The organism is Klebsiella sp. PCX (assembly GCF_021869705.1).
In the GTDB taxonomy this organism is placed as follows: Bacteria; Pseudomonadota; Gammaproteobacteria; order Enterobacterales; family Enterobacteriaceae; genus Klebsiella; species Klebsiella quasipneumoniae.
The window spans coordinates 2,746,805-2,802,661 of sequence record NZ_CP091527.1 but is presented as its reverse complement, the minus strand read 5'-3'; the positions used below and the strand labels follow the sequence as shown (position 1 = coordinate 2,802,661).

At 59.3% G+C, this 55,857-nt stretch carries 53 protein-coding genes and 3 pseudogenes (2 of these 56 only partly in view); 33 read left to right on the top strand and 23 right to left on the bottom strand.

Annotated elements, in window-relative coordinates:
* A protein-coding gene (locus GQR96_RS13270) for an S-(hydroxymethyl)glutathione dehydrogenase/class III alcohol dehydrogenase (protein WP_004202819.1) crosses the window boundary here: on the top strand, positions 1–1,073 show its 3' portion. Its footprint begins 46 nt before the window's first position; 1,073 of the gene's 1,119 nt are visible here — the last part of the coding sequence; the start codon falls outside the window, past its left edge; it ends in the stop codon at positions 1,071–1,073.
* Between the two features lie 68 nt (positions 1,074–1,141).
* On the opposite strand, the gene GQR96_RS13265 is transcribed toward GQR96_RS13270, so the two are convergent.
* From GQR96_RS13265 to pcaH, 4 genes are all read right to left on the bottom strand, one after another.
* The gene (locus GQR96_RS13265) at positions 1,142–3,514 is read right to left on the bottom strand and encodes a glucose/quinate/shikimate family membrane-bound PQQ-dependent dehydrogenase (protein WP_032456161.1); all 2,373 of its coding nucleotides are present in this window, start codon (positions 3,512–3,514) and stop codon (positions 1,142–1,144) included.
* Between the two features lie 277 nt (positions 3,515–3,791).
* Positions 3,792–4,715, bottom strand: coding sequence for a LysR substrate-binding domain-containing protein (locus GQR96_RS13260; RefSeq protein WP_004143800.1), 924 nt, complete (start codon positions 4,713–4,715; stop codon positions 3,792–3,794).
* A gap of 177 nt (positions 4,716–4,892) precedes the next feature.
* Positions 4,893–5,513, bottom strand: coding sequence for a protocatechuate 3,4-dioxygenase subunit alpha (gene pcaG, locus GQR96_RS13255; protein WP_043519986.1), 621 nt, complete (start codon positions 5,511–5,513; stop codon positions 4,893–4,895).
* Positions 5,510–6,250: a protocatechuate 3,4-dioxygenase subunit beta gene (gene pcaH / locus GQR96_RS13250; protein WP_004202816.1), complete on the bottom strand. Its 741-nt coding sequence runs from the start codon at positions 6,248–6,250 to the stop codon at positions 5,510–5,512. Before pcaH ends, pcaG begins: the two co-directional genes overlap by 4 nt.
* 239 nt (positions 6,251–6,489) lie before the next feature.
* Between pcaH and GQR96_RS13245 the strand changes: the two genes are divergently transcribed.
* The 4 genes from GQR96_RS13245 (at position 6,490) to rimL (ending at position 11,982) form a co-directional block, all read left to right on the top strand.
* Positions 6,490–7,833, top strand: coding sequence for a 2-oxoadipate dioxygenase/decarboxylase HglS (locus GQR96_RS13245; protein WP_023318417.1), 1,344 nt, complete (start codon positions 6,490–6,492; stop codon positions 7,831–7,833).
* A gap of 41 nt (positions 7,834–7,874) precedes the next feature.
* A complete protein-coding gene (locus GQR96_RS13240) occupies positions 7,875–9,380 on the top strand; it encodes a carboxylesterase/lipase family protein (protein ID WP_023318416.1) in 1,506 nt (501 codons plus the stop codon).
* A 315-nt stretch (positions 9,381–9,695) separates the two neighbouring features.
* Entirely contained in the window at positions 9,696–11,351 is a 1,656-nt protein-coding gene (locus GQR96_RS13235; RefSeq protein WP_043519995.1) for a glucan biosynthesis protein D, read from the top strand.
* A gap of 52 nt (positions 11,352–11,403) precedes the next feature.
* Entirely contained in the window at positions 11,404–11,982 is a 579-nt protein-coding gene (rimL, locus tag GQR96_RS13230; protein ID WP_004202802.1) for a 50S ribosomal protein L7/L12-serine acetyltransferase, read from the top strand.
* Here the strand turns inward: rimL and ydcK are convergent.
* Entirely contained in the window at positions 11,968–12,948 is a 981-nt protein-coding gene (gene ydcK, locus GQR96_RS13225; RefSeq protein ID WP_004202800.1) for a YdcK family protein, read from the bottom strand. The genes rimL and ydcK overlap by 15 nt on opposite strands.
* Positions 12,949–13,059: 111 nt before the next feature.
* Here ydcK and tehA point away from each other — a divergent pair, with 111 nt between their 5' ends.
* The 3 genes from tehA (at position 13,060) to GQR96_RS13210 (ending at position 15,588) form a co-directional block, all read left to right on the top strand.
* Positions 13,060–14,064: a dicarboxylate transporter/tellurite-resistance protein TehA gene (gene tehA / locus GQR96_RS13220; protein WP_032456157.1), complete on the top strand. Its 1,005-nt coding sequence runs from the start codon at positions 13,060–13,062 to the stop codon at positions 14,062–14,064.
* A complete protein-coding gene (gene tehB / locus GQR96_RS13215; RefSeq protein ID WP_017900473.1) occupies positions 14,061–14,657 on the top strand; it encodes a tellurite resistance methyltransferase TehB in 597 nt (198 codons plus the stop codon). Before tehA ends, tehB begins: the two co-directional genes overlap by 4 nt.
* Before the next feature lie 262 nt (positions 14,658–14,919).
* On the top strand, positions 14,920–15,588 hold the full coding sequence (locus tag GQR96_RS13210) for a DUF3313 domain-containing protein (protein ID WP_004202796.1): 669 nt from the start codon (positions 14,920–14,922) through the stop codon (positions 15,586–15,588).
* Between the two features lie 47 nt (positions 15,589–15,635).
* On the opposite strand, the gene GQR96_RS13205 is transcribed toward GQR96_RS13210, so the two are convergent.
* On the bottom strand, positions 15,636–16,532 hold the full coding sequence (locus GQR96_RS13205; protein WP_065904371.1) for a DMT family transporter: 897 nt from the start codon (positions 16,530–16,532) through the stop codon (positions 15,636–15,638).
* Positions 16,533–16,717: 185 nt separating this feature from the next.
* Between GQR96_RS13205 and GQR96_RS13200 the strand changes: the two genes are divergently transcribed.
* A complete protein-coding gene (locus GQR96_RS13200; protein ID WP_004202793.1) occupies positions 16,718–17,587 on the top strand; it encodes an AraC family transcriptional regulator in 870 nt (289 codons plus the stop codon).
* On the opposite strand, the gene GQR96_RS13195 is transcribed toward GQR96_RS13200, so the two are convergent.
* On the bottom strand, positions 17,564–18,730 hold the full coding sequence (locus tag GQR96_RS13195; RefSeq protein ID WP_236948511.1) for a benzoate/H(+) symporter BenE family transporter: 1,167 nt from the start codon (positions 18,728–18,730) through the stop codon (positions 17,564–17,566). The genes GQR96_RS13200 and GQR96_RS13195 overlap by 24 nt on opposite strands.
* A gap of 184 nt (positions 18,731–18,914) precedes the next feature.
* Between GQR96_RS13195 and GQR96_RS13190 the strand changes: the two genes are divergently transcribed.
* On the top strand, positions 18,915–19,484 hold the full coding sequence (locus GQR96_RS13190; protein WP_004202791.1) for a helix-turn-helix domain-containing protein: 570 nt from the start codon (positions 18,915–18,917) through the stop codon (positions 19,482–19,484).
* 10 nt (positions 19,485–19,494) lie between these two features.
* Here the strand turns inward: GQR96_RS13190 and GQR96_RS13185 are convergent, their stop codons facing one another.
* Complete coding sequence (locus GQR96_RS13185; protein ID WP_032425876.1) at positions 19,495–19,662, bottom strand: hypothetical protein; 168 nt, start codon at positions 19,660–19,662, stop codon at positions 19,495–19,497.
* 33 nt (positions 19,663–19,695) lie between these two features.
* Between GQR96_RS13185 and GQR96_RS13180 the strand changes: the two genes are divergently transcribed.
* On the top strand, positions 19,696–21,657 hold the full coding sequence (locus tag GQR96_RS13180; RefSeq protein ID WP_004202789.1) for a peptidase U32 family protein: 1,962 nt from the start codon (positions 19,696–19,698) through the stop codon (positions 21,655–21,657).
* A 12-nt stretch (positions 21,658–21,669) separates the two neighbouring features.
* Here the strand turns inward: GQR96_RS13180 and GQR96_RS13175 are convergent, their stop codons facing one another.
* From GQR96_RS13175 to GQR96_RS13155, 5 genes are all read right to left on the bottom strand, one after another.
* Positions 21,670–21,903: a DUF2554 family protein gene (locus GQR96_RS13175; RefSeq protein WP_017900476.1), complete on the bottom strand. Its 234-nt coding sequence runs from the start codon at positions 21,901–21,903 to the stop codon at positions 21,670–21,672.
* A 149-nt stretch (positions 21,904–22,052) separates the two neighbouring features.
* The gene (locus GQR96_RS13170; protein WP_069734148.1) at positions 22,053–22,334 is read right to left on the bottom strand and encodes a hypothetical protein; all 282 of its coding nucleotides are present in this window, start codon (positions 22,332–22,334) and stop codon (positions 22,053–22,055) included.
* A gap of 96 nt (positions 22,335–22,430) precedes the next feature.
* Positions 22,431–22,556 (bottom strand): DUF2474 domain-containing protein, encoded by a 126-nt coding sequence (locus GQR96_RS13165; protein ID WP_004202785.1) that lies wholly within the window; start codon positions 22,554–22,556, stop codon positions 22,431–22,433.
* Positions 22,556–23,566, bottom strand: coding sequence for a cytochrome d ubiquinol oxidase subunit II (gene cydB / locus GQR96_RS13160; protein ID WP_065904367.1), 1,011 nt, complete (start codon positions 23,564–23,566; stop codon positions 22,556–22,558). The genes GQR96_RS13165 and cydB overlap by 1 nt, the downstream gene beginning before the upstream one ends.
* Entirely contained in the window at positions 23,566–24,963 is a 1,398-nt protein-coding gene (locus tag GQR96_RS13155; protein WP_065904365.1) for a cytochrome ubiquinol oxidase subunit I, read from the bottom strand. Before GQR96_RS13155 ends, cydB begins: the two co-directional genes overlap by 1 nt.
* 721 nt (positions 24,964–25,684) lie before the next feature.
* Between GQR96_RS13155 and GQR96_RS13150 the strand changes: the two genes are divergently transcribed.
* From GQR96_RS13150 to patD, 6 genes are all read left to right on the top strand, one after another.
* Positions 25,685–27,097, top strand: coding sequence for an aminotransferase-like domain-containing protein (locus tag GQR96_RS13150; protein ID WP_004202781.1), 1,413 nt, complete (start codon positions 25,685–25,687; stop codon positions 27,095–27,097).
* A 305-nt stretch (positions 27,098–27,402) separates the two neighbouring features.
* Entirely contained in the window at positions 27,403–28,548 is a 1,146-nt protein-coding gene (gene ydcS / locus GQR96_RS13145) for a putative ABC transporter substrate-binding protein YdcS (RefSeq protein WP_017900481.1), read from the top strand.
* 16 nt (positions 28,549–28,564) lie between these two features.
* Positions 28,565–29,578, top strand: a complete 1,014-nt coding sequence (locus GQR96_RS13140) for an ABC transporter ATP-binding protein (RefSeq protein WP_048294949.1) — start codon at positions 28,565–28,567, stop codon at positions 29,576–29,578.
* A 1-nt stretch (position 29,579) separates the two neighbouring features.
* The gene (locus GQR96_RS13135; protein WP_004202776.1) at positions 29,580–30,509 is read left to right on the top strand and encodes an ABC transporter permease; all 930 of its coding nucleotides are present in this window, start codon (positions 29,580–29,582) and stop codon (positions 30,507–30,509) included.
* Positions 30,499–31,305: an ABC transporter permease gene (locus GQR96_RS13130; protein ID WP_017900483.1), complete on the top strand. Its 807-nt coding sequence runs from the start codon at positions 30,499–30,501 to the stop codon at positions 31,303–31,305. Before GQR96_RS13135 ends, GQR96_RS13130 begins: the two co-directional genes overlap by 11 nt.
* Before the next feature lie 22 nt (positions 31,306–31,327).
* Positions 31,328–32,755, top strand: a complete 1,428-nt coding sequence (patD, locus tag GQR96_RS13125) for an aminobutyraldehyde dehydrogenase (protein WP_043520012.1) — start codon at positions 31,328–31,330, stop codon at positions 32,753–32,755.
* A gap of 340 nt (positions 32,756–33,095) precedes the next feature.
* Here patD and GQR96_RS13120 read toward each other — a convergent pair whose 3' ends face one another.
* A complete protein-coding gene (locus tag GQR96_RS13120; protein WP_004175940.1) occupies positions 33,096–33,218 on the bottom strand; it encodes a small membrane protein in 123 nt (40 codons plus the stop codon).
* 487 nt (positions 33,219–33,705) lie between these two features.
* Here GQR96_RS13120 and GQR96_RS13115 point away from each other — a divergent pair, with 487 nt between their 5' ends.
* A complete protein-coding gene (locus tag GQR96_RS13115; RefSeq protein WP_032456152.1) occupies positions 33,706–33,957 on the top strand; it encodes a hypothetical protein in 252 nt (83 codons plus the stop codon).
* A 51-nt stretch (positions 33,958–34,008) separates the two neighbouring features.
* On the opposite strand, the gene yncL is transcribed toward GQR96_RS13115, so the two are convergent.
* The gene (yncL, locus tag GQR96_RS13110) at positions 34,009–34,101 is read right to left on the bottom strand and encodes a stress response membrane protein YncL (RefSeq protein WP_002906891.1); all 93 of its coding nucleotides are present in this window, start codon (positions 34,099–34,101) and stop codon (positions 34,009–34,011) included.
* A 195-nt stretch (positions 34,102–34,296) separates the two neighbouring features.
* Between yncL and GQR96_RS13105 the strand changes: the two genes are divergently transcribed.
* Together GQR96_RS13105 and GQR96_RS13100 are read left to right on the top strand one after the other, a co-directional pair.
* Positions 34,297–34,470, top strand: a complete 174-nt coding sequence (locus tag GQR96_RS13105; RefSeq protein ID WP_004202771.1) for a GhoT/OrtT family toxin — start codon at positions 34,297–34,299, stop codon at positions 34,468–34,470.
* 88 nt (positions 34,471–34,558) lie between these two features.
* Positions 34,559–35,308, top strand: coding sequence for an alpha/beta fold hydrolase (locus GQR96_RS13100; protein ID WP_004202769.1), 750 nt, complete (start codon positions 34,559–34,561; stop codon positions 35,306–35,308).
* A gap of 12 nt (positions 35,309–35,320) precedes the next feature.
* Here GQR96_RS13100 and GQR96_RS13095 read toward each other — a convergent pair whose 3' ends face one another.
* Complete coding sequence (locus GQR96_RS13095) at positions 35,321–36,754, bottom strand: aldehyde dehydrogenase (protein WP_236948510.1); 1,434 nt, start codon at positions 36,752–36,754, stop codon at positions 35,321–35,323.
* 269 nt (positions 36,755–37,023) lie between these two features.
* On the opposite strand from GQR96_RS13095, the gene GQR96_RS13085 reads away from it, so the two are divergent.
* Positions 37,024–38,622 (top strand): ABC transporter substrate-binding protein, encoded by a 1,599-nt coding sequence (locus tag GQR96_RS13085; RefSeq protein ID WP_065904361.1) that lies wholly within the window; start codon positions 37,024–37,026, stop codon positions 38,620–38,622.
* 16 nt (positions 38,623–38,638) lie between these two features.
* Positions 38,639–38,872, top strand: coding sequence for a YdcY family protein (locus GQR96_RS13080; RefSeq protein WP_049116186.1), 234 nt, complete (start codon positions 38,639–38,641; stop codon positions 38,870–38,872).
* Positions 38,873–38,880: 8 nt separating this feature from the next.
* Here the strand turns inward: GQR96_RS13080 and GQR96_RS13075 are convergent, their stop codons facing one another.
* On the bottom strand, positions 38,881–39,330 hold the full coding sequence (locus GQR96_RS13075; RefSeq protein WP_023318399.1) for a DMT family transporter: 450 nt from the start codon (positions 39,328–39,330) through the stop codon (positions 38,881–38,883).
* Positions 39,327–39,845, bottom strand: a complete 519-nt coding sequence (locus GQR96_RS13070) for a GNAT family N-acetyltransferase (RefSeq protein ID WP_004202758.1) — start codon at positions 39,843–39,845, stop codon at positions 39,327–39,329. Before GQR96_RS13070 ends, GQR96_RS13075 begins: the two co-directional genes overlap by 4 nt.
* Positions 39,846–40,005: 160 nt before the next feature.
* On the opposite strand from GQR96_RS13070, the gene GQR96_RS13065 reads away from it, so the two are divergent.
* Positions 40,006–40,587 (top strand): helix-turn-helix domain-containing protein, encoded by a 582-nt coding sequence (locus tag GQR96_RS13065; RefSeq protein ID WP_004202756.1) that lies wholly within the window; start codon positions 40,006–40,008, stop codon positions 40,585–40,587.
* 65 nt (positions 40,588–40,652) lie between these two features.
* Positions 40,653–41,690: an NADP-dependent oxidoreductase gene (locus GQR96_RS13060; protein WP_065904359.1), complete on the top strand. Its 1,038-nt coding sequence runs from the start codon at positions 40,653–40,655 to the stop codon at positions 41,688–41,690.
* A 62-nt stretch (positions 41,691–41,752) separates the two neighbouring features.
* On the opposite strand, the gene rihA is transcribed toward GQR96_RS13060, so the two are convergent.
* Complete coding sequence (gene rihA, locus GQR96_RS13055) at positions 41,753–42,688, bottom strand: pyrimidine-specific ribonucleoside hydrolase RihA (RefSeq protein WP_065904358.1); 936 nt, start codon at positions 42,686–42,688, stop codon at positions 41,753–41,755.
* A gap of 277 nt (positions 42,689–42,965) precedes the next feature.
* Here rihA and GQR96_RS13050 point away from each other — a divergent pair, with 277 nt between their 5' ends.
* The gene (locus GQR96_RS13050) at positions 42,966–43,265 is read left to right on the top strand and encodes a DUF406 domain-containing protein (protein ID WP_020481014.1); all 300 of its coding nucleotides are present in this window, start codon (positions 42,966–42,968) and stop codon (positions 43,263–43,265) included.
* Between the two features lie 68 nt (positions 43,266–43,333).
* On the opposite strand, the gene pqqU is transcribed toward GQR96_RS13050, so the two are convergent.
* Positions 43,334–45,439, bottom strand: coding sequence for a TonB-dependent receptor PqqU (gene pqqU / locus GQR96_RS13045; RefSeq protein ID WP_065904353.1), 2,106 nt, complete (start codon positions 45,437–45,439; stop codon positions 43,334–43,336).
* 257 nt (positions 45,440–45,696) lie between these two features.
* On the opposite strand from pqqU, the gene GQR96_RS13040 reads away from it, so the two are divergent.
* Together GQR96_RS13040 and GQR96_RS13035 are read left to right on the top strand one after the other, a co-directional pair.
* Positions 45,697–46,758, top strand: a complete 1,062-nt coding sequence (locus tag GQR96_RS13040; RefSeq protein ID WP_048294943.1) for a 7-bladed beta-propeller protein YncE — start codon at positions 45,697–45,699, stop codon at positions 46,756–46,758.
* A 148-nt stretch (positions 46,759–46,906) separates the two neighbouring features.
* Positions 46,907–47,128 carry a YgdI/YgdR family lipoprotein gene (locus GQR96_RS13035; RefSeq protein WP_002906779.1) on the top strand — a complete coding sequence of 74 codons (222 nt, stop codon included), beginning with the start codon at positions 46,907–46,909 and terminating at the stop codon, positions 47,126–47,128.
* 50 nt (positions 47,129–47,178) lie between these two features.
* Here GQR96_RS13035 and ansP read toward each other — a convergent pair whose 3' ends face one another.
* Both ansP and GQR96_RS13025 read right to left on the bottom strand, forming a co-directional pair.
* Complete coding sequence (ansP, locus tag GQR96_RS13030; protein ID WP_032456141.1) at positions 47,179–48,633, bottom strand: L-asparagine permease; 1,455 nt, start codon at positions 48,631–48,633, stop codon at positions 47,179–47,181.
* A gap of 189 nt (positions 48,634–48,822) precedes the next feature.
* Positions 48,823–49,074, bottom strand: a pseudogene (locus GQR96_RS13025) (hypothetical protein); the annotation flags it as partial.
* Positions 49,075–49,234: 160 nt separating this feature from the next.
* Between GQR96_RS13025 and dapF the strand changes: the two are divergent.
* Positions 49,235–50,101, top strand: coding sequence for a diaminopimelate epimerase (gene dapF, locus GQR96_RS13020; protein WP_065904351.1), 867 nt, complete (start codon positions 49,235–49,237; stop codon positions 50,099–50,101).
* 23 nt (positions 50,102–50,124) lie between these two features.
* Here dapF and GQR96_RS13015 read toward each other — a convergent pair.
* A pseudogene (locus tag GQR96_RS13015) lies at positions 50,125–50,406 on the bottom strand (class I SAM-dependent methyltransferase); the annotation flags it as partial.
* A 92-nt stretch (positions 50,407–50,498) separates the two neighbouring features.
* Here GQR96_RS13015 and GQR96_RS13010 point away from each other — a divergent pair.
* From GQR96_RS13010 to GQR96_RS12990, 5 genes and pseudogenes are all read left to right on the top strand, one after another.
* Complete coding sequence (locus GQR96_RS13010; protein ID WP_004202738.1) at positions 50,499–50,891, top strand: cell envelope integrity TolA family protein; 393 nt, start codon at positions 50,499–50,501, stop codon at positions 50,889–50,891.
* Positions 50,892–51,084: 193 nt separating this feature from the next.
* On the top strand, positions 51,085–51,636 hold the full coding sequence (locus GQR96_RS13005; RefSeq protein ID WP_065904348.1) for a P-loop NTPase family protein: 552 nt from the start codon (positions 51,085–51,087) through the stop codon (positions 51,634–51,636).
* Positions 51,637–51,727: 91 nt separating this feature from the next.
* On the top strand, positions 51,728–52,735 hold the full coding sequence (locus tag GQR96_RS13000; RefSeq protein ID WP_012541571.1) for an MsnO8 family LLM class oxidoreductase: 1,008 nt from the start codon (positions 51,728–51,730) through the stop codon (positions 52,733–52,735).
* Complete coding sequence (locus tag GQR96_RS12995; protein WP_043519653.1) at positions 52,725–53,846, top strand: M20 peptidase aminoacylase family protein; 1,122 nt, start codon at positions 52,725–52,727, stop codon at positions 53,844–53,846. Before GQR96_RS13000 ends, GQR96_RS12995 begins: the two co-directional genes overlap by 11 nt.
* A 24-nt stretch (positions 53,847–53,870) precedes the next feature.
* Positions 53,871–55,857: pseudogene (locus tag GQR96_RS12990) on the top strand (NtaA/DmoA family FMN-dependent monooxygenase) (it continues 277 nt past the right edge of the window).

Below are 55,857 nucleotides of genomic sequence, written 5' to 3'. Positions count from 1 at the left end.
AAATCGTAGAGATTGACGTCGCGCCGCCGAAAAAAGGCGAAGTTCTGGTGAAAATCACCCATACCGGCGTGTGCCATACCGATGCTTTCACCCTTTCCGGCGACGATCCGGAAGGGGTCTTCCCGGCGGTGCTGGGCCATGAAGGCGGCGGCGTGGTCGTGGAAGTGGGCGAGGGCGTCACCAGCCTTAAGCCGGGCGATCATGTCATCCCCCTGTATACCGCCGAATGCGGCGAGTGCAAATTCTGTAAGTCGGGTAAAACCAATCTCTGTCAGGCGGTACGCGCTACCCAGGGCAAAGGGCTGATGCCGGACGGCACCACCCGTTTCTCGTATAACGGCGAACCGATTTATCACTACATGGGCACCAGCACCTTCAGCGAATACACGGTCTGCGCTGAGATCTCGCTGGCGAAAGTCAATCCGCAGGCGCCGCTGGATAAAGTGTGTCTGCTGGGCTGCGGCGTGACCACCGGTATCGGCGCGGTGCACAACACGGCGAAGGTTAAGGCCGGGGATACCGTCGCGGTCTTTGGTCTGGGCGGCATCGGCCTGGCGGTGATCCAGGGCGCTGTGCAGGCGCAAGCCGGGCGCATTCTGGCAGTCGATACCAACCCGGATAAGTTCACTCTCGCTAAAGAGATGGGGGCTACCGACTTTATCAACCCCAACGACTACGATAAGCCGATTCAGGATGTGATCGTTGAGCTGACCGACGGCGGGGTGGATTTCAGCTTCGAGTGCATCGGTAATGTCAATGTGATGCGCGCGGCGCTGGAGTGCTGCCATAAGGGTTGGGGCGAGAGCGTCATTATCGGCGTGGCCGGCGCCGGGCAGGAGATCAAAACCCGTCCGTTCCAGCTGGTGACAGGCCGCGTGTGGCGCGGCTCCGCCTTTGGCGGCGTGAAAGGCCGTAGCCAGCTGCCGGGAATGGTGGAAGACGCGATGGCGGGTAAAATTCGCCTCGACCCGTTTATTACTCATCGCCTGCCGCTGGAGCAGATTAACGAGGCCTTTGACCTGATGCATGAAGGCAAATCGATTCGCACCGTGATCCACTTTGGCGACCAGTAATCGCTAACGCGCAAGGCGTTTCGGCAACAGCAAAAAAGGGCCCGGATGGGCCCTTTTGCTTAAGTCAATCAGTGATGGTCAGGGAGCGCGTAGGCGATAATGTAATCGCCGCGATCCGGAGACTGACGGGCGCCGCCCGCATTGATAATGATGTACTGCTTACCGGTTTTCGGCGACACGTAGGTCATCGGGCCTGACTGGCTGCCAACCGGCAGACGGGATTTCCAGATCTCCTTGCCGTTAGCGGTATCAAAGGCGCGCAGGTAGAAATCCTGAGTGCCGGCGAAGAACAGCAGCCCGGACTGCGTCGCCAGCGACGCGCCAAGGGTCGGCATACCGATCGGAATCGGCATGTGCATGCGGATCCCCAGCGGCCCGGTATCCTCTACGGTACCTACCGGCACCTGCCACACCAGTTTCCCGGTTTTCAGATCCACCGCGGACATGGTGCCGAACGGCGGCTTCTGGCACGGAATGCCCAGCGGCGACAGGAAACGTTCGCGCATGGCGCCAAACGGCGTGCCTTCCATCGGCACGATGCCCATCTCGATGCCGCTGGCGTCTTTCGCCACCTTCTCGCGCGGCACCATATAGTTGGCGAGACCCAGACGCATATCGTTAACGAACATCAGGCTGTTGTTGGGATCCACCGAGACGCTGCCCCAGTTCATGCCGCCAAGCGAGCCCGGGAACTGCAGGGAGCGGTCTTCTCCCGGCGGGGTAAAGACGCCCTGATGGCGCATCTCTTTGAACTGGATACGGCACAGCAGCAGGTCGATCGGCGTCGCTCCCCACATATCGGACTCGGTCAGCGTCTGGTTACCGATCATCGGCATTCCCACCGAGTAAGGCTGCGTCGGCGAGTAGCGCTCGCCTTTGACATTGCCCACCGGCACCGGCCGCTCTTCCACTTTCGCCACCGGCTCGCCGGTTTCGCGGTTGAGCATAAAGATCATGCCCTGCTTGCTGGTCTGCACCAGCACCGGGGTGGTGCCGCCCTTGCCGTCAGGCAGATCGTACAGCAGCGGCTGAGACGGCAGGTCAAAGTCCCACAGGTCGTGGTGGGTGGTCTGGAAGTGCCAGCGTACCTGGCCGGTAGCGGCATCCACGGCGACGATGGAGGAGCTGTATTTATCGTCCAGCGCGGTTCGTTCGCCGCCAAAGAAGTCAGGCGTAGCGTTACCGGTCGGCAGATAGATCAGGTTCAGCTTCGCGTCGTAAGACATCGCCGACCAGACGTTCGGCGTGCCGCGCGTATAGGTCTGGCCCTCCGGCGGTACGCCGGTCAGCGCCGGATTACCCGGATCCCACGCCCAGGCCAGTTTACCGGTGTGGACGTCAAACGCACGGACCACCCCCGGCGGTTCCCCGGTAGAGTAGTTATCCGCGACGCGGCCGCCGACCACCACCACATTACCCGCGACCAGCGGGGTGGAGGTCTGCTGATAGTAACCTGCTTTGACTTCGCCCATCCCGACGCTAAGGTCGACAATACCGCGATCGCCGAAGCTCTCGCACAGTTTGCCGGTGTCGGCATCAATGGCGATCAGGCGGGCATCGATCGTTGGCAGGAACAGACGACGGGAGCAAGCGGCAGGCTGAGCGCCTGACGCTGGCGTCGTCTGCGCCTGGCTATCTTCGTAATAGCCTAAGCCGCGGCAGCGCTGCCAGTTAGGCGAAGAGGATTTGGAGTCATAGCGCCATTTCTCTTTGCCGCTGTCGACATCCAGCGCCAGCACTTTGCTGTAAGGGGTACAGACGTAGAGGGTATCGCCAATCTGCAGCGGGGTATTCTGATCTTCCGCGCCGGAGCCATTGCTCTGTGGGATATCGCCAGTATGCGCCACCCAGGCTACCTGCAGCTGGTTGACGTTTTGCTTGTTGATTTGATCCAGGGCGGCGAAGCGGTCTCCGTGGGTGGTGTTGCCCCAGTGCGCCCAGTTTTTCTGCTCTTCGCCCGGCGCGACGGGTTTCACCGGCACCGCTTCCGTGGCGCTGACCAGCGGTTCGGATTTAAACATCCAGCCAAAGCTTCCCGCCAGCGCCACGGCGAGCACGGCGGCGATGGCAAAAGCCGGGCCTTTTTTCGCCGGCGAGCTGGCAAGGAAAGGCCAGACCAGGGCGGCGAGGAAGGCCAGCACGCCAAGGGCGAACAGACGCGAGAAGAGCGGCCAGAAGTTCCAGCCAGCGTCGCCGATCGCCCAGATCACCGAAGCGATAAACGCCACGGCGTACAGCAGAATACCCCCGCGGCGGCGACGGAAAATCAGCACCGCCGCGATAACCATCACCACGCCCATCAGCGCGAAGTACAGCGTGCCGCCGACGAGAGCCAGTTTTACCCCCAGAATACCGATAGCCAGACCGATGATGAGCATCAGTCCGGCGAGAAGCCACTGCAGGATCCGGGGGAATCCGCGCGGCGCGTTGCCAGTTGTCATGAAATCTCCTTAACCACACCAGCCACCTCAGTGCGAACCAAATGAAACAAAGTTATTTTGTTTTATTTTTGAATGAAGTGGTTTGTATCTTCATAAAGCCAAATTTATTGCCTGTTTTGATTTCGTATGAACCATTTGGTGAAATCGCGATATGATAGATCTGTTAAAGAAATTTGCGCAAATGTTAATAAATAATTTCGCACTAAATGATTATTTTGCTGAATGTGACGCAGTCAGCGTTGGCTCCCCGGCCGCTACGGGCCGGGGGATCAGCGGATCAGGCAGGCATTGATTTACGAATAGCGCTGAGCAGGGTTTGTGTACCGGGGGTCAGCGTCGCATCGACGCGGGTTAGAATGCCGATGGGCTCCCCGGCGCCCTGGGTGGCAATCGGCAGGGCGGTCAGTACGCCACGGCGAAGATCGTCTTTCACCGCCCCGGAAGGGACGAACCAGACATAGTCAAAATCGACCGTCAGCTGGCGCGACAGTGAAGCAGAGAGGGTCTCGATGCAGCCGGCGGGCATTTTACAGCCCTGGCTCTGGAGCAGCGCTTCGGCGTTTTGCCGCGGCACGGTGCCCTTTGGCGAGACCACCACCGGCCACTCCATCACCCGACTGAGGGTCACGGTCTCCTGCAGCAGAGGATGTCCCGGGCGTACCACCAGCTTAAGGGATTCCAGGAACAGCAGTTCGTAATGCAGCCCGCTCATCAGCTCCGGATCGGACATCCGTCCGATGCCGATGTCGATCTCCCCGGATTTTAACCCGGCGAGCAGCATGGTGTTGTTCATGGTGGCGACCTGCAGCGTGATATCTTTTTGCTGCTTATGGAACTGGCCGATCACCGTCGGCAGGATCCCCAGCGCGGCGGTAGGCAGCGCGCCGATGCGCACGATATCGTTATTCAGGCCCTCTTTACGGTTCAGCGCCTGGCCCGCCGAGTTAAGGGCATCAAGCACTTTCACGGCATGAGTCAGAAACTGTTCCCCGACCAGGGTCAATTGCGCCCCCAGACGTCCCCGCTCAAACAGACGGGTACCGGTCAGCTGTTCAAGCTCGTTAAGCGTTTTTGAAAGTGCTGGCTGGCTCAGATTTAAAGTTTCAGCCGCGCGCCCCAGCGTTCCCTGTTGAGCGACGGCCACGAAGGTGTGTAGATGGCGCAAGCGAATGCGCTGACTGAAGAGACCATTTTTTTCCATAGTAAGATGATGTTAAAAACACAGCGGTGAAAGAGACAAGCGGCCTTGTTTAAATTTGATAACCAGATAGCAAAATATTATTAACATTTGAGCTGATTACATTACAAGATCTTTCCCTATGGTTTAACACGCCGTCGCCCCGGCTGTGCGGGGCGACGGCGGTGGTCAGCATGGCCGCTAGATATCGAAAAAGACGGTTTCGTTCTCGCCCTGCAGATAAATGTCGAAACGATAGACCACTTCCGCACCGCGAACCTCGCGCTCGGCGATTAAGGTTTTGCGTCTCACCTCCCATTCGATGAGATTCAGCACCGGGTCGCTGGCATTGGCCTCGTGCTCATCGGCGAAATACATCCGCGTATTCAGGCCAATGTTGATCCCCCGCGCCACCACCCACAGATTGACGTGCGGCGCCATCAGACGGCCGTCGCGGCCAACCACCGCGCCGGGCTTGATGGTTTCAAAGCGCCAGACGCCGGAGGTGAAGTCAGAGCAGGTGCGCCCCCAGCCGCGAAAGCCTGGGTCGACCGCTTTCTGCTGCTGACGGTCCTCAGGATGGTTATAGCGTCCCGCGGCGTTAGCCTGCCAGATCTCCAGCAGCACGTCGCGGACCGGGGTCCCCGAGCCGTCGATAACCCGGCCTTCAATGGTGATCCGGTCCCCGACCGTATCGGCGGTGGTGAGAACCGAACCAAAATTTTTTTCAAAAATATGAAAACCCGCCGCGTCCGGTGCCAGACCGATATGAACATAGGGTCCCGCAGTCTGCGAGGCGGTTTCAGGCAGATACTCTTTCATCGGGCGGCCCCCTGAGTGCGATTTTCAAACAGCGTGGCGCGATGGCCGCGCAGAACAAGGTCGAAGCGGTAGGCCAGACAATCCAGCGGCACGGCGGCGTGCATGTCCAGCTCGGCGATCAGGGTGCGCACGGCGTCGTCATTATTAATGGTCCTGACGATCGGACACTGCTTGATCAACGGGTCGCCTTCGAAATACATCTGGGTGATCAGGCGCTGGGCCCAGGCGTCGCCTGAAAGCGAGAAATGAATATGCGCCGGACGCCAGTCGCTGGCCTGGTTGCGCCAGGGGTAGGGGCCGGGCTTGATGGTGCGAAAACAGTAATAACCGTTCTCGTCGGTCAGCACCCGACCGCAGCCGCCGAAGTTCGGGTCAATCGGCGCCAGATACTGATCTTTTTTATGTCGATAGCGGCCGCCGGCATTGGCCTGCCACACTTCCACCAGGGTGTTTTTCATTGGTCGGCCGAAACCATCCCGCACATAGCCGTGCACAATGATCCGCTCGCCAATCGGCAGGCCTTCTTTGGCATAGTTAAGGATAAGGTCATTATCCAGCGGGCCCAGGTCGTCGCGGCTAAACACCGGGCCGGTGATCTCTGACAGCGAGTTCTGCAGGGAGATTAGGGCGTTTTTCGGGGAGCGCAGGACGCTGGTTTTATAGCCCGGGGCGTAAGCGGGCGGGTGACTACTGTAATCGCGATGGATAACCTCGCGCGGGGACCATTTATCGTTCATCGGGTACTCCGTATAGAGGGTAGAGAGGCATGTTGTTGTAATGTCGCCAGAAACAGTGTGTGTAAATATATTGTTAATTTAAAGTGAAATTACCGGGTGTTTTTCATAACCGTCGGTTATGCCCTGCGCTATGCCCGTGACCGGAAGCAGGTTATCGCCATCACAGTTTGTAAATTCTTCCCCCCGCCGGGAGGCAGCTTTCCTACACTCCAGGAAGTATTCACTGGAGGTAACACATCATGGCGAACACCATCACGGCTGATGAGATTCGGGAGCAGTTTTCGCAGGCCATGTCGGCCATGTACCAGCAGGAAGTTCCGCAGTACGGGACGCTGCTGGAGCTGGTGGCTGACGTCAACCTGGCGGTACTGGAAAATAATCCGAAGCTGCATGAACAACTGGCCAACGCCGACGAGCTGGCTCGCCTGAACGTTGAGCGCCACGGGGCGATCCGCGTGGGCACAGCGGAGGAACTGGCGACGCTACGTCGCATGTTTGCCATCATGGGGATGTATCCCGTCAGCTATTATGATCTTTCACAGGCCGGCGTGCCGGTTCATTCCACGGCGTTTCGTCCTGTCGACGATGCCGCGCTGGCGCGCAATCCGTTTCGGGTTTTTACCTCGCTGCTGCGTCTGGAGCTGATCGAAAACCGCGCTCTGCGTGAGCGAGCCGAGGCGATCCTCGCCCGGCGCAACATATTCACTCCCCGCTGTCTGGCGCTGATCGCCCGGCATGAGGCCGAAGGGGCGTTCACCCCTGCGGAAGCCCGCGAGTTCGTGCAGGAGGCGCTGGAGACCTTCCGCTGGCACCGGCATGCCACCGTCGATGAGGAGACCTACCACGCGCTGCATCGCGAGCATCGCTTGATAGCCGATGTGGTCTGCTTCCCGGGATGCCATATCAACCACCTCACGCCGCGAACGTTGGATATTGACCGCGCGCAGGCCCTGATGCCGGAGTGCGGCATTGAGCCAAAGGCCCTGATCGAAGGTCCGCCGCGCCGGGAGGTACCGATCCTCCTGCGACAGACCAGCTTCAAGGCGCTTGAGGAACCAGTAATGTTCGCCGGCGAACACCGCGGCACTCACAGCGCCCGCTTCGGCGAAATTGAGCAGCGCGGCGTGGCGCTGACGCCAAAAGGACGCGCGCTATACGACCGATTGCTGCAGGCAGCAGGGACCGGCAAAGACAATCTCAGCCACCAGCTGCATCTGCAGGAGGTATTCCGCGAATTTCCCGACAGCGAATTTCTGCTGCGTCAGCAGGGGCTGGCCTGGTTTCGCTACCGCCTGACGCCGGCTGGCGAGGCACATCGCCACGCGTTTCGCCCGGGCGACGATCCCCAGCCGCTGATCGAGCGCGGGTGGATAGTGGCCCAGCCTATCGTCTATGAGGATTTTTTACCGGTCAGCGCGGCGGGCATTTTTCAGTCCAATCTGGGTAACGAAACCCAGGCCCGCAGCCACGGGAATGCCAGCCGCGAAGCCTTTGAAGCGGCGCTGGGCTGTCCGGTGCAGGATGAATTTGAACTGTACCAGCAGGCGGAGGAGCGCAGCAAACGACGTTGCGGTCTGCTGTAAAATCAGTAACCTGCTGGCATCAGCCTTACAGGGAGCAGGTTATGCAACATCCGTCGAAACCGTTGGCGAAAACCCGGCAGGGCACGCTGGCCGGCAGCGCAGAGCAGGGGATCCATATCTGGCGCGGCATTCCGTACGCCGCGCCGCCCGTGGGGCCGCTGCGCTGGCGCGCGCCGCAGCCTCCCGCCCGCTGGCCGGGCGTGCGTCAGGCCGACGCCTTTTCCGCCGCCAGCTGGCAGGACATTGACTACTGCCGCGAACTTGGCGGCGGGGATCCCGGTCGCTTCAGCGAAGACTGTCTCTATCTCAACGTCTGGGCCCCCGCCAGCGCAGCGCAGCCGCTGCCGGTGATGGTCTGGCTGCACGGTGGCGGGTTTACCATCGGCGCCGGTAGCCTGCCGCCTTACGATGGCCTGGCGCTGGCCAGCCGCGACGTGGTGGTGGTGACGGTCAACTACCGTCTGGGCCACCTCGGCTTTTTCGCCCACCCGGCGCTGGAAGAAGAGGCGGGCGAGCGGCTGTATAACTTCGCGCTGCTCGACCAGATCGCCGCCCTGCAGTGGGTCCAGGAAAACATTCACGCCTTCGGCGGCGACGCCGCCAACGTCACGCTGTTTGGCGAATCCGCCGGGGCGCGCAGCGTGCTGTCGCTGATGGCCTCGCCGAAAGCGAAAGGGTTGTTCCATAAAGCGATTATTCAGAGCGGGTATACCTTACCCGATCTGCCGCGGGAAAAGGCGCTGGAGAAAGGCCGTCTGCTGGCGGAGCATTTCGCCTTACCACAGGCCAGCGCTGAGCAACTGCGGGCAATCCCGGCGGAGGCCTTCTGGTCGCTTTCCGCCCCGCTGAATATCGGGCCAGCGCCCATTGCAGGCGATATCGTGCTCCCGCAGCCGATGCTGGAGACCTTTTTTGCCGGGCGCCAGCATCCGATGCCGGTGATCATCGGCTCCAACAGCGATGAAGCCAGCGTGATGGCGGTGTTTGGCGTCGACATCGCCGGGCAGATCCAGAAACTGCGCCGTGAGCGCCGTCTGGGTCTGGGACTGATCAAACTCCTCTATCCCGGCGTAAAAGGCGATGAAGCGCTGGGGCGGGAAGTCTGTCGGGATATGGCGTTTACCACCCTCGGCTATGTGGTGATGCAGGCCCAGCAGCGCGTGGGCCAGCCATGCTGGCGGTACTGGTTCGATTATGTCGCGGAAGCGGAACATGACGCCTATCCGCACGGCGCCTGGCACGGCAACGAGGTGCCCTACGTGTTTGATAACCTGCGGCTCACCGACCCGGTGCGGCAGTATGCCAGTGAAGCGGATCTGGCCTTCGCCGCTCAGGTCGCTGACTACTGGGTCCAGTTTGCCCGCGTCGCCAGCGGCGAGCAGGTGCTTGCCGGCGCGGTGCGCTGGCCGGCGTGCCTGCGCGGACGGGATCGTTTGCTGCGCATTGGCCTGCATAAGCGTGCCGGGTTTAAAGTGGAGAATCGCTTTATGCGCGCCCGGCTGGCACTGTTTCGCCGGGTGATGAAGCACCACGTGACCCTCGAATAAAGGGGATGGGGGCGGCTCAGCGGGGCACGCCCCTGCTGCAGGCCGCGGGTGGCTAAGAAACGGCCCGGCGATGAGACAGGGCGCCGGGAGAGTGCTGTCCGCTTTGTTTAAGGCGGGTTTGCGTTAGATATTGCGCTCTCCCTCCGCCGGCGATGAAAAAACAGCCTGTTCTGGTAGACAGGGCTTTTTTACCGTTTTTCTGCTGGCAACAATTGGATTATTAATCGTTTTTGTCTAGAGTGGGCGGAAATTATCACGCAGCGTGATGACGCGTTGCGAATCATTTCACCCGTGCAGAAGGACGCTTTCTCAGGCATGAACCGCAGACGTTTTCTTAAATCTTCCATGGCTGTTGCCGCCGTATGCGGAACGTCAGGAGTCGCTTCCTTATTCAGTCAGGCCGCGTTTGCTGAAGACGCGGGCATTGCCGACGGGCAGACGCGTCGGTTCGATTATGCCGTGCTGCAGGCGATGGCCCACGATCTGGCGCGCCAGCCGTGGGGCGGGGCACCGCGCGATCTGCCGCCGACGCTGGCCAATCTCACCCCGCAGGCTTATAACAGCATTCAGTATGACGCTAACCACTCGCTATGGAACAATATTGAAGAACGCAAACTGGATATCCAGTTTTTCCACGTCGGGATGGGGTTCCGTCGCCGCGTGCGCATGTTCTCTTTAGACGCCGCCACCCAGCAGGCGCGCGAGATCCACTTCCGTCCGGAGCTGTTCAAGTACAATGACGCCGGGGTAGATACCCGGCAGCTGGAAGGGCAGTCCGACCTCGGCTTCGCCGGGTTCCGGGTATTTAAAGCACCTGAGCTGGCGCGCCGGGATATCGTGGCGTTTCTCGGCGCCAGCTATTTTCGCGCGGTAGACAGCACCTACCAGTATGGCCTGTCGGCCCGTGGGCTGGCGGTGGATACCTTTACCGATACCCCGGAAGAGTTCCCCGATTTCACCTCTTTCTGGTTCGAAACGGTCAAAGGGGACGCCACGGTCTTTACCGTTTACGCCCTGCTCGACAGCCCAAGCATCACTGGCGCCTACAAGTTCACCATCCACTGCCAGGATACCCAGGTCATTATGGACGTGGAGAACCATCTCTACGCCCGCAAGGATATCAAACAGCTGGGGATCGCGCCGATGACCAGCATGTTCAGCTGCGGCAACAACGAGCGTCGGATGTGCGATACCATCCACCCGCAGATCCACGACTCCGATCGGCTGTCGATGTGGCTGGGCAACGGCGAATGGGTCTGCCGGCCGCTGAACAACCCGCAGAAGCTGCAGTTCAACGCCTTCCAGGACAAGAACCCGCGCGGCTTTGGTCTGCTGCAGCTGGACCGTGATTTTTCCCACTACCAGGACGTGATGGGCTGGTATAACAAGCGTCCCAGCCTGTGGGTTGAGCCGCGTAACCAGTGGGGCAAAGGGGCGGTCAGCCTGATGGAGATCCCGACCACCGGTGAAACGCTGGATAATATCGTCTGCTTCTGGCAGCCGGAAAAGGCAGTGAAGGCGGGCGACGAACTCGACTTCAGCTACCGTCTCTACTGGAGCGCACAGCCGCCGGTCAGCACACCGCTGGCGCGTGTGCTCGCCACCCGCACCGGGATGGGGGGCTTCCCAGAGGGATGGGCGCCGGGCGAACACTACCCGGACAAGTGGGCGCGTCGTTTTGCCATCGACTTTGTTGGCGGCGATCTGAAAGCGGCCGCGCCGCGCGGTATTGAACCGGTGATCACCCTCTCCAGCGGCGAAGCGAAGCAGATTGAAATCCTCTACGTCGAGCCGTTCGATGGCTACCGGATCCTCTTCGACTGGTATCCGACTTCCAACTCGACCGACCCGGTGGAGATGCGTCTGTTCCTGCGCTGTCAGGGAGAAGCCATCAGCGAAACCTGGCTCTATCAGTACTTCCCGCCGGCGCCGGATAAACGTAACTACATTGACGACCGGATCATGAAATAACCCCGTGACAGCCGTGGCCCCAGGCACCCCCTGCGGGCCCGTAGAGAGCCCCATGACCACAGACATTCCAGCAGTACCGGAGTCGATCCCGGTGACCGAGGCGCTGACGCTTATCGCCATTGATGAACGCTATGTCAGCGACCTGCACCAGCTGGTGGTGAAAAACCAGCGCTGGCTACAGCAGTCGCTCAGCTGGGCCGGCGAGGTGCGCAGCGAAGAGGAGACCCGCCGCCATGTGCAGGGTAACGTGATGCTGCATCAGCGGGATTACGCCAAAATGTTTTTGCTGTTTCTCGAAAAGCGGCCGATTGGCGTTCTGTCGTTTAACCAGATCGAGCCGCAGAATAAGACGGCCTATATTGGCTACTGGATCGATGAGGATCACCAGGGGCAGGGGTATCTGTCCCGTTCCCTGCAGGCCTTTATCCACCACTATGCCCGCAGCGGGCTGGTGCGCCGGTTTGTGATCAAATGTCGGGTGGCGAATACCCGCAGCAACCAGGTGGCGTTGCGTAACGGGTTTGTTCTGGAAGGCTGTCTCCGACAGGCCGAGTATCTGAACGGCAGCTATGACGATCAGAATATCTACGCCCGTATTATTGACCGCGACGAGGCGCTACAGGGCGCCTAACAGCGGCGTTCGGGTGATCTGCTGTTGGCCGCCGAGGGTCTTCGGGCCGCGCAGGTGAATGGCTTCTCCTTCCCGTGCGGCGATTTGCACCTCGTCCCCAAGAGTGACCTGGTGCTCAACGATCACATCGCCGACGATGACAGCCCGCCCCTGGATCAGCACGTCATCATCAAGCAGAATCGGTCCACCGCGCAGCTGCGCCTCGCCGCCCACCATCGCCCGATGCTTTAGCAGACAGTTGCCTTCAATCACCGCATTCTCCGCGACCTGCGAGCTGTAGCGCACGGTGGGAATGGCGTCCTCACCGCGTCCCGCGATCAGACGGGCATGTCCGTAAATCCGCGCGTTATCGCACACCCAGACGTCGTTCTCCTCGTTTCCCTCGAGCCTGGCATGGTCAAAGACTTCCGCCCGATGTTCGACAAAAGCGTGTTCGACGAAGGCCTCGCCATAGATCTGCGCCTGGTGGAGAATGCGCGACGCGCTGACGGTGGCTCGCTGATAAATCTGCAGCACTTTGTCGCGATCGGCGGTCAGCCCACGGGCGGCAATGACTTGACAGTGGGGCAGAAGACGAGCCTCATCGGCGAGGCGACAGTAGCCGCGCACCAAACTCTGGCTAATCGTGACGTTGTCACCAATCTGCGCGTGATGGCTGACCTGCGAGGCGTGAATGGATGCCCGTCCGCTGATGATAGCCCCATGGCTGACCACGCAGGGGCCATTGAGTCGGGCATCGTCGAGGATGCGCGCCCCGGCGAAGACCACGCTATTGGCATCGTAGATCCAGCATTCTCCCTGCTGGCTGAGGGCGCTTTCTTCATCCACCCAGCCGCCTTCGCTGCCCGCTTTGACGTCAGCGAAATCGATAAGCGCCACGATCTGGCGCAGGGTGACGCACTGTTTGCCATCCTCTTCCTGGTAACAATACTGCCGGGTCTGTTCGCTGAGACGGTATTTACGCATTCCCGATCCTCATTACTTATGGTTAACATAAACATAGCAAAGATCGCCGTAGCGCGTGGTATAAGGTTCCTTTAGAATGCAACTTCAAATTTAATTGATAACATCAATAAAATGAACAAAACGTATAGGTCGCAGCAGGTGCTTAACCTGCCGGCGGGATATTTTGGCATGGTGCTTGGCACCATCGGGATGGGCTTTGCCTGGCGTTACGCCAGCACCCTCTGGCCGGTCAGCCGCAGTATTGGTGATGGGCTGGTGACGCTGGCGATAGCGATATGGGTCTTGCTCAGTATGGCGTTTATCAGCCGGGCGATCCGCTTTCCGGCGAGTGTGCTGCAGGAGATGCGACATCCGGTCAGCAGCAGCTTCGTCAGCCTGTTTCCCGCCACCACGTTGCTGGTATCGATTGGTCTGGCGCCCTGGTGCCGACCGCTGGCCATCGGGCTGTTTGTGCCGGGCGTGGCGCTGCAGCTGGCCTATGCCGCCTGGCAAAGCGGCGGCCTGTGGCGGGGAAACCATCCTCGCGAGGCCACTACGCCGGGGCTGTATCTGCCCACGGTGGCGAATAATTTTATCAGCGCGATGGCCTGCGGCGCGCTGGGGTTTACCGACGCCGGACTGGTGTTCCTTGGCGCCGGGGTCTTCTCCTGGCTGAGCCTCGAGCCGGCTATCCTCCATCGTCTGCGCAGCGCAGGCGAACTGCCGACCGCGCTGCGCACGTCGCTGGGGATCCAGCTGGCGCCTGCGCTGGTGGCCTGCAGCGCCTGGCTCAGCGTTAACGGCGGTGAGGCCGATACCTTCGCTAAGCTGCTGTTCGGCTACGGTCTGTTGCAGCTGCTGTTTATGCTGCGTCTGATGCCCTGGTATCTTCGCCAGCCGTTCAATGCTTCTTTCTGGAGCTTCTCGTTCGGTATCTCCGCCCTGGCCACCACCGGCCTGCATCTGGGCCAGGCGAAGGCGGACGGCTTTTTTCATCATCTGGCGCTGCCGCTCTTTATTTTTAGCAATCTGGTCATCGGCCTGCTGCTGCTGCGCACAGGGCTGCTGTTGGTCAGCGGGAAACTGTTGCTACAGGTCGACCGGGAAACACTCCTGAATAAGAAGGAAGGATCATGACAACGCGAGACGCGGATTATTTTAGTGAAAAATATGGCCTGACCCGCACCCACTCTGAGGTGCTGCATGCCGCGACGATTGTGCCGCCGGGAAGGGCGCTGGATCTGGGCTGCGGCAACGGACGTAACAGTCTTTATCTGGCGGCGAATGGCTTCACGGTGACGGCGTGGGATAAAAATGCGATGAGCATCAACAATCTGGAGACTATTCGCGCCGCCGAAGGGCTGGATAATCTGCAGACCGCGGTGAAAGACCTCAACAGCCTGGCCTTTGACGGCGAGTATGATCTGATCCTCTCCACCGTAGTGATGATGTTCCTCGAGCCTGACACCATCCCTGGACTCATCGGCAATATGCAGCGCTGCACCGCCGCCGGGGGCTATAACCTGATTGTCGCGGCGATGGACACCGAGGACTATCCCTGCACCGTCGGCTTCCCGTTTGCTTTTAAACCCGATGAACTTCGGGAGTACTACCGGGACTGGGAATTACTGAAATATAATGAGGACGTCGGTGAGCTGCATCGGACCGACGCCAGCGGCAACCGGATCAAATTGCGCTTCGCCACGCTGCTGGCGCGCAAGCCCGCATAATCCTCAGCGGCGCGTGTAATTACTGAGATTGACCGCGCCGCCTCTCAGGAATACACCTCGGATCAAGAAGCGCGAAAATCCTCGCTGAAAAGAAAGGTTAAAGCCGACCTGTTAACGTTTTAAGTAATTATTTAATAACGTAATGTTGATCCCATCAATATTTGTATATCTTCCTTGACGAAGCCCTCATTTTGTCACAAAACTAGTGGGTCTTATCTGCTATAACGTCTGCCGAAAAAACTGCATTTACAGGGATCTCTTTATGCGTACTCGCGTGTTATTTAAAGTCGCCGCTCTGGCGGGGATGTTAGCGTTGACGGGCTGTGCGTCCAAACTGGCGCAACCGAATCAGTATTCGGGCTTTTTAAAAGACTATTCCAACCTGAAAGAAGCCACCACTGCCTCCGGTAAGTCGGAGCTGCGTTGGATCGATCCAAACTACAATCCGGCCAACTACGATAATGTCGTCTACCATCCGGTAACGTACTATCCGGTACCGAAGCCGACGACCCAGGTGGGTGAAAAGGCGCTGCAGGATATTTTGAATTACACCAACAAGCAGCTCAAACAGGCCATTTCCGAGCGTAAACCGCTGGCAACCACTGCCGGCAAGCGTAGCCTTATTTTCCGCGGGGCGATCACCGGAGTGGACTCCAGCAAAGAAGGGCTGCAGTTCTATGAAGTGGTTCCGGTAGCGATGATTGTTGCCGGTACTCAAGCCGCCACCGGCCATCGTACGATGGACACCGACCTCTATTTTGAAGCCGAACTGATTGACGCCAGCACCAACAAGCCAGTGATCAAAGTGGTTCGTAAAGGTGAGGGCAAAACCCTGGCCAATGAAAACACGCCGCTGACTATCGAAACCATGAAGCAGGTGATCGATGATATGGCGGTAGACGCCGTCAAATTCGACCCTTCCCAGCGGTAATCTCGTCAGCGCCGTCTGCCGACGGCGCTGATTTATCTTCCGCCGTTTCAGGCCAGTTTTCGGCGCAGCAGCAGCTGTTCCGGTTTGGCAAACATCACCAGATTACCCAACAGGATCAGCGCCAGTCCGATAACGGCGTTGCTGTGCCATACATACCCTTCATAGACGGTGGAGATGGACAGGGCGACCAGCGGAAACAGCAGCGTACTGTAGGCGGCTTTGCTGGCGCCGATGCGCCCTACAAGGGTGAAATAGGCGCCGAAGGCGACAACTGAGCCGAACAGCGCCAGGTAAAGCAGGGCGCCAAGATAGCTGACGGTCCACTCCGGCATGAAATTATCCCCGCGGAGCAGAGCGATAGCCCCCATCACCAGCGTGCCGTACAGCATCGCCCAGCTGTTGGTGGTCAGCGTCTCCAGCCCCCGCCGCTGGTGACGAATACTGAACATATTGCCCAGCGAAAAGCCATAGGTGCCCAGCGCGCTCAGACCGATCCCCCACAGTAGCGTTGCGTTTAGCCCGTTGGCCAGCAGGTCATCCCAGAACAGGGTGACGATACCGGCCAGACCGAGCGCGGCGGCAGCCCAGAAGCGTCCCGGCGGCTGCTGGCGGAAGAAAAGAAAGCTGTTGATGGCGTTAAACAGTACCGCCATGGAAAAGATCACCGATTCCAGACCGGTGTTGATCCAGGCGGCGGCGGTATAAAAGCACCAGAAATTGAAGCAGAAGACGCAGCAGCCCTGCAGCAGGCAGCAGAGATGGTCCTTCGCGCCCAGCGGCCGCAGACGTCGTGTGACGAGCAGAATCGCCAGCATTGTGACGCTGGCCACGGCGAAACGCCAGAATATCGATACCGGCGCCGCCACCGGCCCCTGCTGTAAAAAAATAGCAATCCACGTCGTCCCCCAGATAACGACAACGAGTGCATAAAGTAATGCGTTCACCCTGGTTCTCCTCTGCTTGTTGAACGGAGGAGTATGCCGCCTGCCGCAACCTGCGGCTTTCATCCGCTTGTTGTCGGCTTGCAAATTCTTGCGCTTATTTGTCTTTTGCCGGCGGTGAGGACTGGAAACCGCATCGCAGTCTCCCTAGACTAGAGTTTTCTTGACAGAACAGATGTGTGAAGGCGATGGGTTACGGGACGTTTGAAACATTACGGCGACAGAATGCGGTGCTGAAGGGCACCGTGGAGCTGAATTCCGGTATTCAACTGGCCGCGTGGTATAACAACTGCGATACCGTGACGGTGCGCAGCGATCATCATACCTTAAGCCTGTACATCGCCGATGGTTATGAAAGCTATCAAAAGACGCCGCACGGCTGGAAGAATGGCGGCGGCCCGGATCGCTTTTGCCTGATGCCGAAAGGCGATGAAAGCGTCTGGGATATCCGCGGCGATCTGTCGTTTGTCCATCTCTATTGTACCGATGCGCATCTGCGCCGCGTTGGGGAGGAAGTGTGGGATCGCAGCCCGGCAAACTTCACTTTGCAGGAAAAAACCTTCGCCAGCGATGACAAAATCACCAGCGTGTATCGTCAGTTTTTGCTGGCTAATGACTGGCGACAGCCGGCGAACCAGCTGACCCTTAGCGCCGCCAGCAGTTTGTTGCTCACCCATCTGATCCAGCACTATTCCACAGTGCAGTGGCGCTTGCCCTCGGTCACCGGAGGACTGGCGCCAGGGGTGAAGCGTCACGTGCTGGCCTGGATCGACGCTCATCTCGATCAGCCGTTGACCCTGGCCGATCTGGCGCAGCAGGCGGGACTGAGTGAATTTCATTTTGCCCGTATGTTCCGCCAGTCGCTGAATATGGCTCCGCATCAATATGTGATGCAGCAGCGAATGGCGAAGGCGCAAAACCTGATCTGCCACAGCGCGCTGCCGCTCACCGAGATCGCTCTGGCCTGCGGTTTCAGCTCCGCCAGCCATTTCAGCCATCGGGTCAAAGCCGCCACCGGCCTGACGCCCTCCCAGCTACGAGCGGCGCAGCGCGGATAACACGCCGTAGCTCACTCCGCCGAGCACCACGCCCCAGAACGCCGAACCAATTCCCGCCAGCGTCACCCCGCTGGCGGTGATCAGAAAGATCAGCACCGCCGCATCGCGCTCACTGGCCTGGTGTACCGCCTGAAACAGGCTACCGCCGATGGTGCCGAGCAGCGCCAGGCCGGCCAGCATCTGGATCCATGCTGTCGGCAGGGCCGACATCAGCGCAGTGATCGATCCCCCGAACAGACCGGCCAGAAGATAAAAACCGCCGGCGGCCATGGCCGCCAGCCAGCGCTGCTGGGGATCCGGGTGCGCTTCCGGGCTCTGGCAGATGGCGGCAGTGATCGCCGCAATACAGATGGAGTAGACCCCAAACGGCGCCAGCAGCAGCGCCAGCCCCCCGCAGACAACGATCAGCGCGGAGACCGGTACGACATAGCCTGCTGCCTGCAGGGTAGCGAACCCGGGCGCGTTCTGTGAAGCCATGGTGACGAGGAAGAACGGCAGGCCGACGCTGAGAAGCAGCGCCGGGGTAAACTGCGGGGCGATCCATTCCGGTGCGACAAACGCCAGCGGCACAGCGGCGCTGGCCACTTCCCCGGAGACCGCGGCTATCAGCGCCCCCGCAGCCAGCGCGGCCACCACGGCGAAGCGGGGCCACAGCGCCTTACACAGAAGCCAGGCGGCGAGCATGCCGCCGCACAGCAGCAGATGATCCTGTAAGCCGGCGAAGGCTTGCAAACCGAAACGCAGCAGAATGCCGGCCAGCATTGCGGCGGCCAGCGAATGGGGAATGATTTTCATCAGCCAGGCAAACAGGCCTGTGACGCCGCAGAGGACGATCAGCGCATTGGCGAAGATAAATACCCCCACCGCCTCGGGTAGGGTCACCCCCTGCAGGCCGCTGACCAGCAGGGCGGCGCCCGGCGTTGACCAGGCGGTGAGCACCGGCACTTTTCGCCAGCCGCTCAACGCGAGGGTGCTGACGCCCATGGCGAGGCCCAGGGCCGTCATCCAGCCGGCGATCTGCCCGGGCGTGGCGCCGGCGGCCGCGGCGGCCTGCCAGATGATGGCGGCAGAACTGGCGTAGCCCACCAGCACGGCGACGAAGCCGGCGAACAGGGTGGGAAGCGGAACGGTAAACGAGCGCATAGTTTTCTCTTGTGCGTTATAACGTCCGTTTACTCTATCATTGTACGTTATAGCGCACAAGCTATCCGCGGCGTGAGGGTAGCGCCACCGAGGCGCTCGTCGCAAACGGCCCGCGATGCCGCTAATCGCCCTGTAGAATGAGGCAAATGGGGGTATACTCTGGGCTGAAAAATCAGGAGGTAGGATGAATATTGCGCAACATCTGGCGGCCACCCTCAAACATCTGCGTCAGCAGCGCGGCTGGAGCCTGTCGCGTCTGGCGGAAGAGACCGGGGTGTCGAAAGCCATGCTCGGGCAGATAGAGCGGAATGAATCGAGTCCGACGGTAGCGACGCTGTGGAAGATTGCCACCGGGCTGAACGTGCCGTTTTCGGCATTTATCGTTCCGGATGACAGCGTGGCGCCCTCCGCGTTTGACCCGCAGCAGCAGGCGATGGTGGTAACCCCGGTCTTTCCGTGGGACCCGGAGCTGCGCTTTGATCATTTCTCGATAACCCTCGCTCCCGGGGCGCTGAGTGAATCGACGCCGCATGAACAAGGGGTGATTGAGCATGTGGTGGTGATTAGCGGTACTCTGGAGCTCTGCTTACAGGGGGAATGGCACTCGCTGCAGGCGGGTGAGGGTCGGCGCTTTGCCGGCGATGCGGCGCATGCCTATCGGAACAGCGGCGTCCTGGCGGCTCATTTCCATTCGCTTATCCATTATCCAAAAGAAAAAACCGCGGGCGAACCCGCGGCCAGACAAGATGACTGATGATAACCACTCACAACGTGACGAGGAAAATCCGGAATACGTAATGACAGTACTCTGTACGGTGATTTGAAGGAAATATCTTTTCCTTCAATACTTTGCTGAAAACTGAAAATTCGTCGTCCCATGACGGCGGAAAAGGTTTTCGTCTGCGCCCGGTTCTGACTACAATAGCCGCCATTTCGACCCCCTTATACTGGATAACAACACGCGTATGCGCCTGCACAATCATCGTCTTGAACTTCTTAGTCCTGCCCGCGACGCCGGTATCGCTCGCGAAGCGATCCTTCACGGCGCTGACGCCGTTTATATCGGTGGACCTGGCTTTGGCGCCCGCCACAACGCCAGCAACAGCCTGAGTGACATCGCCGGGCTGGTGCCTTTCGCCCATCGCTTTGGCGCCAAGGTCTTTGTGACGCTGAACACCATTCTGCATGACGATGAGCTGGAGCCGGCGCAGCGGCTGATCACGGATCTCTATGACGCGGGCGTCGATGCGCTGATTGTTCAGGATATGGGGATCATGGAGCTGGATCTGCCGCCAATCGAGCTGCACGCCAGCACCCAGTGCGATATCCGTAGCGTGGAGAAAGCAAAGTTTCTCTCAGACGCCGGCTTCAGCCAGATCGTGCTGGCGCGCGAGCTGAACCTCAGTCAAATCAAAGCCATCTACGATAATACTGACGCCACCATTGAATTCTTTATCCATGGCGCACTGTGCGTGGCCTATTCCGGCCAGTGCTACATTTCCCACGCCCAGACCGGACGCAGCGCCAACCGCGGCGACTGCTCGCAGGCCTGTCGCCTGCCGTATACCCTGAAGGACGATCAGGGGCGCGTGGTGGCCTATGAAAAGCATCTCCTGTCGATGAAAGACAACGACCAGACCGCCAACCTGGCGGCGCTGATCGACGCCGGGGTACGCTCCTTCAAAATTGAAGGCCGTTACAAAGACATGAGCTACGTGAAAAACATCACCGCTCACTACCGCCAGATGCTGGACGCCATAATCGAAGACCGCGGCGACCTCGCGCGCGCTTCAGCCGGCCGCACTGAGCATTTCTTTATCCCGTCCACCGATAAAACCTTCCACCGCGGCAGCACCGACTACTTCGTTAATGCCCGTAAAGGCGATATCGGCGCCTTTGATTCGCCAAAATTTATCGGACTGCCGGTGGGCGAAGTGCTGAAGGTGGGTAAAGACCATCTCGACGTCGAGGTTAGCGAACCGTTAACCAACGGCGACGGCCTTAACGTGATGATTAAGCGCGAAGTGGTGGGTTTCCGCGCCAATACCGTGGAAAAAACTGGCGAAAATCGCTATCGAGTGTGGCCGAACGAGATGCCTGCGGATCTGCATAAAGTGCGTCCGCATCAGGCGCTTAACCGCAACCTCGACCACAACTGGCAGCAGGCGCTGCTGAAGACCTCCAGCGAACGCCGCATCGCCGTAGACGTCACCCTAAGCGGCTGGCAGGAGCAGCTGGTTCTCACCATGACCTGTGAAGATGGCGTCAGCGTGACCCATACCCTTGACGGGGTGTTTGCCGAAGCTAACCAGGCAGAGAAAGCGCTAACCAACCTGCGTGACGGTGTCACAAAACTGGGGCAAACCATTTATTATGCGCGCGATGTGCAGGTCAACCTGCCGCCGCTGTTTGTTCCCAACAGCCTGCTCAACCAGCTGCGTCGTGAAACCGCCGAAATGCTGGATGACGCGCGTCTCAACGCCTGGCAGCGCGGTACCCGCAAGCCGGTCTCCGTGCCGCCCCCGGTTTACCCGGAGACCCATCTCTCCTTCCTCGCCAACGTCTATAACCATAAGGCGCGGGCGTTCTACCAGCGCTATGGCGTGCAGCTGATTGATGCCGCCTATGAAGCGCACGAAGAGAAGGGCGATGTGCCGGTGATGATCACCAAACACTGCCTGCGCTTTGCCTTCAATCTCTGTCCGAAACAGGCGAAAGGCTCCATCAAGAGCTGGAAAGCCACGCCGATGCAGCTGATCCATGGCGATGAAGTGTTGACCCTGAAGTTTGACTGCCGTCCGTGCGAAATGCACGTGGTCGGCAAGATCAAAAACCATATCCTCAAAATGCCGCATCCGGGGAGCATCGTGGCCTCCGTTAGCCCTGACGAGCTGATGAAGACCCTGCCGAAGCGCAAAGGGGCCTGATCTGCGGCGACGCTACTGGCTGTGTGATGCCCGCGGTTTGCGGGCGTCCTGCCAGCGGTGATGCTCGCGCAGGTCGGCGGCGTTCTCTTCGCACCGGCTGCGAAGCTCATCGCTATCCGCCTCATGCAGCAGCTGCTGTTCGAGACCCTGTACCGGAAAGTAATCGTGCCCCTGACGGTGGGCCAGCAGATGCCCGGAAAATAGCGCGCACAACAACAGCAGGGCACTCGTGCTTCTTCTCAACATACCTTTTCTCTGCGAATCAATGGCGTGGGCTTACTATGCCAGGGGCTGTGCAGGTTTTTTTCCCGGTTTATCAAAGAAGGGCAAGGGTTTGTCAATGTCTGCTGAAAGAGGGTGAAAAAAGCCTGGCGTAGAAGGCCAGGCCTGAGGGATTACGCTTTTGGCGGCAGTGGTTTCCCGCTGTGCTCGCCGCCTTTTGGCGGCTGCTTACCACCATGCTGCGGTTGTTTGCCGTCTCGTTGCGGCTGCTTGCCATCATGCTGCGGCTGCTTGCCGTTGTGTTGCACTTGCTTACCGTCGTGTTGGCCCTTTTTCGCCGGCAATTTACCCTGATGGTGCGCGCCTTTTTCTGGCGGCGGCGGGTTGTCGGCAGCGAAAGCCCATGACGATATTCCCAGCGTCAACGCGGCGGAGAGTAAAGCTAACTTCTTCATAGCAATATCCTTTATTCTGATGTGTCCGCGTATTTCAGCAGGTAAAAGTGAAGACAAGATGGAGAAGTCCAGATCCGGAATACTCTGCATCCCGGTTCAAACTTTAAGACCTGCGGCGGTCATCAGCAGGCGAAATAGCAGGCTGATGGCGGCCAGCGTCAGCACGCTGCCTCCCCACAGCGCGATCAGCCACAGCAGACGTTTGGACCAGACGGTTTTCATCAATGATAACCCTCCCCTGGCTGGACTTTGCCGCGGAACACGTAATAGCTCCAGCAGGTATAGCCAAGAATAACCGGAATAATCAGCAGCGCGCCCACCAGCATAAAGCCCTGGCTTTGCGGCGGGGCGGCGGCCTGCCACAGGGTGATCGATGGCGGAATAATATGCGGCCAGATGCTGATCCCCAGGCCGCTAAAGCCGAGAAACACCAGGCCCAGCGTTAGGGTGAAAGGCGAGACATGGCGGTCGTGCAGAGGCAGTGTGCGCCACAGCCAGGCGCTAATCAGGAGCACCAGCAGCGGCACCGGCAGCAGGAAATAGAGATTCGGCAGGCTGAACCAGCGGGCGGCGATCGCCGGGTGCGCCAGCGGCGTCCACAGGCTGATGACGGCAAACACCGCCAGCAGGGCAACCAGCAACTGTCGCGACGTGCTGCGCATCCGCTGCTGCAGCGCGCCTTCGCTCTTCATCACCAGCCAGGTGGCGCCGAGCAGCGCATAGGCCACGCACAGCCCGAGTCCGCAAAACAGGCTGAACGGGGTCAGCCAGTCAAACATGCCGCCGCTGAAGGCGCGACCGCTGACGGTAAAACCATTAATCACCGCTCCGACCACCACGCCCTGGCTGAAGGTCGCCAGCAGGGAACCGCCAAAGAAGGCGCGGTCCCAGAATGGCCGGTGCGACGGCGTGGCCTGGAAACGAAATTCAAAGGCCACGCCGCGAAAGATCAGGCCGATCAGCATCAGGGTCAGGGGGATCGACAGGGCGTCGATAATCACCGCGTAGGCGAGGGGAAAGGCGCCAAACAGACCGGCGCCGCCCAGCACCAGCCAGGTCTCATTGCCATCCCATACCGGGGCGACGCTGTTCACCATCACGTCGCGCTCTGTGCTGCCCCGGACCGTGCCGAACAGCATGCCAATGCCCAGATCAAAGCCGTCCATGACGATGTACATCAGCGTGGCAAAGACGATAATCACGAACCAGATCACCGATAATTCGATACCCATTAGCGAGACTCCTTCTGCAGATAACCTTCAGTAGCGGCGGACAGCGGGCGGGCTGGCGTACCGGTTGTCGCGGGTTGCACCTCCTGCGGCCCCTTGCGGATCAGGCGCAGCATGTAGCTGTAGCCGACCCCGAAGACGGCGCTGTAAACCACAATAAAGGTCAACAAACTGACCGACATATGCAGATCGCCGTGGGCGGAAACAGCCTCGGCGGTGCGCTGAACGCCATACACTACCCATGGCTGGCGGCCCACTTCGGTGGTCACCCAGCCGGCGAGAATGGCAATCAGTCCTGAGGGGCCCATCCACAGGGCGAAGCGCAGAAACGGCCGCGAGTGGTACAGCCGGTCGCCACGGCGCAGCCACAGGGCCAGCACCCCGAGCAGCAGCATCAGCATACCCAGACCGGCCATCAGGCGAAATGACCAGAACACCACGGTGGAGTTTGGGCGATCCTCAGGGGTGAACTCCTTCAGCGCCGGCACCTGTTTATCCAGGCTATGGGTGAGGATCAGGCTGCCCAGCGCCGGGATCTCAAGCCCGTAGCGGGTGCGCTCCTGCTCCATATCTGGCCAGCCAAACAGCAATAATGGCGTCGGCTCGCCTGGCGGGTTTTCCCAGTGTCCCTCAATGGCGGCGATTTTTGCCGGCTGGTGTTTCAGGGTGTTCAGGCCATGCATATCGCCGATCAGCGCCTGGACCGGCGCGACCAGCAGCGTCATCCATAGCGCCATGGAGAACATCTTGCGGATCGCTGGCGACTGATTGCCGCGCAGCAGATGCCAGGCCGCCGAGGCGCCGACGAACAGCGCGCTGCTGAGAAATGCCGCCACCGTCATGTGCAGTAAGCGGTAGGGGAACGACGGGTTAAATATCACCGCCAGCCAGTCGACGGGCACCACCTGGCCATCGACGATTTCAAATCCCTGGGGAGTCTGCATCCAGCTGTTGGAGGCGAGGATCCAGAAGGTTGAGATGATGGTCCCCAGGGCTACCATGCAGGTGGCGAAAAAGTGCAGCCCCGGCCCCACGCGGTTCCAGCCGAAGAGCATGACCCCGAGAAAACCGGCTTCGAGAAAGAACGCCGTCAGGACTTCATAGGTCAGCAGGGGGCCGGTGATGCTGCCCGCGAACTGCGAGAAACCGCTCCAGTTAGTGCCGAACTGATAGGCCATCACCAGCCCGGATACCACTCCCATACCGAAGTTGACGGCGAAGATCTTCGACCAGAAATGGTACAGCGAGCGCCAGGTGGGATTTTTGCTTTTCAGCCACAGGCCTTCGAGAACCGCCAGGTAGCTCGCCAGGCCAATGGTGATGGCGGGAAAGATAATATGAAACGAGACCGTAAAGGCGAATTGAATTCGCGCCAGATGGAATGCATCAAGACCGAACATGCAGGACTCCACAACAAAATTGATTCAGCGCAATTTTAGGCAGGGCGGTGGCAAGGGGGCAGAGGCAGTCGGGCCATTTTTTAGCATAACAGTTAGCGGCTGTTATGATCTTTTTGCCTGTCTCCGGGACATTCAGCGCAGTACTGCCCCTCGGGGGAGTCGCGCCGTTTTTTCAACCCTAAAAGCACAACCAAATTATTGGCCATGGGGAAATATGGATTATATATATCCTTTAATTATCGCAGGCTTACGAATTGGCTTAGACCTGAACTGAGGCGGGTATGGCCATTCAGGTTTTTTGGGCAATATCCTCAGAGCACGACAGTCAAAGCATTTCTTGTCGGTACTTTATTCATAAAAGTTTATGCCTCAACTCATTTATTAGTATTAGGAACAGTAAAAAAGATGAGGCAGTTAATTGTGAATTAAATAATTTTAAATTGTCGTCTTTTACCGCGCTTTGTATTTTATTCTCAGGATATCAATACAAAGGAATGTACATGTCAGAAAAAGGATTACATAGTTTATGTATTACGCTCGGTATCATGCTCATTTTTTGGTTGGGCATAATTACGTTGTTTTGGGCAATTTTCGCGTAACTCCGGCCTGGGGGCTTTCTGAGCGATAGGGTTGCGCTGTTTTACATAACAGTTTCTTAAAACTGTTAATTTATAACAACTGATATATGATAAAAGGAGTTTGCAGCAAGGAAAGGGTAACAATGAAAAAGTATCAACAGCTGGCGCAGCAGTTGACCGACCAGATCGCGCTGGGCGTCTGGTTACCGGGCGATCGGCTCCCCTCGCTGCGCGAGCAGGTGATCAGCAGCGGCATGAGCTTTATGACCGTCAGCCATGCCTATCAGCTACTGGAAAGCCAGGGGCGCATCGTCGCCCGACCACAGTCAGGGTATTACGTTGCCCCCCAGCCGGTGAAGCTTCGTCAGCCGGCGCCGCCTGCCCAGGTGACCCGCGATGAAGCGGTTGATATCAATACCTACATCTTTGAGGTGCTTCAGGCCAGCCGCCAGGCGTCAATGCTGCCCTTTGCCTCGGCCTTCCCGGATCCGCGCCTCTTTCCGCTCCAGCAGCTTAACCGTTCGCTGGCGCAGGTGAGTAAAACTGCCACCGCCATGAGCGTGATTGAGAACCTGCCGCCGGGCAACGCGGAGCTACGGCACGCCATTGCCCGGCGCTATGCTCTGCAGGGGATGAACGTCTCGCCCGACGAGATCGTCATTACCGCCGGAGCGCTGGAGGCGTTAAACCTTAGCCTGCAGGCGGTGACCGAGCCGGGGGACTGGGTGGTGGTGGAAAATCCCTGTTTTTACGGGGCCCTGCAGGCGCTGGAGCGGCTGCGCCTGAAGGCGCTGTCGGTGGCCACCGACGTCAAGGAGGGCATTGACCTGACGGCGCTGGAGGCGGCCCTGCAAAACTATCCGGTCAAGGCCTGCTGGCTGATGACCAACGGTCAGAACCCGCTCGGCTTCACCCTCCGCGCCGAAAAAAAAGCGGCGCTGGTGGCATTGTTGGCGCGCTATAACGTGATGCTGATTGAAGATGATGTTTACAGTGAGCTCTATTTTGGCCGCGAGAAGCCGTTGCCGGCGAAGTTCTGGGATCAACAGGATATGACGCTGCACTGCAGTTCTTTTTCAAAATGTCTGGTGCCCGGCTTTCGTATCGGCTGGGTGGCGGCAGGGAAACAGGCGCGGCGGATCCAGCAGCTGCAGCTGATGAGTACGCTCTCCACCAGCTCGCCGATGCAATTAGCCCTGGTGGATTACCTGTCGACCAAACGCTACGACGCCCATCTGCGCCGTCTCCGTCGCCAGCTGGCGGAACGTAAACAGCAGGCCTGGCAGGCGCTGCTGCGCCATCTGCCGCCGGAGGTCATTATTCATCACAGCGACAGCGGCTATTTTCTGTGGATCGAACTACCGGAAGGGGCGGATGCCAGCGTGCTGAGCGCCCGGGCGCTGGCGTCGCACATCAGCATCGCTCCGGGAAAAATGTTTTCCACCTCTGCCAGCTGGACCTCGTTTTTTCGTTTCAATACCGCCTGGGGCTGGGGAGAACGCGAAGAGCAAGGGGTGAAGCGGCTGGGTGAACTAATTCGTGAGCAGCTTTCCTGATCGCTTTGGCTATTTTTCGCCGCGATAACCAATCGCTATAAATAAACGAAGAGTTTTTTTTATCGAGGCCGGTCATTATTTTACCGGCGCTCACCATAGGAAATATGCATACCCCTCCTTTTTCTCTAACTCGTTGTCTATAATCCATAAAGTCATTCTTGTGTTGGCGATTTTTGCGTAATGCGTCCCGGGTCACAACCTGAATAAATTCCCTCGAGGGCGTTAATCCGCTGACTACCCTTATTTCAGGAGATATTTTTACGGCACGGCTGCCGCTAATTCCCTTGTGACAGGAGTAACACCTGATGAGCAAAAAATTGGCCCGTTGCAGCCTTTATGTGCTGGGGATGGCCTGCCTGACCGTACAGGCGGCTGAGCCACTCACCTCGCTGGATAAACCGGAAGGGCGCCTGGATATTATCGCCTGGCCGGGGTATATCGAACGCGGTCAGACCGACAAGCAGTACGACTGGGTCAGCCAGTTTGAAAAGGAGACCGGCTGTCAGGTCAATGTGAAAACCGCCGCCACCTCCGACGAAATGGTCAGCCTGATGGCTAAGGGGGGCTACGATCTGGTGACCGCCTCGGGCGATGCTTCGCTGCGTCTGATCATGGGTAAACGCGTTCAGCCGATTAACACAGCGCTGATTGCCGGGTGGCGCACTCTTGACCCGCGCATTGCGCAAGGGGCATGGTTTAACGTCGGGGGCAAAGTCTACGGCACGCCGTATCAGTGGGGACCGAACCTGCTGATGTACAACACCCGCGTATTCCCGACGCCGCCGGACAGCTGGAGCGTGGTCTTCGTGAAGCAGGATCTTCCGGATGGCAAAACCAATCAGGGGCGAGTGCAGGCCTATGATGGCCCGATCTATATCGCCGACGCCGCGTTGTTTGTCAAAGCCACCCAACCACAGCTCGGGATCGATGACCCCTATCAGCTGACCGAAACCCAGTACAACGCGGTGCTGAAAGTGCTGCGTGACCAGCAACCGCTGATTCACCGCTACTGGCATGACGCCACCGTGCAGATGAACGACTTCAAAAACGAAGGGGTGGCCGCCTCCAGCTCGTGGCCCTATCAGGCCAACGGCCTGAAGGCGGAAGGCCAGCCTGTCGCCACCGTATTTCCGAAGGAGGGGGTGACCGGCTGGGCGGATACCACCATGCTGCACAGCGAGGCGAAGCACCCGGTCTGCGCCTATAAATGGATGAACTGGTCGCTCACGCCGAAGGTGCAGGGCGATGTGGCGGCCTGGTTCGGCTCGTTGCCGGTGGTGCCTGAGGGCTGTAAAGCCAGCGCGCTGCTCGGAGAGAAAGGCTGTGAGACCAACGGCTATGACCAGTTTACCCGCATCCACTTCTGGAAAACGCCGATTGCCGAGGGGGGGAAATACGTTCCCTACAGCCGCTGGACGCAGGACTACATTGCGATAATGGGCGGCCGCTAAGGATCGGAGGTAAACAATGACGTACGCGGTCGAGTTTCAGAATGTATCGCGCCTGTATGGCGATGTACGGGCAGTGGACGGGGTCAGCATTGGCATCCGTGACGGCGAGTTTTTCTCGATGCTGGGTCCTTCGGGCTCGGGGAAAACCACCTGCCTGCGGCTGATTGCTGGTTTTGAGCAGCTCTCCGGCGGCACCATTCGGATCTTCGGTCAGCCGGCCAGCGAGCTGCCGCCCTGGCAGCGGGACGTCAATACCGTGTTCCAGGACTATGCGCTGTTTCCCCATATGTCGATCCTCGACAATGTTGCTTACGGCCTGATGGTCAAAGGCGTGGCGAAGAAAGCGCGCCATGCCCGCGCCCAGGAAGCGCTGGAGAAAGTGGCCCTCGGTTTTGCGCACCATCGCAAGCCCTCCCAGCTCTCCGGTGGTCAGCGGCAGCGGGTCGCCATCGCCCGGGCGCTGGTGAACCAGCCGCGGGTGCTGCTGCTCGACGAGCCGCTGGGCGCTCTGGATTTAAAGCTGCGCGAGCAGATGCAGGTGGAGCTGAAAAAGCTACAGCAGTCGCTGGGGATCACCTTCATCTTCGTTACACACGACCAGAGCGAAGCGCTGTCGATGTCCGATCGCGTGGCGGTGTTTAACAACGGGCGCATTGAGCAGGTGGACGCCCCGCAGGATCTTTATCTGCATCCGAAGACCGCCTTTGTCGCCGGTTTTGTCGGCACCGCCAACGTCTTTGAGGCCGAGGCGGCCCGGCGGTTATGCGGCCTGGCGGGCTGCTGGTCGCTGCGCCCGGAACATGTTCGCCTGCAGGGCGGCGGCGAAGTGCAGGTGCAGGGTGTGGTGCAGGCGGTACAGTATCAGGGGGCGGCAACGCGGATCGAGCTCCGGCTGGCGGATGGCGACAAGCTGCTGGTCAGCCAGGCCAATATCGACGGCGCGGCGGCGGCGAGCGTTCCGCGAGCCGGGCAAACGGTGCAGGCGTCATGGTCGCGCGCGGCGATGACCCCGCTGGAAAGCGGAGGCTGAGATGACCATGGCGATTGTTCCTGCGCAGGCCGGACGCGTATCGGGGATCTTCTGGCGCCGGCCGGCGCTGGGCCTGTTTTTGCTGCTGCTTGGGCCGTTGATGTGGTTTGGCATCGTCTATCTGGGCTCGCTGCTGACCCTGCTGTGGCAGAGTATCTACACTTTTGACGACTTCACCATGTCGGTGACCAGCGACTTTACGCTGGCCAACCTGCAGGCATTGTTCAACCCCGCCAACTACGACATTATCGTCCGCACCCTGGTGATGGCGCTGTGCGTGACCTTGGCCAGCGCCCTGCTGGCGCTGCCGATGGCCTGGTATATGGCGCGCTACACCAGCGGCAAAATGAAGGCCTTCTTTTATATCGCGGTCATGCTGCCGATGTGGGCCAGCTATATCGTCAAGGCCTACGCGTGGGTGCTGCTGCTGGCCAAAGATGGCGTAGCGCAGTGGTTCCTCGGCCATCTCGGGCTGGAAGGGGCGCTGAACGCTCTGTTGACCGTCCCGGCGGTGGGCGGCAACACCTTATCCACTTCCGGCCTCGGACGCTTTCTGGTCTTCGTCTACATCTGGCTGCCTTTTATGATCCTGCCGGTGCAGGCGGCGCTGGAGCGTATTCCGGGCTCTCTGCTGCAGGCCTCGGCCGATCTTGGCGCCGCCCCGCGGCAGACCTTTCGCTACGTGGTCCTGCCGCTGGCTATTCCCGGAATTGCCGCCGGGTCGATCTTCACCTTTTCGCTGACGCTGGGCGATTTTATCGTGCCGCAACTGGTCGGCCCACCGGGGTACTTTATCGGCAATATGGTCTACTCGCAGCAGGGGGCGATCGGCAATATGCCGATGGCGGCGGCGTTTACCCTCGTGCCGATCGTGCTGATTGCACTTTATCTGGCGTTCGTGAAACGTCTGGGAGCCTTCGATGCACTCTGAACGCGCACCCTGGTACCTGAAACTGGCGACATGGGGCGGGGTGGTGTTCCTCCACTTTCCGCTGCTGATCATCGCCATCTATGCTTTTAATACCGAAGATGCTGCCTTCAGCTTTCCGCCGCAGGGGCTGACGCTGCGCTGGTTCAGCGAGGCGGCAGGGCGCAGCGATATTTTGGAAGCAGTGACGTTGTCACTTAAGATCGCCGCCCTGTCGACGGCCATTGCCTTAGTGCTTGGCACGCTTGCTGCAGGCGCCCTGTGGCGGAGCACCTTTTTTGGTAAGAACGCGGTGTCGCTACTGCTGCTCCTGCCCATCGCCCTGCCGGGGATTATAACCGGCCTGGCGCTCCTGACAGCCTTTAAAGCGGTCGGCCTGGAGCCTGGTCTGCTGACCATCGTGGTGGGGCACGCGACCTTCTGCGTGGTGGTGGTGTTTAACAACGTCATCGCTCGCTTCCGTAGGACCTCCTGGAGCCTGGTGGAGGCCTCGATGGATTTGGGGGCGACTGGCTGGCAGACCTTTCGCTACGTGGTGCTACCCAATCTGGGTTCGGCGCTGCTGGCGGGCGGGATGCTGGCATTCGCCCTGTCATTTGATGAAATCATCGTCACGACTTTTACCGCGGGGCATGAGCGAACCTTGCCGCTGTGGTTACTGAATCAGCTGGGGCGGCCGCGAGATGTGCCCGTCACCAACGTTGTCGCGCTGTTGGTGATGCTGGTAACAACGATACCAATCTTAGGGGCCTGGTGGCTCACCCGCGACGGCGATAACGTCGCCGGAAACGGGAAATAAAACCATGAAACAGGATAATGCTATGCAACACAACCTCTTAATAAACGGTAAGTTAGTGGCAGGTGAAGGCGAAAAGGTGCCGGTATACAACCCTGCGACCGGCGAAGTGATCCTGGAGATTGCCGAAGCGACAGCGGCCCAGGTGGATGCCGCCGTTGAGGCGGCGGATCGGGCGTTTGATGCCTGGAGCCAGACGACGCCGAAAACGCGCGCGGAATGTCTGCTGAAGCTGGCGGATGCCATCGCGGCGCAGGCGGAGCCCCTGGCGCAGCTGGAGTCGCTGAACTGCGGCAAGCCGCTGCACTGCGTGCTTAACGATGAGATGCCGGCCATTGCGGACGTTTTCCGCTTCTTCGCCGGCGCCGCCCGTTGCCTGCCGGGGATGGCGGCCGGAGAGTATCTGGAAGGGCATACCTCGATGATCCGTCGCGATCCGGTGGGCGTGGTAGCCTCCATCGCGCCGTGGAACTATCCCCTGATGATGGCGGCCTGGAAGCTGGCCCCGGCGCTGGCGGCAGGCAACTGTGTGGTGATAAAACCCTCCGAGATCACGCCGCTGACGGCGCTGAAGCTGGCAGAGCTGGCAAAAGATATTTTCCCGGAAGGGGTGATCAACGTACTGTTCGGCCGCGGCAAAACGGTGGGCGATCCGCTGACCGCCCACGCGAAAGTGCGGATGGTTTCCCTGACCGGGTCGATTGCCACCGGCGCCCATATCATCGGCCATACCGCCTCGTCGATTAAACGTACCCATATGGAGCTGGGCGGTAAGGCGCCGGTCATCGTCTTTGACGACGCGGATATCGACGCGGTAGTGGATGGCGTTCGGACTTTCGGGTTTTACAACGCCGGCCAGGACTGTACGGCCGCCTGCCGGATCTACGCCCAACAGGGTATTTATGAGCAGCTGGTGGAGAAGCTCGGGGCGGCGGTGGCCAGCCTGAAAATGGGAGCGCCGGAGGATGCCGCCACCGAGCTGGGACCGCTGAGCTCGCTGGCCCATCTTGAGCGGGTCAGCGCCGCGGTGGAAGCCGCAAAGGCGCTACCGCATATTAAAGTGGTTACCGGTGGCAATCGGGCTGACGGCGCCGGCTATTATTTCCAGCCGACGCTGCTCGCCGGCGCCCGGCAGGAGGACGCTATCGTGCAGCGCGAAGTGTTTGGCCCGGTGGTCAGCGTGACGCCTTTCAGCGATGAAGCGCAGGCCCTGAGCTGGGCAAATGACTCCCAGTATGGGCTGGCCTCTTCGGTGTGGACGAAAGATGTTGGCCGCGCCCACCGGCTCAGCGCCAGGCTGCAGTACGGCTGCACCTGGGTCAACACCCACTTTATGCTGGTGAGTGAAATGCCGCATGGCGGCCAGAAGCTGTCGGGCTACGGGAAAGACATGTCGATGTATGGCCTTGAGGATTACACCGTGGTTCGCCATGTGATGGTTAAACATGGCTAACGGATTGACCCTTAAGCGGCAAAAGATTATTACGCAATGGGTGTGTTAGTGCGCTAATAGTCACGATGGCAAAAATGGTTAAAACTCGCGGCGGGGGATGTGAGATTATTCTGATACCCCTTCAAGAGCTAAGCCATCGTGAGTGCCGGAGATAAGCGCCGGATGGGGTTCGCCAGCCACCCTGGGCGCATCGCGCCCGGCGGGTGAGGCGGCAACGTCGCGGTTTGCGACCGGATACCGGCCCCTGCCTGATGGCAGGGGCTTTTTTATGTCCACAGTAAGCCAGGAAGAGGAGGATGCCAGCGACGCTGGAGCAGGGAGGAATTTGTTTTAACCGTGTTCAGCGTTTGGTTTTTTTGCTCGGCAAGCTGGCGCTGCGACGGTCACGTATATAGGAAATAAGATTATACACCGCCGCGACCAGCAGGATCAGCGCGATGACCAGCGTGATGATTCCGGACATATCCACCTCGAAATATAAAAGCGCACTGCGCTAAAAACATTACCAATAGTTATGAATGTAAGTATTCTCTGCAGAGAAGGCAAATGATATTTGTTGTCATTTAGCGCTATTTTGGGCCCTGGCCAGCGAGGCCAGACAGGAAAAGGTTTGGTTACAATAGCTTGTAGTCGCCTGTTATCTTATTCAGATCCAGCGCCAGTGTGGTATATCGCATTTTCGGTCAAGGCGCGCTAATCTTTTCATTTGCGATTGGCGAAATATTATCTTTATCAGATGAATCAGATTGCGCTGAACAGAAACTATTTCACGACTATAAATAAGGCTTTTATATTTGCAGTCAGCGGGTGATATTTATTCGCAATATTTAATCACCGACGAATCAATCCACCATACGCGCCAGCGCGGTGGCGCACGCTCCCGGGTTTGACTTTCCGCCGCCGCTCATGCGATCATTTCATGCATATTCGGTTTTAACGTTGATGTCGCTGTGAAAATTTTGGCTTTTATTCTGCTGGCAATCGGCACCGTGGCGCTGAGCTATGGTAACGCGCCGGCAAAACGTATTAAGGACTGTGAGAACGCGGGAGTGGGGCAGGCCGTCTGCGCCGCTGCCGAATGGGATAATGAGAAAGTGAATGTTCTGCCTCATTATAACCCTGAGCTGAACAAGGTTATTATCGCAGGCCATTCAGCCCGTAGCGTTTATGACCCTGATAATGGCGCCAGCCTCCGCACCTAAAAAAGCAGCCCAGTGGGCTGCTTTTTTAGGTTTCGTTGCTGAGTAAAATGATTAAAACCAGCCAAATCTCACCGACAGCAGGCTGATAAGCGCGAACGCGGCGCAGACATTAATCATAACGACGGTCTTGCTGGAGACATCCATAACGCCACCTTAATGAGTAAGTCCCTAAAGGTATAGTACGGCGGGCGCGGTTGCGCTATCGGATTAAGACGAATCAGGCTTTGTTCAGAATATTGAGCCCGATTCTGAATTTGTTATACAGGTATCTCTGAATCACGACGTCATGGCAGATAATTATCCCACCATGGAACGCTTCTCAGGGAAGGAAAACTAAGAATGACGTTATATCAAAAAATGTTGGTGTTTTACGCCATTATGGGCGTGATCTGTGCCGTAATTAGCTGGTTTTTAACCAAAGAGAGTTGGGTGATCCGCCTGCTGGCGGCCCTGTTGATCGGTGCCACCTGGCCGTTCAGCTTCCCCATGGCGCTGCTCGTCTCGCTGTTTTAACCTTCCGGCGGCGGACGACAGAAAAGGGTGGCGGCAAAGGTAAGGTTACTGTATAAAAACACAGTAACCTTATCATGGAGGCAAACAGGTGAACGGTTTCTTTTCGTCCGTCGCAGGCGCCACATTGCGCTGGCTCGATCTCCCGGGAGAGGGGCTTCCGCTGGTGTTTATCCACGGCCTCGGCTGCGCGTCCTCTTACGACTACCCCCGCGTCGCCAGCGACCCCGCGCTCAACGGGCGGCGCAAAATACTTATCGACCTCCCGGGCTTCGGCTACAGCGATAAACCGCACGACTTTAGTTACAACATACATAAGCAAGCGCAAGCTGTGGAGCAGGTCCTCAACCACCTGCGCCTGCAGCGCTTCGCGCTGTATGGGCATAGCATGGGTGGAAGCATCGCCATCGAAGCGGCAGGGCTGCTGGCGGAGCGAGTGACGACGCTGCTGGTGTCTGAACCCAACCTGTTCGCCGGAGGCGGTGAGTACAGTAGACGCATTGCGGCGCAGGCAGAGGGGGCCTTTATCGCTGAAGGTTACGCCAGGATGCTGGCGGAAGAGCGCTCGCCGTGGGCCGGCTGTTTGCAAAACAGCGCCCCCTGGGCCGTCTGGCGAGCCGCCAGCAGCCTGATAAACGGCAGCGACACGCCCTGGTTTACCCAGCTCTGCCAGCTGCGCTGTCAGAAGATGCTGATCGTCGGCGAGCAGTCGCTCCCTTATGCGGATATCGAACGGGTAGAGGCGCACGGGATCCCAGTCGGGATTGTGCCCCACGCGGGGCACTCGATGGCGTGGGAAAACCCGGAAGGGCTGGCGCAACTCATCGCCAGCCACGGCTAAGGGGAGACGGCGTCAGAAAGGCAGTTCGCGGGGCTGGGTCTGGAGCGTTATCCAGCGCAGCTCAGTGAATTCTGCAATTCCGGCCCGGCCGCCGAACCGGCCATAGCCGGAGGCTTTGCAGCCGCCAAACGGCATCTGCGCTTCATCATGAACGGTTGGACCATTGATATGGCAAATGCCGGTTTGCAGACGTTGCGCCAGGTTCCACGCTCTGGCGCTGTCGCGGCTGTAGAGCGCCGCGGAAAGGCCATATTCGCTGTCGTTGGCTACCGCCAGCGCCTCTTCGTCATTATTAACCCGAATAATCGCTTTTACCGGGCCGAAGGACTCTTCGTTCCACAGCCGCATCTCGCGGGTGACGCCGTCCAGTAAGGTCGGCGCCATGTGGGTATCGCTGGCTTTACCGCCGGTCAGCAGGCGGGCGCCCTTGGCTAAGGCATCGTCGATTAACGCATTGCAGCGGGTGGCGGTATTCATGTCGACCACCGGGCCGGTCAGGCTGGCGGGGAGAGAGGCGGCGCGCCTCGCCAGCAGAGGGATAAAGCGATCCGCCACGGCGTTGTCGACAATAATGCGCTCGGTGGACATGCAGATCTGTCCGGCGTTGGCGAAGGCGCCAAAAATGGCGCCCGCCGCCGCCTGTTCGATATCGGCATCGTCGAGGACCAGCAGCGGCGCTTTGCCACCGAGCTCCAGCACCGCTGGTTTCAGATACTGCCCGCAGGTGCGGGCGATAATCCGCCCCACCGGTGTGGAGCCGGTAAAGTTGACGCGCCGCACCGCCGGATGGGCGATCAGCGACTCCACCAGCGCCGGTGCGTCTTGCGGCGCGCAGGTAAGATAGTTCACCACACCCGGCGGGAAGCCCGCCGCGTCGAGGGCGTCGATAATCAATCCTTGTGTCGCCGGGGAGAGCTCAGCGCCCTTGAGGATCACCGTGTTGCCGCAGGCCAGCGGCGTCGCCAGCGCCCGGGTGGCAAGGATCAGCGGCGCGTTCCACGGCGCCATGCCCAGCACCACGCCAGCCCCCTGGCGGACGCCCATCGCCAGATTGCCCGGCACGTTGGATGGAATGATCTGTCCTTCAATCTGGGTGGTCAGCGCCGCCGCTTCGCGCAGGATATCAGCCGCCAGATGGACGTTAAATCCGGCCCAGTGCGCGGTCGCGCCGGTTTCCGCCGCCATGGCGGCGATAAATTTAGCCTCCCGCAACAGCATATGTTCCGCCGCGTCGAGCAGTAAGCGACGCCGTTCCGCCGGGAGCGTTTCGCGCCACTGTGGGAAGGCGCTGGCCGCGGCCTCGACGCAGCGTTTGCCGTCGGCGAGACTGGCGGCAGCGGCAACCGAAGCGACATCGTCTTGGGCCGGGTGGCGCCGGGTGAAGGTCCGACGGTCTTCGGCATCATGCCACTGGCCATCAATGTACAGATTGCAGGTGATTGTCATGGGGGTAACCTCTTGTTCTGCGGTCCCTCCAGTGTACCGGTCGCCGCTGATGGCGAGCGTGAGCGGGGCGGTTATCGCACATTTTTTTGCCGGAATTGTGCGTAGCTCACAACATCCCAATCGTGCCTGACGCAAAAAGCAGCGCGACGCCGATTAAACCAGCAAATTCAGCGCGATTGGCATAAGGTGATAGCCATTGATTATTTGCCGGTGGCGAGGGGGTGTGCTGTTATTACTGTTCTTATAATCAATAATCAGGACTTATAACCATGTCTACAGGGAAAACTACGCTGACGCTGCTGCTGAGCGCGCTGTTGCCGGTCAGCGCCGCATGGGCAGCGGGCAATGATACGCTGGTCTATTGCTCAGAGGCCTCCCCGGAGTCTTTCAACCCGCAGATCGCCAGCTCCGGCCCGTCGTTCGTCGCCAGCTCGCAGGTGCTGTATAACCGCCTGGTCACTTTTGACCCGGTGAAGAACACGCCGATCCCGTCGCTGGCCACCGAGTGGCACGTCTCTGAGGATGGCAAGACCTGGACCTTCACGCTGCGTCAGGGGGTGAAGTTCAACAGCAATAAATTCTTCAAACCGACCCGCGATTTTAACGCCGACGACGTCCTGTTTTCCGTGCTGCGCCAGATGGATCCTCAGCATCCTTATCACAAGGTGTCGCAGGGGAACTATGAGTACTTCCACGACGTGGGCCTCGATAAGCTGATTAAGTCGGTGAAAAAGGTCGATGACTATCACGTCCAGTTCGTACTTAACGAGCCGAACGCGGCGTTTCTTGCCGACTGGGGAATGGACTTCGCCTCTATTCTGTCGGCGGAGTATGGCGAGGCGATGCAGAAGAAAGGGACGCCGGAAAACGTTGATAACTGGCCTGTCGGTACCGGACCCTATGCCCTGCAGCAGTATAAAGTGGATTCGCAAATCCGCTATATCGCCAATCCCCACTACTGGGAAGGCGAGGTGCCGACTAAGCACTTAATCTTTTCCATCACGCCAAACGTCGAGACACGCCTGGCGAAACTGCAGACTAACGAGTGCCAGATTATTCCTGCGCCTTCGCCGGTTCAGTTCCCGGTAATTAAGGGCAATAAAGATCTGGCGCTGCACGCCGTCGAGGCGCTGAACGTCGGCTACCTGGCGTTTAACACGGAGAAAAAACCGTTTGATAATGTGCTGGTGCGCCAGGCGTTAAACTATGCCACCGACAAGCAGGCGATCGTTAAGGCGGTGTTCCTCGATTCCGGTACGGTGGCGAAGTCACCGATCCCGTCCACCATGCTCGGGTATAAAAAAGACCTCCCGGACTACGACTACGATCCGCAGAAAGCGAAAGCGCTGCTCAAGCAGGCGGGTCTGGAGCAAGGGGCGGAAGTGACCCTGTGGTCGATGCCGGTTCAACGTCCGTACAACCCGAACTCAAAACGCATTGCTGAAATGATCCAAAATGACTGGGCGAAAGTCGGGGTGAAAGCGAAGATCGTCAGCTATGAGTGGGGCGAATACCTCGCCGGCATGCGTAAAGGTGAACACGATAGCGCGCTGTACGGCTGGATGTCGGACAATGGCGACCCGGACAACTTTGCCGGCACGCTGCTCAGCTGTGATAATATCCAGACCGGCTCTAACGCCGCCCGCTGGTGCGATAAGTCGTATGACGCGCTGGTGAAGAAAGCGCTGCTGGTGAGCGATCCGCAGGCGCGCGCCACGCTCTATGAACAGGCGCAAGAGATCTTCTACCAGCAGGCGCCGTGGATCACCCTGGCGACCGGCAAGACCTTCTATGCCACCCGCAGCAACGTCAGCGGCTACCGCGTGAGCATGATGGGCAGCGATTTTTCCAAAGCGAAGCTGAATTAAGCGAAAGGAGAACAGGATGGCACATCTGGATGAGGTTATCGTCAAAGTCGATGACACTATTGCCGAGGGGGTTATCGCTCATATGAATGAGCTGCTGATCGCCCTGAGCGATGACGCGCAACTCAGTCGTGAGGAGCGCTATACCCTGCAGCAGCGCCTGCGCACCGCTATCGCCCACCATGGCCGACAGCATCAGGAAGAGCAGGACGCGCGCCGCGAGCAGTTGACCAAAGGCGGCGCGATCCTCTGAAGAGGTGCTCAGAACTGGCGTCTGGCCACCAGCCAGGCGCCCACCACCAGCATCACTGCGCCGCATAATGGCCCGAGCAGCGCCCGCAGCGGTACGCCGTGGGCGCGAATTAAATCCATGATCAACCCGCCGACCAGCTGGCTGGCCACCAGTACCGCAATGGTGGTGGCCGCGCCGACGTTTTGATAGCCGCTGATGCTGGCAAAAACGAAAAAGGATCCCAGCAGGCCAGGGATCAGCGTCCACCACTTCACGCTCAGGGCCAGCTCCTGAAAGCCAGCAGCGCCCTGGCGCAGGAGCAACAGGGTCACGAAAATAACGATACCCACCAGCGAATTGAGCAGCATGGCGATGAGGATCGTCGACGCCGACTGGGTGATGCGCACCATCAGGGTGTTCTGTAGTACCAGGCCTACGCCGGCGGCCACCAGACAGGCGAGGGTGAGCGACGCATTCATGCCTTACCGTCCGGTTCCTGGCGCGCATCCAGCTGCAGCTGCATAAAGGTGAGATCCAGCCAGCGGCCAAATTTGGTTCCCACCTGCGGCATCTGCCCGGTGGTGATAAAGCCCAGCGTTTCATGCAGGTGCAGCGAGGCGTGGTTCTGCGACTCGATCCCGGCGACCATCACATGTTTATTCAGCCGCCGCGCTTCGGCGATCAGCGCAACCAGCAGTTTGCGGCCCAGGCCTTTCCCCTGATGGTCGGGGTGAACGTACACCGAATGCTCCACGGTGTGGCGAAAGCCGTCAAACGCGCGCCAGTCGCCAAAAGAGGAATAGCCGGTGATGACGCCGTTTTCCTCGCTCACCAGCACCGGAAAGCCGGCCAGCTGGCGGGCTTCAAACCACGCGATGCGGTTGTCGGTATCCACGGTTTTATCATTCCAGATAGCGGCGGTATGCACGACGGCGTGGTTATAGATCTCGGCGATCGCCGCGCAATCGTCTTTAATGGCAGGGCGGATGGACATAGCAAACCTCAGTTCTCGTACACTATAGTAGTACGTTATTATTACAATAATGAACGTCACGCTGTCATCCATTTTCAGCGAAATATTGCTGATGGGCCAGGGGGGGCGCGGCCCAACGGGCGATTGTGTAATGCGGGCGCGCACACTATAGTGTTACGTTATGAATACTATAGAAGACAACCTCAATCAGCGCATTAGCGCGCGCATCCGCATCGAGCGCGAATCCCGCGGCTGGTCGCTGAACGACCTCGCCGAACGGGCTGGCGCTTCGCGGGCGATGATCCATAAGATCGAGCGCGGTGAAAGCAGCCCGACGGCCTCAATGCTGGGCCGCCTTTCCGGCGCCTTCGGGATCAGTATGTCAACGCTGATCGCCCGGGCGGAAATGCAGGAAGGCAAGCTGCTGCGTTTTGCCAGCCAGCCGGTGTGGCACGACCCGCAAAGCCACTATCTCCGTCGCCACGTCTCGCCGCGCAGCGATCTGCCCATTGACATGGTGCAGATCGAGCTGCCGCCCGGCAGCGATGTGCCGATGCCGGCCTCGTCCTACGCGCTGGCCCGCCAGCTGATCTGGCTGCAGCAGGGCGAACTGGTGTTCATGGAAGGGAATACCCGCCACGAGATGCAGACAGGGGACTGTCTGGAGCTCGGCCCGCCGAACGACTGCCGCTTTATCAATGAGTCCGCAGAGACCTGCGTCTATCTGGTGGTGCGCCTTAATCAATCGCCATCCGGCTCTTAATGTTAAAGCGCATTGCGCATAAAGCAGCTAGCCTCAGTACAGTCTGCTAACAAGAGGAGTTTGCTATGACAGAACAACCGCAACGCCATCGCCGCTGGGTACTGGCTTCCCGTCCCCATGGTGAACCGACGGCAGAGCATTTCCGCCTGGAAGAGAGCGAGGTACCGACGCCAGGGCCGGGCCAGGTTCTGCTGCGTACCGTTTATTTATCGCTGGATCCCTATATGCGCGGGCGGATGAGCGACGCGCCGTCCTATTCACCGCCGGTGGCCATTGGCGCGGTGATGGTGGGCGGGACCGTGAGTCGCGTCGTGACCTCGCAGCATGATGATTTTCAACCAGGCGACTGGGTGCTGGGCTACAGCGGCTGGCAGGATTATGAGCTTTCCGACGGCAGCGGACTGGTGAAGCTGGGGGACAACCCGCAGCACCCGTCCTGGTCGCTGGGGGTTCTGGGGATGCCGGGCTTCACCGCCTACATGGGGTTGCTGGACATTGGCCAGCCGAAGGCGGGTGACACGCTGGTGGTCGCTGCGGCCACCGGGCCGGTGGGCGCCACGGTCGGACAGATCGGCAAAATTAAGGGCTGCCGTACCGTCGGCATCGCCGGCGGCGCGGAGAAGTGTTGCTATGCGGTTGACACCTTAGGCTTTGATGTCTGCCTTGACCATCGCGCAGCGGACTTTGCCGAACAGCTGGCCCAGGCCTGCCCGCAGGGCATTGACGTCTACTACGAAAACGTCGGCGGCAAGGTGTTTGACGCGGTGCTGCCGCTGCTGAATACCGCGGCCCGGGTTCCGGTCTGCGGGCTGGTGAGCGGCTATAACGCCACCGGTCTGCCGGATGGGCCGGATCGTCTGCCGTTGCTGATGGCGACCATCCTCAAGAAACGCATCCGGATGCAGGGCTTTATTATCGGCCAGGATTACGGGCATCGGATCGCGGAATTCCAGCAGCAGATGGGGCGCTGGGTGCAGGAGGGGAAAATTAAATATCGCGAACAGCTGATTGACGGTCTGGAGCAGGCGCCGCAGGCGCTGATCGGCCTGTTGAAAGGCGAAAACTTTGGTAAGGTGGTGATCCGCGTGTCGGCGGACGACTAATACGCCGGGTTTAGCCTGAATGCGCCTCTCTCCCGGCCGGGAAGAGAGGCGCTGCATGAATATCAGGCGTAAAAGGCTAACCGCTGGGCGAGCAGATCGACAAAGGCTTCGCGGTCCACATCCAGCAGCAGGGTGGTATTGGGCAGATTGCCGGTCAGATGGTAGTAATCGACCACCGTCATCCCCTGGGTATATTTTCCTTCCGTTTCCACGCCGACCCAGCGCTCGATGGTGGTAAAGAGCTCCGGCTTGAGGAGCCAGGCGATGGTGCAAGGGTCGTGCAGCGGTGCGCCGTCGAAGCCCCACTTTTCATCCTTATGGTAGGCCATAAAGAAGTCGAGCAGTTCGGCGACGATAGTGGATACCGGATTGCCAATCTTGCGGAATCGCTCAATATCCGCAGGAAGGATCTGCGCCCGGTGGGTGACATCCAGGCCCGCCATCACCACCGGGATCCCCGACTGAAAGACCATCTCCGCCGCCTGCGGATCGACGTAGATATTAAACTCCGCCGCCGGCTGCCAGTTGCCCAGCCCCATGGCGCCACCCATGATCACGATGCGGGCGATCTTCGCGTGCAGCTCAGGATGGCTGGCGAGCAGCAACGCCACGTTCGTCTGCGGCCCGGTGGCTACCAGCGTCACCGGCTCCTGACTTTCGCGCAGCACCCTGGCCATCAGCTCGACGGCGGTGCAGTTTTGCGGCGAAAAGGCCGGCTCCGGCAGGTTCGGGCCATCCAGTCCGCTTTCCCCGTGCACATTATCGGCGATGATCAGATCGCGCATTAACGGCTTCCACGCGCCGCCGGCGACCGGAATATCCGCGCGGTTCAGCAAGGTCAGCATACGCAGCACGTTGCGCAGAGTCTTCTCCGGGGTCTGGTTGCCTGCGGAGGCGGTGACGGCTTTCACCTCCAGCTCCGGCGAGGCGAGGGCGAGGACCAGGGCGATCGCGTCATCATGTCCCGGATCGCAATCAATCATTATCGGCAGTGCCATAGCAGCTCCTTGTTGGCGTTGTTCTGTGACCAGACTAACGCTGCGGCGCGAGGCAGACGAGAAAGTGTGCAGAATAGTGTGATGGCTAGCACGGTTGCAGGGGCAATCGCGCGGTGAGTCGCGGCGGTCCTGTATCATCATGCCTCGCCTTGCGATGGCGCAAGCTAGCGTCCGGCGCGGCGCGATAGAATAAAAATCGCTAATCCTTACGGATATTAATGGTTTGCTTTTCGGCGAGCGGATTCTTATCCTTAAGAAAACTCAAGAGGTTATGACGATGAAAGATGTAGTAGATAAATGCAGCACCAAAGGCTGCGCCATTGATGTCGGGACAATCATTGATAACGAGGACTGCGTCTACCGGGCTGAGAAGTTATTCCCGAGCCGCGAGGAAGCGGAGTCAACCGTAGCCGCCGTTCGCGAGCGTGCCGCCGCGGCGGCGCCGGCCAGTGAACCACCGCAGGTTGACTACACGCTCGCCGCCGCCGGCGACGAGGTGAAACTCGATCTGTCCATCGCCTTCTCCTGCCAGGCGGAAAAGATCATTTTCGAATTGTCCCTGAGAAACCTGCTTTAATCAGCGCCCCGGGCGCCAGCGCCTGAGGGTAACGCCTTCGCCCGCTGGTCCGCGGGCGAAGGCGAGCATTATTCGAAGCGCCAGGCGAGGTTTAGCCCGATACCGTAGTTGCGTCCGGGCGCGGGCTCGTAGTAGCGTCCGTTGGACTCGTTGACGATGACGGACCCGACGTACTCGCGGTCGAACAGGTTGTCGACCCGGCCGAACAGATCCATATCCATCCTGCCATAGCTCCACTTATAGCCGGTCGTCAGGCCGACCACCGTCCAGGACGGGGCTTTGGCGGTGTTTTCGTCATTCGCCATGATGTCGCTCATGTAGCGAATATCGCTTCCGGCGTACCAGCCCTGCTCCGGCTGATAGCCGAAGGAGGCGTAGCCCATATTGCGCGCGATCCCCGGAATACGGTTACCGTTGCAGCTGGCGTCGCCGCAGACGTTGGTGCGATAGGTCGCGTCCAGCCAGGTCCAGGCCGCCTTCAGGCGCCAGCTCTCGCCAAACTGCTGATCCAGTCCCAGCTCCATGCCCTGACGACGGGTCTTGCCGGCGTTTTTATAGCTGGTGCGCCCGCCGCTGCTGCTGTCGACCACGATCTCATTATCGGTATCAGTCTGGAACAGGGCGGCGGTGAGCAGCCCATTGCCGATCCGCGTCTTGCTGCCGATCTCCACCGTGTCGTTGGTGGAGGGCTTCAGGCCGAAATTAAGGCCGCTCTGGTTATCGGAGCGGTATGACAGTTCGTTGATGGTCGGCGTCTCGAAGCCGCGGCCGGCGGAGAGGTAGACGTTCCACGCGTCGGTCAGGGCATACTTCAGCGAGCCTGCGGGCAGCCATTTGTGATAGCTGGCATCGCCGCTGTCATCGCCATTGCCCGGCGTGATGTAGTAGTCATTCGAATCGAACCATACCGAGCTGTAGCGCACCCCGGCATCGAGCGAAAGTTTGTCGGTGAGCTGCCACTGGGTCTGCAGGTAAGGGTCGACGTTCCACATCAGGTTGCGTTCGTTACGACGCAGCGCGCCCTGTTCGCCATACTGCGGCGCGCCGTTGACCATCACAAAGTTTTCATAGCCTTTGCGGCGCTCGCTCATGTTCTCGTAGTCAAGACCGACGGTCAGGGTGACCGGCACCAGCAGCTCCCCGCGATGAGTCAGCCGGGTATCGATCCCCTGGTAGTGGCGGGTGAGGTCAATCACCCCGCCGGCGTGGCTCGGCTTCAGCTGCGGCGCGCGCGGGATCGACTGGAACTGGGTGGTTTCGCGTTCCCCGGCGTACATCATGACGCTGAGATCGTCCTGGGCGCTCAGCTGGCGCTCATAGCGCAGACCGGCCTGGGTCTGCCGGGTATTTTTGCGGGTATTATACTGGTCGCCGCGCGGCGACTGGCGCGGGTTATCGCGCCATTCATCGGCGGTTAAGCCGCCGGCGTCATTGGCTTTGATATCGACACTATTCAGCAGCAGAGTCAGCTTACTGACGTCGTTGATACGCACCCCCAGCCGGGCGTTGGCCAGATTTTTGCGCGCGCCGCTGTGATCGCGATAGCCGTGGGTGGTGAAGCGGTTAGTCGACACCGTGTAATCCACATCACCCGCGTGGCTGCCGTCGCCAACGGCGCCGGTGGCTTTCATTCCATAGTGCCAGGTGCCAAAGCTGCCATAGTAGCTGCTGGCTTCCACGGTGGGCGGCTGGGTGCCGGTCTGGCTGGTGACGTTGATCACCCCGCCGGACGAGTTACCGTAGAGGGCAGAGAAGGGGCCGCGCAGCACCTCAATGGTGTCGACGCTGCCGATATCGATATTGGACGTCTGCCCCTGGCCGTCGGGCATGGTCGCCGGAATGCCGTCCACATAGATGCGCAGCCCGCGCACGCCGTAGGTGGAGCGGGAGCCAAAGCCGCGAATCGACAGCTGCAGATCCTGGGCATAGTTTTGCCGGTTCTGCACCTGCAGGCCCGGCACGGCGCCTAGCGATTCAGAAAGGTTGACGCGCGGCGCGGCCTGGCGCATCTCATCCCCATTGACCACGCTGACGGCGGCGGGGGTATCCAGTTCAGAAACGGTGGTTGGCGCAGCGGTCACCACCATGGTTTGTTCATCGGCGGCCTGGGCGGCGGCGATGAGCGGCAGCAGCAGGGCCGGCAAGGCCGCATGTCGCACGGATAGGATTTTCATCGATAGTACTCGGGAGACGAACCAAATGGAACATATGTATATATGTTACCCCGTTTGTAAAATATTTGAAAATTATTAACTGCCGTTGGTTAACGGATAGTGCTCAAGGCTGACGAATTTACCGAACAACAACAATTAGCGCTCCACTTTAATAAGAATAATGATTACTATTCTCATTCAAAATAAGGTAGAGCCATGACTTTGCCGCCGGAAGCGATGTCGGGTCAGCACATACAGGTTTATCAAAGGGAGTCGTCATGTCATTACGTCAGTTTGCCGCGCCGCGTCTGCGCCATTCACTGTTATTCACTTCTCTGCTGCTGGCAGGCAGCTTTAGCGCCCACGCCGCGGAAGAGATGCTGCGCAAGGCCGTCGGAAAAGGGGCCTACGAAATGGCCTACAGCCAGCAGGAGAACGCGCTATGGGTTGCCACTTCGCAGAGTCGTTCGCTGGACAAGGGCGGGATTGTGTATCGTCTTGACCCCACCACCCTCGACGTGACGCAGATTATTCACAACGATCTGAAGCCGTTCGGCGCCGCTATCAACCATGCCACCGGTACGCTGTGGTTTGGCAATACCGTTGACAGCACCATCACCGCCATTGACGCCAAAACCGGCGCCGTGAAGGGGCGACTGGTGCTGGACGAGCGTCAGCGCAGTGAAACCGTGCGCCCGCTGCAGCCGCGCGAGCTGGCGGTCAATGAGCAAACCAACACCGTCTACATTACCGGTCTGGGCAAAGAGAGCGTGATTTGGGTGGTGGATGGCGCTACCCTGAAGCTGAAAACGACCATTACCGGCACCGGGGCAATGGCGACGGGCCTGGCGATCGACCCGCAGGATAAGCGTCTCTATACCACCAACGCCGACGGCGAACTGCTGACCATCGACAGCGAGAACAACACCATTGTGTCGCGCAAAAAATTGCTGGATGACGGCAAGGCGCATTTCTACCTTAACCTGAGCCTCGATACCGCCGGCCACCGCGCCTTTATTACCGACAGCAAGCAGCCGGAAGTGCTGGTGGTCGATACCCGCGACGGTAAGGTGCTGGAGAAAATCGCCGCGCCGGAATCGCTGGCGGTGCTGTTCAACCCCACCCGCAACGAAGCCTATGTGACGCATCGTAAAGCGGGGGAGGTGAGCGTTATCGACGGCAAGAGTTATAAGGTGGTGAAGACCTTTAAAACGCCGACCCATCCCAACAGCCTGGCGCTCTCTGATGACGGCAAAACGCTGTACGTCAGCGTGAAACAAGCTTCCAGCCGTGAGAAAGAGGCCACCGCCCCGGACGATGTGATCCGCATCGCGCTGTAAGGTCCCCGGGCGCGACGACCACTGCCACCGGTGGTCGCGCCCGGCATCTCACCCTCTGTTACAAACGCGTATTGGCCTGATAAACCAGATGGTTATACACTTACCCCTTTCCCGCCTCGCGCGGGCAGTGGTAATCAGTGGAGATAAAATGAAAAAGCCATTTATGGTGATTTGCGCCGGCGCGATGCTGGCCTTGCTGGCAGGCTGTTCGTCCAACTACGTTATGACCACCAAAAGCGGTCAGACGATCGTGACTCACGGCAAGCCGCAGCTGGATAAAGAAACGGGGATGACCAGCTATATCGATGAGTCTGGTAATAAGCGAGAAATTAACAGCAGCGACGTGTCGCAGTTGGTTGAGGATAACTAAGTCCTGACCTCCCGGTTTGCCCGCGATGGACAAACCGGGAGTCCTGCCATTTACTGCTTGAGCGTCGGCGCTGTGCTGTGAATCGCATGCACGCGCTTACGCACGCCAAACCAGCCCGCCACCAACAGCACCGCCAGCAACGGGATGGAGCCAATGGTATAGGTGCCGTTCGGATAATCGAAGGCCATCAGCACCAGCACGCTAAACAGGAACAGCAGCGTCAGCCACGAGGTGAACGGCGCCCCCGGCATTCTGAAGCTCACCTGAGCCGCTTTCCCTTCCTTAATCGCTTTGCGCAGACGCATCTGACACACCACGATAAAGCCCCAGGAAGCAATGATCCCCAGCGAAGCGACGTTGAGGACGATCTCAAACACCTGCGACGGCACCAGATAGTTGAGGAACACCCCGACCACGTACACCGCCAGCGTCGCCAGGATCCCGGCGTAAGGGACGTGGTGACGGCTCATCTTCGACATGAACTTCGGCGCGGAGCCCCCCATCGACATGGAGCGCAGAATACGTCCGGTGCTGTAGAGGCCGGAGTTAAGGCTGGAGAGGGCGGCGGTTAATACCACGATGTTCATCACGCTGCCGATGTACGGCACGCCCAGTTTTGAGAAGAAGGTAACAAACGGGCTCTGTCCCGCCTGGTAGGCGTTCCACGGCAGCAGCAGCACCAGCAGCACCACCGACCCGACGTAGAACAGGCCGATACGCCAGATCACGCTGTTGATGGCCTTCGGCACCATCGTCTCCGGATCTTTACACTCACCGGCCGCGGTGCCCACCAGCTCAATGGAGGCGAAGGCGAAGACCACGCCCTGCACCAGCACCAGCGCCGGCAGGAGGCCGTGCGGGAAGAAGCCGCCGTTATCGGTGATCAGGTGGAAGCCTGTGGCATTACCGTCCAGCGGCTTACCGGAGCCGAGAAAAATGGTACCGACCACGAGAAACGCGACGATCGCCAGTACTTTGACCAGTGCGAACCAGAACTCCATCTCGGCGAACCACTTCACGCCGATCATGTTCATGGTGCCAACGATGGCCAGCGCGCCAAGGGCGAAGACCCACTGCGGCACATCGCCAAAGGCGCCCCAATAGTGCATATACAGCGCCACGGCGGTGATATCGACGATCCCGGTCATTGCCCAGTTAACGAAGTACATCCAGCCGGCCACGTAGGCGGCCTTTTCGCCGAGGAATTCCCTGGCATAAGAGACGAAGCTGCCGCTCGAGGGGCGGTGGAGAACCAGTTCGCCGAGCGCGCGAAGAATAAAGAAAGAGAAGATGCCGCAGACCAGATAGACCAGTGCGAGCGCTGGCCCTGCCATTTGTAAACGTGCCCCGGCGCCGAGGAACAAACCGGTACCGATGGCGCCGCCGATGGCAATCATCTGTACCTGACGGTTGCCCATCGCTTTGTGATAACCCGCTTCGTGTGAATTGAGCCAGTGGCGTTTTGCAGCATGGTGCTCCGCTGCAGTGTCGTGTTTCGTATTCATTGATGTATCAGTTTCCTGTCAATGCCCATGTTTGCAGCCGGTGTGGAGGACGGCTGGCACATTATGCTGGCTTTCTCATCATTCTGACGTAGGAGATAAGCTCAGACATGGCGCTGAATCCTACACGTAACCTAATAGTTACGCACCTAAAACATTTACCGATAGCATTTGACAGATTTATCAATGAGATCAGCGTCGCAGAGTTTCCCGCAACAGAATGAAAGCGCTGGTATGTTGGCGTCGACTGGGGTAGTAGCGAGGCTGTCCGGGGACGGCGTGGGGCCAGTTCGCCTGCTGGCGCATTCGTTGGTCACAGGCGATAGCCAGCTGTTCGCCGAGTCGCAGCCCAGCGTTTAACCGGTCATCGACGACCAACGTTTGGCCATTATCATCAGTGCTTTTGATGTTAATATCCGGATATTCCAGCATAAATGGCTTCAGCGTCAGTCACGGCGGGGATGCGCAGACGGGAGAAGCATGACGCCTGCCTGCCGAAGAGCAGAATGAACAGAGCGGTTAAGCCTTAGTGTTTAATTCATTCTGGCGGCGCAGGTATTGTAAGATGCAAGATCAGACCCATAGCGCCAGGCGACCCCACACAATGACCCCCTTACAGTTTCATAAATATCACGGACTGGGTAATGATTACCTGGTATGCCATCGCGCCGTTGCCGACCAGCTGAGCAACGAGCATATTCGAATTCTGTGCCATCGCCACTATGGCGTTGGTTCCGATGGTCTGCTGATCGACAGCGGCGATCAAACCCATCCCACGCTGCGTATTATCAATCCGGACGGCTCCGAGGCGGAGAAAAGCGGTAATGGGCTACGGATCTATGCGCGCTATCTGTTTGATAGCGGTCGCGTCGGCCATGAGCCTTTTTTAGTGCACACGGCGGGCGGAGATGTCTATTGCACCGTGGAGAGTGATTTTCATCAGATTAGCGTGGATATGGGGCGGGCGAATTTCAATCCGGCGGCGTTACCCGCCTTAGTGAATTTGCCCGAGGCGGTGAATTATCCGTTGACGCTGGCGGATGAAACCCTGTCCGTCGTGCTGGTCTCCATGGGCAATCCCCACTGCGTTGTCCTCGTGGATAAGCTCGACCTGGAACAGGTTCATCGTTTAGGACCGCAAATTGAACATCATGCCTTATTCCCCAAACGCTGCAATGTGCAGTTCGTGGAAATTGTCGATCGCCATACCCTGAAGATTGGTATCTGGGAGCGGGGCGCCGGGTTTACGATGGCCTCCGGGAGCAGCAGCTGCGCGGCGGCCAGCGCCATGCGCCGGTTAGGTAAGGTGGACGATCGGGTGGATGTCAACATGCCTGGTGGTCAGCTGCACATCACCTTCGACGCAGATTTTCAGGTCCGTATGCGTGGCCCGGTGCATAAAATCGCCAGCCTGACGCTGGATAAAGACTGCTTTGTTGGCGGCAGCGCCATCTTCACTGGCGCTGCATAACAGATGGCGCGGTCAGCCTGAAATTAACTCTCCTGAGGATCAGCCGACGGCCCGTTTGCCGAACAAACGATGGTGGCATGATCCCACCAGGCATTGTGCTTAACGTTGGTGGCAAGGACGCTAAACTGCGCCTGCTGTATCTCATTCAGTAAAGCCGGGAGGGGTTTAAGCGTACGCCAGGGCTGCCCCTCTTTCAGGAGATGATGCTTGACAGGATCGTAAGTGGCGAGGTCTTCAGCATAACGAGGAAGCCCGCACATCGAGCCGATCACCAGCCGGCCAGCGGGTTGAAGTAATCTTCTCGCCCCGTCAGAGCCTGGCTCCGCTCTCTGGTGCCTTGCCTGCGAGTAGCGCATAATGGCAACCTTTCCAATTCGTTACGGGCAGGAAAGCCGGTATGTTGAAGAAATTGTGTTTATTAACCCTTATCTCTGCCTTGGGCGCGGGCTGCGCACCGTTACAGCCCTCCGGCTGTCATAAAACGACCGCGACGGGAAGCTGTGGCTCTGGCCGCTGGGACGATCGGGATGAGTGGGGAGCCCAGGCGCGGGCCATCAGGGCCGCGATACTAGCCCAGATGGATACCCCCGAGCGCTGGCAGGGTAAGAAATGCAGGTTGCATTTAGCCTTTGCGCAGGATGGCACGGTTTTACATGTCTCGACCAGCAACGGTAACAAAGCCTATTGTGACGAGTTAGCCGCTGCTGCCAGGAAGGCCACGTTCCCGCCTTTTAACAACCCCGATGTCTTCCGGGATTTTCAGCAGTCCGGCTTTGATATGCAGGGTTAAATTGACTGTCTGGTCGGCTTTTGCCGGCTGGAAAAGCCTGGCGACACCGCGTGTGCGTGGCTGACCGTGGTTGCCGGGGAATCTCACCACTTTTTTCATTGCGCTTGCTGTCGTCAGCGGCTGTTACACATTGCTTTTTCCCATCCGGGCAAAGGCGGCGAACAACGGGAATGGCTACCAGGGAGAAAGAGAGATGAACATCAACGTGGTCGGCACCAGCGGCTCAGGTAAATCCACCCTGGCTCGTCGCCTGGCGCACAGGCTGGGGCTGCGCTGGATCGAACTGGATCGCCTGTACTGGCGGCCAAACTGGCAGGGCACGCCTGATGAGGCGTTTTTCGCCGCCATTGCCGCCGCGACGGCCACCCCGGGCTGGGTGCTGGACGGCAACTACAATCGCAGCCGCGGGGTCAAATGGCGCGAGGTGGATCTGGTGGTCTGGCTGGATTATGGCCTCTGGCGCACGCTGCGCCAGGCGGTGTGGCGGGCCGCGAGCCGGGCGTGGCGACAACAGGAGCTGTGGCCGGGCACCGGCAACCGCGAGAGTTTCCGCCGTTCGTTTTGCAGCCGGGAATCCATCATCCTCTGGACGCTGAAGACCTGGCGGCAGAATCGTCGACGCTATCTGGCCGATATGCAGGATCCGCAATATCGGCATATTCGCTTCGTCCGGCTGCGCAGTCCGCGGCAGGCCGAGGCGCTGCTCCGCGAGCTGGAAGCGCAGCGGTCAGGCGGGCATATCTAATTTTCAGCAGTACACATGTGAATTAATTGTTTCTCAATAGTTAGCAGAGATTTTAATAATGCAGGCACGTACTTTCATATGAGCCTGCGAAATGTCTTATCGAATCAGTATCCTGGATAAAAGTCCGCTTGCCGCCGGGGAAACCGCCGCGCAGGCGCTGGCGCGCACATTAACGCTGGCGCAACACGCCGAAGCCTGGGGCTATCACCGCTTCTGGGTCGCCGAACACCACAATACCGATCAGCTGGCGAGCCCCTCTCCGGAGCTGGTTATCGCCTGGCTGCTGGGCCACACCCGGCGCATTCGTCTTGGGTCCGGCGGCGTTATGCTCCAGCACTACAGCCCCTATAAAGTCGCGGAAAACTTTAACCTGCTGGCCGCCCTCGCGCCGGGTCGCATCGATCTCGGGGTGGGCAAGGCGCCTGGCGGCCTGCCGCTCTCCACCCGCGCCCTGCAGCAGGGCCTGCATCAGGAGGAGAAAGGGACCTTTGCCGATCAGCTGGCGCAGCTGGATAACTGGCTGTCACTGACTGAGCCAGGGGGAGAGGAGAGCCTGCGCGCCACGCCGATCCCGCCGCGCCGGGCCGACGGATTTCTGCTCGGCGCCAGCCTGGAGAGTGCGGAACTGGCCGCCCGTCTTGACTGGAACTTCGTGTTTGCGGCCCATCTCAATGGCGACAGCGCGCTGCGCCGCACGGTGATCAACCGCTGGCGCGAGCTCAGCCCGCGTGAGGCGATCGTCGCCGTGCAGGTGGTGGTGGCTGACGATCCGGCCACCGCCGCTGCGCTGGCGCAGCAGGTCGAGGTGTGGGGCGTCGAGCTGGAGAACGGCCAGCGGGTGACCGTCGGCAGTGAGGCTCAGGCCGTCGCCTTTGCCCGCCAGGCTGGCAGCCGGCCGACACGCATCCACCGCCGCGAATCTTCACTGATCTCCGGTACTCCCGAACAGGTTAAAGCCCGGCTTGACGCGCTGCAGGCGGAAGATCAGCTGGATGAACTCATCATTGATACCCCCATTAGCGACGGGCCAGCGCGCCTGCACTCCCTGCGCCTGCTGGCGCAGGCTCACTACGGCAAGGAGGTGCTGAATGTCCTTTGAACAACAACTGATTAGCTGGCGGCGCGAGCTGCACCAGAACCCAGAGCTCTCCCTACAGGAAGTAGCCACCACCGCGCGGATCCGCGACTGGCTGCAGAGCGGCGGGCTGACTCTGCTGCCCTTCGATCTGAAAACCGGGCTGGTCGCCGAAGTCGGCAGCGGCGACAAGGTGATTGCCCTGCGGGCGGATATCGATGCGTTGCCCATCGAGGAGGCGACCGGTCTGCCTTACCGCTCGCAAAATGAAGGGGTGATGCATGCCTGCGGCCATGATATTCACACCAGCGTGATGCTGGGGGCGGCGCTGCTGCTGAAGGAGCGGGAAGCGGAACTCCCGGGGCGGGTACGGATCCTGTTTCAGCCGGCGGAGGAAAATTTTGGCGGCGCGAAAACCCTGATCCGCGCCGGGGCGCTGGAGGACGTGTCGGCGATCTTTGGTATGCACAATGAGCCCGGCCTGCCGGTGGGCGAATTTGCCACCCGCGGCGGCGCGTTCTACGCCAACGTCGATCGCTTCGTTTTCAAAGTGACCGGGAAGGGGGCGCATGCCGCCCGCCCACATGAAGGAAAGGATGCGATCCTGCTGGCCAGCCAGCTGGTGACGGTGCTGCAGAGCGTAGCCAGCCGGGAAGTGAACACCCTCGACTCGGTGGTGCTCAGCGTGACGCGGATCCAGGGAGGCAATACCTGGAACGTGCTGCCGGAGAGCGTCGAACTGGAGGGGACGCTGCGCACCCACAGCAGTGAAGTGCAACAGCGTGTCAAGGCCCGGGTCAGCGAGATTGCGGCCGGTTTCGCCAGCGCTTTTGGCGCGCAGATTGACGTCTTCTGGTACGCCGGCCCGACGGCGCTGGTCAACGACGCCCGCTGGGCCGACTTCGCCAGCGAGGTGGCAGCTCAGGCCGGGTATCGCACTCACTACGCCGATCTGCATCTCGGTGGCGAAGATTTTGCGGTCTATCTTCAGCATATTCCCGGGGCGTTCGTCAGCATCGGCAGCGCCAGCGAATATGGTCTGCACCATCCGGCATTTAATCCGGATGAACGGCTGATTGCGCCCGCGGCACATTATTTCGCCCGGCTCGCGGAAGAAGCGTTACAACACATTTAACGGATGGCAGGGGAAGGGGTAGCTATGTCTGAAAATCGACAATTGCGTCTGGGAACCATATTACATGGTGCATCGGGAAATATGTCCGCATGGCGTCATCCGGCGGCCCAGGCCGACGCCAGTATTAATTTTGATTTTGTTACAGAGACGGCGTTAAAAGCGGAAGCGGGTAAGCTGGATTTTATTTTTGTCGCCGACGGTTTATATATTAATGAAAAATCGATTCCCCATTTTTTAAATCGCTTCGAGCCCTTAACGGTGCTTTCCGCGCTGGCCGCGGTTACCCGGCGGCTGGGGCTGGTGGGGACCTTATCCACTTCGTACAGCGAGCCGTTTACCACCGCCCGACAGTTCGCCAGCCTTGACCATTTAAGCCAGGGGCGGGCGGGCTGGAACGTGGTCACTTCGCCGCTGGAAGGGTCGGCGAAAAACTTCTCCCGGGCCCAGCATCCGGATCATGCGCTGCGCTATCGCATTGCCGATGAATATCTGCAGGTGGTGAAAGGCTTATGGGATTCATGGGAAGAGGACGCCTTTGTGCGCAATAAGGAGACTGGCCAGTTCTTTGATAAAAATAAACTGCATACGCTCGATCACCATGGCGATTTCTTTAAAGTGGCCGGGCCGCTAAATATTGCCCGCACGCCACAGGGACGGCCGATTATTTTCCAGGCCGGCGCGTCGGACGACGGCAAGAAATTAGCCGCACGCCACGCCGATGCCATTTTTACCCATCAGGAATCGCTGGCCGAGGCGCAGGCATTTTATCAGGATGTCAAAAGCCAGCTGGCGGCATGGCAGCGCACCCCGGACCAACTGCATATCTTCCAGGGCGTCAGCGTCATCGTCGGGGATGACGCCGAGGATGCGGAACGTCAGTACCAGACTACCGCGGCGCTGGTTTCCATCGAGGATGCGCTGAACTATCTTGGGCGCTATTTCGAACACCATGATTTTTCGCAGTATCCGCTTGATGAACCGTTCCCGGATATTGGCGACCTGGGACAAAACAGCTTCCGCAGCACCACCGACGAGATTAAACGTCACGCCCGCGAGCGGGGATTAACCCTGCGCCAGGTGGCCCTGGAGGCCGCGAGCCCACGTCCGCGCTTTACCGGCACCGCCAGCGATGTCGCCGATGGCCTGCAATTGTGGTTCGAACAGCGCGCGGCGGACGGTTTCATCATTCAGGGCGGCACGCCGGAAACCTTCCCGCGCTTTGTTGACGAGGTGGTGCCTCTGTTACAAGCGCGCGGTTTGTTCCGTCGCGACTATCCGGGCACCACCCTGCGGGAAAGTCTGGGCCTGGCGCTACCCGCTAATCAATTCCAAAAATAAGAAAAGAGAATCACGCTATGCAGAAAACAACACTCTTGCTGGCCGTCGCGTTGGCATTTAGCGCCTCGTCGTGGGCACAGGACGTCAAGATCAATGGCACCGGGGTAAGCCTGGAGGCCAACAAAACGCCGATTCACACAGCGAAAAACCCGAAGGCCATTGCCCTGTTGCCGAAAGATCTGCATCTGGCGGTGCCGGGGAAATTCACCGTCGCGGTGGCGGCCCTGAACTCACCGCCGCTGACGGTCTTCGCCGATGACAACAAAACCCTGCTCGGCAGCGAGGCGGATATCGCCCGGCTGGTGGCGGAGAGTCTCGGGCTGGAGGTGAACGTAGTTCCCACCTCCTGGGAAGACTGGCCGCTGGGAGTCACCTCCGGCAAATATGATGCCGCGATCAGCAATATTACCGTCACCAAAGAGCGAAAAGAGAAGTTCGATTTCGCCACCTACCGCAAAGATTCGCTGGGCTTCTACGTCAAAAGCACCAGTCCGCTGAACAAAATTGACAAGGCGGAGGACATCGCCGGGCTGAAGATTATCGTCGGCTCCGGTACTAACCAGGAGGCGATCCTGCTGGCGTGGAACGCGGAGAACGTCAAGAAGGGGCTGAAGCCGTTTACCCCGGTTTACACCAAGGATGATGCCGCCCAGACGCTGGCTCTGCAAACCGG

What these genes read in the sequence shown, in the direction of transcription:
- tehA (WP_032456157.1), top strand. Translation starts at nt 13,060, where the DNA reads ATGAACAAAACGTATAGGTCGCAGCAGGTGCTTAACCTGCCGGCGGGA.
- yncL (WP_002906891.1), bottom strand. Translation starts at nt 34,101, where the DNA reads ATGGATGTCTCCAGCAAGACCGTCGTTATGATTAATGTCTGCGCCGCG.
- GQR96_RS13095 (WP_236948510.1), bottom strand. Translation starts at nt 36,754, where the DNA reads ATGACAATCACCTGCAATCTGTACATTGATGGCCAGTGGCATGATGCC.
- GQR96_RS13085 (WP_065904361.1), top strand. Translation starts at nt 37,024, where the DNA reads ATGTCTACAGGGAAAACTACGCTGACGCTGCTGCTGAGCGCGCTGTTG.
- cydB (WP_065904367.1), bottom strand. Translation starts at nt 23,566, where the DNA reads ATGGGTATCGAATTATCGGTGATCTGGTTCGTGATTATCGTCTTTGCC.
- GQR96_RS13155 (WP_065904365.1), bottom strand. Translation starts at nt 24,963, where the DNA reads ATGTTCGGTCTTGATGCATTCCATCTGGCGCGAATTCAATTCGCCTTT.
- rimL (WP_004202802.1), top strand. Translation starts at nt 11,404, where the DNA reads ATGACCACAGACATTCCAGCAGTACCGGAGTCGATCCCGGTGACCGAG.
- pcaG (WP_043519986.1), bottom strand. Translation starts at nt 5,513, where the DNA reads ATGAAAGAGTATCTGCCTGAAACCGCCTCGCAGACTGCGGGACCCTAT.
- GQR96_RS13005 (WP_065904348.1), top strand. Translation starts at nt 51,085, where the DNA reads ATGAACATCAACGTGGTCGGCACCAGCGGCTCAGGTAAATCCACCCTG.
- GQR96_RS13240 (WP_023318416.1), top strand. Translation starts at nt 7,875, where the DNA reads ATGCAACATCCGTCGAAACCGTTGGCGAAAACCCGGCAGGGCACGCTG.
- GQR96_RS13060 (WP_065904359.1), top strand. Translation starts at nt 40,653, where the DNA reads ATGACAGAACAACCGCAACGCCATCGCCGCTGGGTACTGGCTTCCCGT.
- GQR96_RS13170 (WP_069734148.1), bottom strand. Translation starts at nt 22,334, where the DNA reads ATGAAGAAGTTAGCTTTACTCTCCGCCGCGTTGACGCTGGGAATATCG.
- GQR96_RS13245 (WP_023318417.1), top strand. Translation starts at nt 6,490, where the DNA reads ATGGCGAACACCATCACGGCTGATGAGATTCGGGAGCAGTTTTCGCAG.
- GQR96_RS13180 (WP_004202789.1), top strand. Translation starts at nt 19,696, where the DNA reads ATGCGCCTGCACAATCATCGTCTTGAACTTCTTAGTCCTGCCCGCGAC.
- GQR96_RS13000 (WP_012541571.1), top strand. Translation starts at nt 51,728, where the DNA reads ATGTCTTATCGAATCAGTATCCTGGATAAAAGTCCGCTTGCCGCCGGG.
- tehB (WP_017900473.1), top strand. Translation starts at nt 14,061, where the DNA reads ATGACAACGCGAGACGCGGATTATTTTAGTGAAAAATATGGCCTGACC.
- GQR96_RS13190 (WP_004202791.1), top strand. Translation starts at nt 18,915, where the DNA reads ATGAATATTGCGCAACATCTGGCGGCCACCCTCAAACATCTGCGTCAG.
- GQR96_RS13185 (WP_032425876.1), bottom strand. Translation starts at nt 19,662, where the DNA reads ATGGCGGCTATTGTAGTCAGAACCGGGCGCAGACGAAAACCTTTTCCG.
- GQR96_RS13105 (WP_004202771.1), top strand. Translation starts at nt 34,297, where the DNA reads ATGACGTTATATCAAAAAATGTTGGTGTTTTACGCCATTATGGGCGTG.
- GQR96_RS13075 (WP_023318399.1), bottom strand. Translation starts at nt 39,330, where the DNA reads ATGAATGCGTCGCTCACCCTCGCCTGTCTGGTGGCCGCCGGCGTAGGC.
- GQR96_RS13010 (WP_004202738.1), top strand. Translation starts at nt 50,499, where the DNA reads ATGTTGAAGAAATTGTGTTTATTAACCCTTATCTCTGCCTTGGGCGCG.
- GQR96_RS13035 (WP_002906779.1), top strand. Translation starts at nt 46,907, where the DNA reads ATGAAAAAGCCATTTATGGTGATTTGCGCCGGCGCGATGCTGGCCTTG.
- pcaH (WP_004202816.1), bottom strand. Translation starts at nt 6,250, where the DNA reads ATGAACGATAAATGGTCCCCGCGCGAGGTTATCCATCGCGATTACAGT.
- GQR96_RS13135 (WP_004202776.1), top strand. Translation starts at nt 29,580, where the DNA reads ATGACCATGGCGATTGTTCCTGCGCAGGCCGGACGCGTATCGGGGATC.
- patD (WP_043520012.1), top strand. Translation starts at nt 31,328, where the DNA reads ATGCAACACAACCTCTTAATAAACGGTAAGTTAGTGGCAGGTGAAGGC.
- GQR96_RS12995 (WP_043519653.1), top strand. Translation starts at nt 52,725, where the DNA reads ATGTCCTTTGAACAACAACTGATTAGCTGGCGGCGCGAGCTGCACCAG.
- GQR96_RS13070 (WP_004202758.1), bottom strand. Translation starts at nt 39,845, where the DNA reads ATGTCCATCCGCCCTGCCATTAAAGACGATTGCGCGGCGATCGCCGAG.
- GQR96_RS13065 (WP_004202756.1), top strand. Translation starts at nt 40,006, where the DNA reads ATGAATACTATAGAAGACAACCTCAATCAGCGCATTAGCGCGCGCATC.
- ydcS (WP_017900481.1), top strand. Translation starts at nt 27,403, where the DNA reads ATGAGCAAAAAATTGGCCCGTTGCAGCCTTTATGTGCTGGGGATGGCC.
- GQR96_RS13120 (WP_004175940.1), bottom strand. Translation starts at nt 33,218, where the DNA reads ATGTCCGGAATCATCACGCTGGTCATCGCGCTGATCCTGCTGGTCGCG.
- GQR96_RS13200 (WP_004202793.1), top strand. Translation starts at nt 16,718, where the DNA reads ATGGGTTACGGGACGTTTGAAACATTACGGCGACAGAATGCGGTGCTG.
- GQR96_RS13040 (WP_048294943.1), top strand. Translation starts at nt 45,697, where the DNA reads ATGTCATTACGTCAGTTTGCCGCGCCGCGTCTGCGCCATTCACTGTTA.
- GQR96_RS13260 (WP_004143800.1), bottom strand. Translation starts at nt 4,715, where the DNA reads ATGGAAAAAAATGGTCTCTTCAGTCAGCGCATTCGCTTGCGCCATCTA.
- GQR96_RS13175 (WP_017900476.1), bottom strand. Translation starts at nt 21,903, where the DNA reads ATGTTGAGAAGAAGCACGAGTGCCCTGCTGTTGTTGTGCGCGCTATTT.
- GQR96_RS13165 (WP_004202785.1), bottom strand. Translation starts at nt 22,556, where the DNA reads ATGAAAACCGTCTGGTCCAAACGTCTGCTGTGGCTGATCGCGCTGTGG.
- GQR96_RS13050 (WP_020481014.1), top strand. Translation starts at nt 42,966, where the DNA reads ATGAAAGATGTAGTAGATAAATGCAGCACCAAAGGCTGCGCCATTGAT.
- GQR96_RS13080 (WP_049116186.1), top strand. Translation starts at nt 38,639, where the DNA reads ATGGCACATCTGGATGAGGTTATCGTCAAAGTCGATGACACTATTGCC.
- ansP (WP_032456141.1), bottom strand. Translation starts at nt 48,633, where the DNA reads ATGAATACGAAACACGACACTGCAGCGGAGCACCATGCTGCAAAACGC.
- GQR96_RS13130 (WP_017900483.1), top strand. Translation starts at nt 30,499, where the DNA reads ATGCACTCTGAACGCGCACCCTGGTACCTGAAACTGGCGACATGGGGC.
- GQR96_RS13235 (WP_043519995.1), top strand. Translation starts at nt 9,696, where the DNA reads ATGAACCGCAGACGTTTTCTTAAATCTTCCATGGCTGTTGCCGCCGTA.
- GQR96_RS13195 (WP_236948511.1), bottom strand. Translation starts at nt 18,730, where the DNA reads ATGCGCTCGTTTACCGTTCCGCTTCCCACCCTGTTCGCCGGCTTCGTC.
- GQR96_RS13140 (WP_048294949.1), top strand. Translation starts at nt 28,565, where the DNA reads ATGACGTACGCGGTCGAGTTTCAGAATGTATCGCGCCTGTATGGCGAT.
- GQR96_RS13265 (WP_032456161.1), bottom strand. Translation starts at nt 3,514, where the DNA reads ATGACAACTGGCAACGCGCCGCGCGGATTCCCCCGGATCCTGCAGTGG.
- pqqU (WP_065904353.1), bottom strand. Translation starts at nt 45,439, where the DNA reads ATGAAAATCCTATCCGTGCGACATGCGGCCTTGCCGGCCCTGCTGCTG.
- dapF (WP_065904351.1), top strand. Translation starts at nt 49,235, where the DNA reads ATGACCCCCTTACAGTTTCATAAATATCACGGACTGGGTAATGATTAC.
- ydcK (WP_004202800.1), bottom strand. Translation starts at nt 12,948, where the DNA reads ATGCGTAAATACCGTCTCAGCGAACAGACCCGGCAGTATTGTTACCAG.
- GQR96_RS13210 (WP_004202796.1), top strand. Translation starts at nt 14,920, where the DNA reads ATGCGTACTCGCGTGTTATTTAAAGTCGCCGCTCTGGCGGGGATGTTA.
- GQR96_RS13150 (WP_004202781.1), top strand. Translation starts at nt 25,685, where the DNA reads ATGAAAAAGTATCAACAGCTGGCGCAGCAGTTGACCGACCAGATCGCG.
- rihA (WP_065904358.1), bottom strand. Translation starts at nt 42,688, where the DNA reads ATGGCACTGCCGATAATGATTGATTGCGATCCGGGACATGATGACGCG.